Origin of the sequence: Escherichia sp. E4385 (assembly GCF_963883145.1) — a bacterium.
Taxonomy (GTDB): Bacteria; Pseudomonadota; Gammaproteobacteria; order Enterobacterales; family Enterobacteriaceae; genus Escherichia.
In genome coordinates this window covers 56,660-114,330 of record NZ_CAWOOJ010000019.1, presented here as the reverse complement: position 1 = coordinate 114,330, position 57,671 = coordinate 56,660, and the positions used below count along the sequence as shown (strand labels likewise).

Sequence of the window (57,671 nt, the reverse complement as noted above, 5' to 3'; positions counted from 1 at the left end):
CCATCAGCACAATCGCACCGCTGTCCAGTTGGCGATGAATCGCTTCTTCATCAATCCGCCGGATGCGCCCGCTATGGCAGTAATCCACACCATCATCCACGCCCAGCGGCTGGGCAATAATAAAATTGCCGCTGACGACGTTGATATGCGCGCCTTGCAACGGCGTGTTGTTGAGGCTCATTGACAGGCGAGCGGTAATATCCAGTTGTAACGTACCCGCAGCCTGCTTCACCAGCTCCAGCGTTTTGGCGTCGGTCACGCGCGTATTCTTGTGATATAGCGGCTCGTGGTGATGCGCTGCAAGATTTGCGTCGATCTGGGGACGTGCGCCATAAACCACCACCAGACGGATGCCGAGGCTGTGCAACAACCCAATATCATTGACAATACTGGAGAAATTTTCATGCTCAATGGCTTCTCCGCCGAGCATGATGACAAACGTTTTTCCCCGGTGGGTATTGATATAGGGAACCGAATGGCGGAATCCCTCGACCAGCTCGGTTTTACGTTCCTTTACCACGGCACACCTCTTTGCATGATTATTCGAAATTATTGTATTTTTATTCTGTTTTTTCGCCGTGCGCAAGTGCAAATTTTATGCGAGTGCGACTTTTTTATCAGTAATACCGTGAATATAAATAGAATGTTTACCGTTTTATAGATGACAGATTATGCGTCTTTCGCTAAAGTTTCCGGTCAAATTGGTCGTTTACTTGTTACACAGCTTAGATTTCTTTTGCTCGGGAGAGGCATGTCAGGATCCAACACTGCAATCAGCCGTCGTCGTTTACTGCAAGGCGCGGGCGCCATGTGGCTATTGAGCGTAAGCCAGGTGAGTCTGGCTGCGGTCAGCCAGGTCGTGGCGGTGCGCGTCTGGCCTGCGTCCAGCTACACCCGCGTGACGGTAGAATCAAATCGTCAGCTGAAATATAAGCAGTTCGCGTTGAGTAACCCTGAACGCGTGGTGGTGGATATCGAAGATGTAAACCTGAACTCGGTGCTCAAGGGGATGGCTGCGCAAATCCGCGCTGACGACCCGTTCATCAAGTCGGCACGCGTCGGCCAATTTGATCCGCAAACCGTGCGGATGGTTTTTGAGTTAAAGCAAAATGTAAAACCGCAGATGTTTGCCCTCGCGCCGGTCGCCGGGTTTAAAGAACGTCTGGTGATGGACCTTTATCCGGCCAATGCTCAGGACATGCAAGACCCATTGCTGGCGCTGCTGGAAGATTACAACAAAGGCGACCTCGAAAAGCAGGTGCCGCCAGCGCAGAGTGGCCCACAGCCAGGCAAGGCCGGGCGCGATCGTCCGATTGTCATTATGCTCGACCCTGGCCACGGCGGCGAAGACTCCGGCGCGGTGGGGAAATACAAAACGCGCGAAAAAGACGTGGTATTGCAAATAGCTCGCCGTCTGCGCTCTCTGATCGAGAAAGAGGGCAATATGAAGGTTTACATGACGCGTAATGAAGACATCTTCATTCCGTTGCAAGTGCGCGTAGCAAAAGCACAGAAACAGCGTGCTGATTTGTTTGTCTCTATTCATGCCGACGCCTTTACCAGTCGCCAGCCGAGCGGTTCCTCGGTGTTTGCGCTCTCTACCAAAGGCGCAACCAGTACTGCGGCAAAATATCTGGCACAAACCCAGAACGCCTCGGACTTGATTGGTGGTGTGAGCAAAAGCGGCGACCGCTATGTCGACCACACCATGTTCGATATGGTGCAGTCGTTGACCATTGCCGACAGCCTGAAGTTTGGTAAGGCCGTGCTAAATAAGCTGGGGAAAATCAACAAACTGCATAAGAATCAGGTTGAGCAGGCCGGGTTTGCTGTGCTGAAAGCGCCAGATATTCCTTCCATTCTGGTCGAAACGGCGTTTATCAGTAACGTTGAGGAAGAACGCAAATTGAAAACGGCGACTTTCCAGCAGGAAGTTGCGGAGTCTATTCTTGCGGGAATTAAAGCGTATTTTGCCGATGGGGCGACGCTGGCGAGAAGAGGATGATAAAAAGGCGCTGAATGGCGCTTTTTTATGGGAGAATAGAAACAAAAAAACACCCGTTAGGGTGTTCAATAATTGGTTGCGGGGGCCGGATTTGAACCGACGACCTTCGGGTTATGAGCCCGACGAGCTACCAGGCTGCTCCACCCCGCGTCACCGTACTGCTATTACTTCATCAAATTTTAATTGGTTGCGGGGGCCGGATTTGAACCGACGACCTTCGGGTTATGAGCCCGACGAGCTACCAGGCTGCTCCACCCCGCGTCCGTGGATGCGCACTATACTCCGCTCGCGTTTTCATGCAACCTTTTTTTTACTCTGATCACGGATTTGGCATGATTTTGAACAAAAACAAAGCATTGAAGTCTATTTTTTGTGCAAAATTTGCATCAGGGAATACTACGGATTTCATTAAAGGCGACGGTTTGTTATCTTCATTAACGCCTTATTTTTTAACCTGAAGAAGAGAACAATGAAAGGACGTTGGGTAAAGTACCTTCTTATGGGCGCGGTTGTGACGATACTGGCCGCCTGCTCCTCCAAACCAACCGATCGCGGACAACAATATAAAGACGGGAAATTTACCCAGCCTTTCTCTCTGGTGAACCAACCAGATGCTGTTGGCGCGCCGATTAACGCCGGTGATTTTGCCGAACAAATTAACCATATCCGCAACGCGTCGCCGCGTCTGTATGGCAACCAGAGTAGCGTTTATAACGCCGTGCAGGAGTGGCTGCGTGCAGGCGGTGATACCCGCAATATGCGCCAGTTCGGCATTGACGCCTGGCAGATGGAAGGTACGGATAATTACGGTAACGTACAGTTTACGGGCTATTACACGCCGGTGATTCAGGCGCGCCATACTCGTCAGGGCGAGTTCCAGTATCCTATTTATCGAATGCCGCCAAAACGTGGGCGTTTGCCGTCTCGCGCGGAGATCTACGCGGGAGCATTGAGCGATAAATACATCCTCGCTTACAGCAACTCTCTGATGGATAACTTCATTATGGATGTGCAGGGTAGTGGGTATATCGACTTTGGTGATGGCAGTCCGCTTAACTTCTTCAGCTATGCCGGAAAGAATGGTCATGCCTATCGCAGTATTGGCAAGGTGTTGATCGATCGTGGCGAAGTGAAAAAAGAAGATATGTCGATGCAGGCGATTCGTCACTGGGGTGAAACACACAGTGAAGCCGAAGTTCGCGAGCTGCTGGAACAGAACCCGTCTTTCGTCTTCTTTAAACCGCAGTCTTTTGCACCGGTGAAAGGGGCAAGTGCGGTGCCGCTGGTTGGTCGCGCTTCAGTTGCCTCCGATCGTTCCATTATCCCGCCAGGTACAACCTTGCTGGCAGAAGTGCCGCTGCTGGATAATAACGGCAAATTTAACGGTCAGTACGAACTGCGTTTGATGGTGGCGTTAGATGTCGGTGGTGCAATCAAAGGCCAACACTTCGATATCTACCAGGGGATTGGACCGGAAGCCGGACATCGCGCAGGTTGGTACAACCACTATGGACGTGTCTGGGTGCTGAAAACCGCCCCGGGCGCAGGTAACGTCTTTAGCGGCTGATGTGATATTCTGTATGCCGTTTTTACGGATAAGGCAGGGTGAGGAATAACCTCACATCCTGATTGTTGACTAAGTGCGCGTTGTTCATGCCGGATGCGGCGTGAACGCCTTATCCGGCCTACAAATCATGCAAATTCAATATATTGCAGGAGTTATGTAGGCCTGATAAGCGTAGCGCATCAGGCATTTATGCGTTTAGGGTGAGGGATAACCTCGCCCTTTTTAATTCTGAGGTGCTATGTCTGTTGTAATTAGTGATGCATGGCGTCAGCGTTTTGGTGGCACAGCGCGTCTGTATGGTGAAAAAGCGTTGCAACTGTTCGCTGATGCGCATATTTGTGTGGTGGGTATCGGTGGTGTCGGTTCCTGGGCTGCGGAAGCGCTGGCGCGCACGGGGATTGGCGCAATCACGCTTATTGATATGGATGATGTGTGCGTCACCAATACCAATCGGCAAATTCATGCCCTGCGCGATAATGTCGGGCTGGCAAAAGCGGAAGTAATGGCGGAGCGCATTCGCCAGATTAACCCTGAGTGCCGTGTAACAGTAGTAGATGACTTCGTGACGCCGGATAACGTAGCGCAATACATGAGTGCAGGTTATTCGTATGTAATTGATGCCATTGATAGCGTGCGACCCAAAGCGGCGCTGATTGCTTATTGTCGGCGCAATAAAATCCCGCTGGTCACGACCGGTGGCGCTGGTGGGCAGATTGATCCGACGCAGATTCAGGTTACCGATCTGGCGAAGACGATTCAGGATCCGCTGGCGGCGAAGCTGCGCGAGCGCCTGAAAAGCGATTTCGGCGTGGTGAAAAACAGTAAAGGTAAGCTCGGCGTGGATTGCGTGTTCTCTACCGAAGCACTGGTGTACCCGCAGTCAGACGGCACGGTCTGTGCAATGAAAGCCACGGCGGAAGGGCCAAAGCGGATGGATTGCGCATCTGGATTTGGCGCCGCGACGATGGTAACCGCCACCTTTGGGTTTGTTGCGGTTTCTCATGCGCTAAAGAAGATGATGGCGAAAGCGGCGCGTCAGGGGTAAACATTAGGTCGGATGCGACGTCTGGTGTGTCTTATCCGACCAGGATCTGTGTAACATCAAGCTTGCTTCGCCGCAGCGAGAATTGCCTCGCTTAACGCATTCAACCCCTGACTGCGAGAGGCGCTAAGTTGCGCACGCAATCCCAGCTCATCAAACAATGCCAGCGGCGACAGTGCTTGTAACTCGGCGGCAGTTTTGCCCTCAACGGCAGTCAGCAATACGGCCAGCAGACCGCGCACAATGCGCCCTTCGCTATCACCAAAGAAATGCATCCTGCCGTTTTCTGCGACGTTAAATCCAAGCCAGACGCGGTTTTCACATCCGGCAATTTCTTTGGCCTGTGCTTTTAATTCGTCTGGCAACGCAGGAAGCTGTTTCCCCAACATAATCAGCTGGCGATATTTGTCTTCCCATTGCGTCAATGGCGCGAAAGTATCGCGTAACGTCTCTACGGTAACGGTTGTGCCGAACGGATGTCCGGCGAATTGCGGGTTCGTCATTAATCCACCAATAATTCCAGCGCGCGGTCAACGGCATTCACCAGCGCATCCACATCACTCTTTGTATTATATGGCGCAAAAGAGGCGCGCAGGGTGCCGGTTACGCCTAATTCTGCCAACAGCGGTTGAGCACAGTGTTGCCCGGCGCGCAGGGCAATACCATATTCCGCCAGTAGCGTCACCATATCGCTGTGATGAACACCCGCGAAATCAAAGGCCAGCAGGCTGGAGTCCTGACAGCGGAATGAACGAAAGCCTGGACGTTTTGCCAGAGCGTCTTCTGCAAGCGTCGCCAGGCTACGGCTCCAGCTTTCTGCCTGGTCGATATCATAATCAGCCAGCCATTCCAGCGCTGCGCTTAATCCTATGACACCAGCGACATTTGGCGTTCCGGCTTCCAGTTTCCACGGCGCGGATTGAGTAGTGAAGCCGTCAAAACTCACTTCGTGAATCATTTTGCCGCCGCCCAGCCAGGGTGCCATCGCTTCCAGCAGTTCTGGTTTGCCGTAAAGCACGCCGATACCCGTCGGGCCATACAGTTTGTGACCAGAGAAAGCATAGAAATCGATATCCAGTTGCTGAACATCGGCAGGGAAATGCACTGCGCCCTGAGCACCATCAACCATCACCACCATCCCGGCTGAATGAGCAAAGGTAATCGCTCGCGCCAGATCCGGGCAACCGCCAGTGACGTTCGACATCTGGCCCAACGCCAGAATTCGACTACGGGGAGTAATTAACTCCGGCAATAAATCGACATCCGGCAACCGCTGCGCATTAAGCGGCAGTTTCACTACTTTGGCTCCGGTTTGTTGGGCAACCATTAGCCAGGGAACGAGGTTAGCGTGATGCTCTGCCACGCTGACAATAATCTCATCGCCCGGTTGCAGACGCGGACGGGCATAGCATTGTGCCACCATGTTGATGGATTCGGTGGTGCCGCGCGTCCAGACGATAGTTTTATCATCCGGTGCATTTAGCAATTGCGCTACTTTTTCCCGTGCAGCTTCATAACGTGCGGTCAGGCGTTGGGCTTCGGCAAACTGGCTGCGATGGACGTTTCCGGCGCTCAGGCTATAGAACTGCCGGGTTGCTTCAACCACAGCTTCGGGTTTGAGTGCGGTCGCTGCACTATCGAGATAAACGCCCGCATCCTGTAGCGCGGGAAACTGGGCGCGAAATTGCGCGGGATTAAAAACGTTCATGAGACTCCTCGGCTTGATTCGCCGATCGTGACGCAAAATTCACTTTGAAACAAGGTGAGTGCTAACCATCGGAATCGTCTGGATATCCTGTCGAAGCCGCGTCAGTAACATATGCTGAATAGTGTTAGGCGTTAATTTTAGCCTGTTAATCAATATTATTAAGATTTAGTAATCGCTTTAAGGAGAAGAAGATGAAAAAGACTGCCGCCATTATCTCTGCCTGTATGCTGACTTTTGCCCTTAGCGCCTGCTCCGGTTCGAACTATGTGATGCACACCAACGACGGACGTACCATAGTATCTGATGGTAAACCGATGACGGATGATGAAACCGGTATGATTTCTTATAAAGACGCTAATGGCAACAAACAGCAGATCAACCGTACCGACGTGAAAGAGATGGTCGAACTGGATCAGTAATTCGCGATCGCAAGGTAAAAAAAAGCACCGCAATTAGGCGGTGCTACATTAATCACTATGGACAGACAGGGTAAATGTACAGGAAGTGAAAAAAGGTAGCTTTGCTACCATGGTCTGAATCGCAGACCAATTGCAAACACAACAACACAACATCACAACCGTAAGCCAAAAGTTCACCAGAACACGCATTCCGATAAAACTTTTCGTTCCGGCTCAGGAAGTGCCGCCACTATAGGTATTTGCTGGTAGAAGCTCAACGGACAATTTATAATGGCTCAGATTAAAAAAACTAATAGGTTACACAGTGTAATCTAATTGTTAAATTCATTTAACATCAAAGTTTAAAAGCCATGTCTAAACGATTACCACCGCTAAATGCCTTACGAGTTTTTGATGCCGCAGCCCGCCATTTAAGCTTCACGCGTGCAGCAGAAGAGCTTTTTGTGACCCAGGCCGCAGTAAGTCATCAAATCAAGTCCCTTGAGGATTTTTTGGGGCTAAAACTGTTCCGCCGCCGTAATCGTTCACTTCTATTGACCGAGGAAGGGCAAAGCTATTTTCTCGATATCAAAGAGATATTTTCGCAATTAACCGAAGCGACGCGTAAACTCCAGGCCCGTAGCGCCAAAGGGGCATTGACGGTCAGCTTACTCCCCAGTTTTGCCATCCACTGGCTGGTACCGCGACTTTCCAGCTTTAATTCAGCTTATCCGGGAATCGACGTTCGAATCCAGGCGGTCGACCGACAGGAAGATAAACTGGCGGATGATGTCGATGTGGCGATATTTTATGGCCGAGGCAACTGGCCGGGGCTGCGGGTGGAAAAGCTTTACGCCGAATACCTGTTGCCAGTGTGTTCGCCTTTACTATTAACCGGTGAGAAATCCTTGAAGACGCCGGAAGATCTGGCTAAACATACGTTATTACACGATGCATCCCGGCGAGACTGGCAGACATATACCCGCCAGTTGGGGCTGACTCATATTAACGTTCAGCAAGGGCCTATCTTCAGCCATAGCGCCATGGTGCTACAAGCCGCCATTCACGGGCAGGGGGTGGCGCTGGCAAATAACGTGATGGCGCAATCTGAAATCGAGGCCGGACGCCTTGTTTGCCCGTTTAATGACGTATTGGTCAGTAAAAATGCTTTTTATCTGGTATGTCATGACAGCCAGGCAGAACTGGGTAAAATAGCCGCCTTTCGCCAATGGATCCTGGCGAAAGCCGCTGCTGAACAAGAAAAATTCCGCTTTCGTTATGAACAATAATTTATGTAGGGTACGACCATGACCAGCCGTTTTATGCTGATTTTCGCCGCCATTAGCGGCTTCATTTTTGTCGCTCTGGGTGCTTTTGGTGCGCATGTTTTAAGTAAAACCATGGGTGCCGTTGAAATGGGCTGGATCCAGACCGGCCTCGAATACCAGGCATTTCATACGCTGGCAATTTTAGGTCTGGCGGTGGCAATGCAACGTCGCATCAGTATCTGGTTTTACTGGAGTAGCGTCTTTCTGGCGCTAGGTACGGTGCTGTTCAGCGGCAGCCTTTATTGCCTGGCGCTGTCTCATCTGCGTTTGTGGGCGTTTGTCACTCCGGTCGGCGGTGTGAGTTTTCTCGCGGGCTGGGCGTTAATGTTAGTTGGTGCTATCCGTTTAAAGCGCAAGGGCGTAAGTCATGAATAAAGTTGTATTGTTGTGCCGTCCGGGCTTTGAAAAAGAGTGCGCCGCAGAAATTACCGATAAAGCCGGGCAGCGGGAAATATTCGGTTTTGCCCGTGTAAAAGAGAATGCGGGTTATGTGATTTATGAATGTTATCAAGCGGAAGATGGCGATAAGTTAATCCGTGAACTGCCATTTAGTTCATTAATTTTTGCCCGCCAGTGGTTTGTGGTGGGGGAACTGCTCCAGCATTTGCCGCAGGAAGACCGCATTACGCCAATAGTTGGCATGTTGCAGGGTGTGGTAGAGAAGGGCGGCGAACTGCGTGTTGAAGTCGCGGACACCAACGAAAGTAAAGAGTTACTGAAATTCTGCCGCAAATTTACTGTACCGTTACGGGCTGCCTTGCGTGATGCGGGCGTCCTGGCGAGCTATGAAACGCCGAAGCGTCCAGTGGTGCATGTGTTCTTTATCGCGCCAGGCTGCTGTTATACCGGCTACTCCTACAGCAATAATAACTCGCCGTTCTATATGGGCATTCCGCGCCTGAAGTTTCCGGCAGATGCGCCAAGTCGTTCCACGCTCAAGCTGGAAGAGGCATTTCATGTGTTTATTCCTGCGGATGAATGGGATGAACGCCTGGCGAACGAGATGTGGGCGGTGGATTTGGGCGCTTGCCCGGGCGGCTGGACCTACCAACTGGTGAAGCGCAACATGTGGGTTTATTCCGTCGACAACGGCCCGATGGCGCAAAGTCTGATGGATACCGGACAAGTAACGTGGCTGCGGGAAGATGGTTTTAAATTCCGCCCGACACGTAGCAATATCTCCTGGATGGTGTGTGACATGGTGGAAAAACCGGCGAAGGTCGCGGCATTGATGGCGCAGTGGCTGGTTAATGGCTGGTGTCGTGAAACTATCTTCAACCTTAAATTGCCGATGAAAAAACGCTACGAAGAAGTGTCACACAATCTGGCGTACATTCAGGCACAGCTTGATGAACATGGCATTAACGCCCAGATTCAGGCGCGTCAGTTGTATCACGATCGCGAAGAAGTGACGGTGCATGTCCGTCGCATCTGGGCTGCGGTAGGTGGTCGTCGCGACGAGCGCTAATCGCTGACTCCGTGTGCCGGAAGCTATAACTGTCTGCTCCCGGCATTGGTTTATCAGCGTTTAAGTCTTAGCTGCTGTAAATTGCCGTCGATATGCAAATCAGTCTGTAAGCGGGCGATATCACGGCACAGGAACGCCATCTCTTTATGGGCTTCTAATTTCTTGCGCCACTTTTCGGCAACCGCATCCAGATTCTCATATATCCCTTCCAGACTCTGAAACTCGACCAGCAACTGCGTGGCGCTTTTGGGCCCAATTCCCGCAACGCCTGGCACCTTTGAACTACTGATCCCCGCCAGCCCCCAGTAATCGGGCAATTGCTGCGGTTGAACGCCAAATTCTTTATCGATAAACGGTGCATCCAGCCAGCGTTTCTGGAAGTAATCGCGAATACGTAATGTAGGTGAAAGTAGCTGACAGTAGCCTTTATCTGTCGAAACGATGGTTGCCTGATGCCCCGCCTGGGTCACTTTGACCGCCAGCGTGGCGGCTAAGTCATCGGCTTCGTTGCCGCTGGCTGACCAGCACGGGACACCGCGTTGCTCAAAGGCTGTACGTAACGCGGGCATCTCGTTGTGCAACTCTTCCGGCATTGGCGGGCGACCCGCTTTGTAATCAGGCAGGCGCTGATGACGCCAGCCGCTACTGCGGTTTTCATCATCGAATACGGCAACCGCATGAGTTGGCTGGCTGTGCATAATAAGTTGATCAAGGGCGTGCTGGCAGGTTTCGACGCAGGGTGAACCCTGCACGGCATGAATGCGACGAATAAGATTCAGTGCATCGACAATAAGCAAATGAACAGCCACGATAACCCCCTTAAAGATCAGGCGATAAGGGTAACATTGGTCACCGGAACAGGCTACGACTGGATGAGAAAACAGGAAGAGGGCTCGCAAAACGAGATCTGATATTGATGACAACGCCAAATTGCCTGATGCGCTGCGCTTATCATGCCTACAAAAGAATCGCAATCTATTGAATTTACGCTGTTTTATAGGTCGGATAAGGTGTTTACGCCGCATCCGACATAAACAACAGGTACATTCTCAACAATGTGAGGCCTCGCAAAACGAGGCCTCTGGAGAGCGATTAATCGCAGGCCACGATCTTCATTGCCAGGCCGCCGCGAGAGGTTTCGCGGTACTTGGCGTTCATGTCTTTACCTGTTTCGTACATGGTTTCGATAACTTTATCGAGGCAGACGCGCGGTTCGCTGGTACGGCGCAGTGCCATACGCGCGGCGTTCACCGCTTTCACTGCCGCAATGGCGTTACGCTCAATGCACGGTACCTGAACCTGTCCAGCAACCGGGTCACACGTCAGGCCGAGGTTATGCTCCATAGCGATTTCCGCCGCGATGCACACCTGCGCCGGGCTTGCGCCTAACAGTTCTGCCAGACCCGCCGCCGCCATTGAGCACGCCACGCCAACTTCACCCTGGCAACCCACTTCGGCACCAGAAATCGACGCGTTCATCTTATAAAGAGAACCAATGGCGCTGGCTACCAGCAGGTAACGAGCCAGTGAGTTAGCGTTCACTTCGCGGATAAACTTGTCGTAGTACGCCAGCACTGCCGGGATAATCCCGCACGCACCGTTAGTCGGCGCAGTCACCACACGACCGCCCGCAGCGTTCTCTTCGTTCACTGCCAGTGCGAACATGTTGATCCAGTCAACAACCGCCATCGGATCAGTGGTGGTTTTATCCTGGCTGACCAGCATCCGGCGCAGTGCCGCGGCACGACGTGGAACACGCAGTTTGCCCGGCAGCACACCTTCGGTGGAAATACCGCGTTCAATACCGCCACGCATCACTTCCCAGACGTTCGCCAGATGCTGTTCCAGCTCTTCTTTGCTGTGCAGCGCCAGCTCGTTTTTCATCATCAGACCAGAGAGTGACAGCCCGGTTTCCTGGCAATGTTTTTGCAGATCGGCAGCAGAACTGTACGGATATGGAACTTCAACCGGTGCGCTATCCTGCTGGCCAAAATGCTCTTCATCAACGATAAAGCCACCGCCGATGGAGTAATACGTCTGGCTGTAAACAACTTTATCGCCCGCCAGCGCGGTAATGCGCATGCCGTTCTCATGCAGAGAAAGGTTATCGGCATGGAAGTTCATGCATTCATCAACCGGAAACTCGACTTCGTGCTGACCGTTTGCCAGCATCAGGCGACCATGAGTATTCACATCCTGAATAAAACCAGGGATAGAATCGATATCCACGGTATCCGGCAGATTCCCTGCCAGGCCCATAATAATGGCGATATCAGTGTGGTGCCCTTTGCCGGTCAGAGAGAGCGAACCATAGACGTCAACCACCACGCGGGTCACGTCTTTAAGCAGGTTACGGGCAATCAGATCGTCGGTAAATTGTTTACCCGCTTTCATTGGTCCAACGGTATGAGAACTGGAAGGGCCAATGCCGATTTTGAAAATATCGAATACGCTAATCATAGGAAATACATCGCGTTAAAACGGAGGAAGCGCCGCCCGAAAGCGGCGCGAAAGGACTTAGCTGAACAGAGAGTAGAAGATTGCGGAGATTGCAATCAGACCCATCACGACAACGAATACGTTGCTGATGTGACCGCTGTATTTACGCATTGCCGGTACTTTCTGAATGGCGTACATCGGCATCAGGAACAGGATCATCGCGATGATTGGGCCGCCCAGGGTTTCAATCATACCCAGGATGCTCGGGTTCAGGGTGGCAACAATCCAGGTCGTTACCAGCATGAACAGCGCAGTGATACGGTTCAGCTTGTTGATTTCGATAGACTTACCTTTACCACGCAGTGATTTGATCACCATACCGTTGAAGCCTTCACGTGCGCCCAGGTAGTGGCCCAGAAAGGATTTGGTGATAGCGATAATCGCGATAATCGGAGCCATCCACGCGATGATCGGCGCGTTAAAGTGGTTAGCCAGGTAAGACAGAATCGAGATGTTCTGCTCTTTAGCCGCAGCCAGGTCTGCCGGAGTCAGGCTCAGTACGCAGCTGAATACGAAGAACATTACGGTCAGCACCATCATGATGTGAGCGAATGCCAGGATCTTCGAGCATTTCTGTTCTGCCATATCGCCGTACTCTTCACGCTTCGCAACGGCGAAAGAAGAGATGATCGGAGAGTGGTTGAACGAGAACACCATTACCGGAATTGCCAGCCACAGGGTCATCCACAGACCGTTTCCGGTTGCCGATGCAGTGTCCAGAGATAGAGTTTCCAGTGCTGCGCCGTTCCACTGCGGGATCAGGTACAGAGCCAGCAGCATCAGTACGCCAACAAACGGGAATACCAGAATACTCATCGCTTTAACGATCATCTGCTCACCGAAGCGAACGATGGTCATCATACCCACGATCAGGATCAGTGACAGAATCGCACGCGGCGGTGGCGTCATACCCAGCTGGTGAGACATGAAGCTTTCAACCGTGTTGGTGATTGCCACGCTGTAAACCAGCAGAATCGGGTAGATAGCGAAGAAGTAAAGCAGGGTAATCAGTTTACCTGCGCCAATACCAAAGTGTTCTTCTACTACCTCGGTGATGTCTTCGCCTGGGTTTTTGCCAGACAGCACGAAGCGAGTCAGGCCACGATGCGCAAAGTACGTCATCGGGAACGCAAGGATAGCCATGATGATCAGCGGGATCATACCGCCAACACCGGCGTTGATTGGCAGGAACAGCACGCCCGCGCCGATCGCCGTGCCGTAAAGGCCCAGCATCCACATGGTATCTGTCTTGCGCCAGGCACTGCGAGAGTCTTTCGACGCAATCGTGCTGGTTTGAGTCGTTTCCATCTATTTCTCCTGGAGGAATGCAAATAATTCAGCTTTTAGCCAGTTCAGCCCGGGAAGGTGCCTGGCCGTAAAAATGAAATCTGTCTATCGGCGATGGCTTAATCATTTTCCGCCGTAATAATTTGAGGGCGGAAAGATACACACAAGTTATGTATCTATCAGTGATCTTGATCTCAAATACAATAATCTACTTGGAAGATAGATAATCCCAATGCTTTACTCTGTAAATCAAAAGTAAAAGAGAATTTAAGGGCAATATTTGGCAGATTAACGACATCTGGCCTCTTCCGGGGCGCGCAATATATGTAGGTTGAACTGCAAAAATCAATACTTTTAGTTAATGATTACAAGATTTTCTTTTTTTCGGAGATAAAATGCGGTCTTCAAATTAAGGGAAACGTTTGCGTTGCAACATAAATTGTATGACATATTACAGGTGGTGATATTAATGACATGATGACGCGCTTAAACATTCATATAACAAATGAAATAGATTGATTAGTGAGCGACCAAAAAAGAGAAAAACCCGGCAACAAACGTTACCGGGGAAGGGAGGATTAGGTGCAGATTTCGTAGCAAGGGATGTAGGCAGAGCCTGGTAACTTCATACGATGTTGGGCAACAAACCCCTGAAGCAGGTCGTCCATACGGCGCATGATCTCTTTATCACCGTTGATTTTGTATGGCCCAAACTCTTCAATGGCGCGAATGCCGACTTCTTTTACGTTACCGGCTACAATGCCAGAAAATGCACGACGCAGGTCGGCAGCCAGCACTTCAACGGGCTGATCCGGGTAAAGCTTCAGATTAGCCATATTCTCGTGAGACGGCTCAAACGGCATTTGCAAATCTGGCGTAATACGCATTGACCAGTTAAAGCTGTAGGCATCGCCCGTATCGCGACGGTTTTCTTTCACCTGCGCCATCGCTTTTTTCATCTGACGGGCTACTTCTGCAGCGTCATCAATGATGATGCGATAATGGCGGCGCGCGTTTTCTCCCAACGTATGCACGACAAACTCGTCCAGTACGCGGAAGTAATCAGCACTCTCTTTCGGGCCGGTGAGGATCAATGGCAAGACCTGATCTTTGTTGGCCGGATTCATTAAAATTCCCAGCAAATACAGTAGCTCTTCCGCTGTACCCACACCGCCAGGGAAGATAATGATGCCGTGGGCGATACGGACAAACGCTTCCAGACGTTTTTCGATATCCGGCATGATGATCAGTTCGTTAACCAGCGGGTTAGGCGGTTCAGCGGCGATAATTGATGGTTCAGTCATACCAATAAAACGGCTGTCTTTGTAACGCTGTTGGGCGTGTCCAACCGCTGCGCCTTTCATCGGCGCTTCCATCGCGCCTGGACCACAGCCAGTGCAAATATTTAACTCACGCAGCCCCAACTGATTACCAACGCGACGGGCATACAAATACTCGTTTTCGTTGATGGAGTGACCGCCCCAGCACACCACCATATTGGGCGCTTCGCCCACGTGCAGCGCGCGAGCATTGCGCAAGATAGAAAAGACCAGGTTGGTAATATGAACAGAGTTGTCGAGATTCAGATTTGGAAAACGAACGGTGTTATGGATTTGCCCATAGACGAAGAGAATGTCGCGCAGAACGGCAAACAAGTTGGCCTGCAAGGAGCGAATGATACGCCCATCGACAAAAGCTTCTTCCGGGGGATTGATCAGTTCTAACTTAACGCCGCGTTCACGGCGTAGCACGTTAATGTCGAAATTCTCAAAACGGGACAGCAATTCTTTGCTGTTATCGGTGAGGCTACCGGAGTTCAGAACAGCGAGTGAACAGTTGCGAAATAATTGATAGAGGTCGCTGCTGGCGGTGCGTTTAAGCATGTCCACTTCCAACTGCGACAACATATCCATGGAGCCAAGAGGGCTAATATGTGTAATCAAGAAAAACTCCTTATGGGACGATTATCGTCATTCCCTTTGATTACAATAGCCCTGCCTGATGACCTTTCACAACCTTATGCGTGAATCCAGCCCGCAAAATTGAGAAAAATTTTATTGCCGTGCCAGACGGGTTGTCGATGGGACAAAATTACAGTTACTGCGCCATGGGTTAATGTCCAGACCGCCACGACGGGTATAACGTGCGTAAACGCTTAATTTCTCTGGCTGGCAGAAGCGTAACAGGTCATTAAAAATGCGCTCTACGCACTGTTCATGGAACTCGTTATGATGACGGAAAGAAACCAGATAACGCAGCAGTTTTTCCCTGTCAATCTTGCGTCCACGATACTGAATCTGGATAGATCCCCAGTCTGGTTGATGAGTAATCAGGCAGTTTGATTTCAGCAGGTGGCTAACGAGTGTTTCTTCCACCACTTTCTCGCCGCTGATGGCATTCTCAAGATAGTCAGTGGTGAATTCATAGTTATCGATAGCGATATCCTGGTCATCAATGCAGGTGCCATTGAAATGCCCCACCGGCTGACCTTCCAGTTCATCAAGACGATATAACGCCACGCTAACGTTACCCTGGGCGCAAGTGCTTAAGTCGCGCTCCAGCGTCTGGCGCACTTCATCCCAATTGTTAAAGCGTGTCTGGTTAAAGCTGTTGAGATAGAGCTTAAAACTCTTCGACTCAATGAGATTTACGCTGGTGTAATCAAGTTCAACATGACCCACGGCAACCTGCGGCAAACCTTTCGCATTCAGCCAGGAAAGTTCATATAGCGTCCAGATATCCGTACCGTGAAAAGGCAGATTATCTGCTTTCAGGCCCAGCGGATCGCGATTCAAACTACGTGGAACGCCTTGTAGCAGGCTGGCGTCATAGGTATCCCGGTAATCGGTTGATTTTCCAAGAGTCAGGCCCGCAAGTGCCTGATGGTTTGCATAAGAAGACATGTTTCACCGTCATAAACCAGATAAACTAAACGACAAGTGTATCTGGTTTAAGTGAAGAGAGAAATTAGTGGACGAATTGACCGCACAAGCCTTGAGAGATTTTACCACGCGTTACTGTGATGCATGGCACGAACAGCACAATAGTTGGCCGTTAAGCGAGGAGCTGTATGGCGTTCCTTCACCGTGCATTATTTCAACCACTAATGATGCTGTGTTCTGGCAACCGCAGCCGTTTAGCGGTGAGCAAAATGTAAACGCGGTTGAGCGTGCGTTTGATATTGTGATACAACCCGCAATTCATACCTTCTATACGACCCAGTTTGCCGGGGATATGCATGCGCAGTTTGGCGATATCAAACTGACATTACTGCAAACCTGGAGCGAAGATGACTTCCGCCGGGTGCAGGAAAACCTGATTGGACATCTGGTTACCCAGAAACGTCTGAAACTGCCCCCCACGTTATTTATCGCCACACTGGAAGAAGAGTTGGAAGTGATTTCGGTGTGTAATCTCTCTGGCGAAGTATGCAAAGAGACGCTGGGGACGCGGAATCGTATGCATTTAGCCTCAAATCTTGCGGAATTCCTTATGCAGCTTAAGCCTCTTCTGTAATCCAAATACCCCGTCTAGTTGTGAGAGATCTCTTACAGACCCTGTAGGAGATCGCCAGGAAGTAAGTGAATACTTAAAAAGATAAGAATCGATATTTCTATTTTAAATCAATGCATTGAAGAAAGATTCTTAACTTTCATATGAAATTTTCCTTAAGGCATTGTCTGTAAGCGCCTTGTAAGACTCAGCGAAAAAGACGATTCTATCTTCGTCGACAGGGAGTCAGACAACGAAGTGAACATCAGGATGATGACACTTCTAAAGGACACGCCAGGATGGTGCTTCAGGGAAAGGCTTCTGGATGAAGCGAAGAGGAAAACGCTGGATGCGTTAAAGGACACCTCCAGGACGGAGAATGAGAACCGGTCAGGATGATTCGGTGGGTCAGGATGGCCAGGGACACTTCAGGATGAAGTATCACATCGGGGTGGTGTGAGCAGGAAGCATTAGTTCAGGATGAACGATTGGTCGCAAGACCACAGGAAAAGTTGTCAAGGATGAGCAGGGAGCAACAAAAGTAGCTGGAATGCTGCGAAACGAACCGGGAGCACTGTTAATACAGTGCTCCCTTTTTTTATTCCTGCTATCCTTCGCGGCAGTTTTTTCTTCTTGAGGTTGTTTTATGACCACTCATGACCGCGTTCGTCTTCAGTTGCAGGCGCTTGAAACATTACTGCGTGAACATCAGCACTGGCGGAGCGATGAACCGCAGCCGCATCAATTCAACAGTACCCAACCTTTCTTTATGGATACGATGGAGCCACTGGAATGGTTGCAATGGGTACTGATCCCGCGAATGCACGATCTCTTAGATAATAATCAGCCATTGCCAGGGGCTTTCGCCGTGGCGCCGTATTATGAAATGGCGCTGGCGACGGACCACCCCCAGCGCGCGCTTATTCTGGCGGAGCTGGAAAAACTGGATGCGCTTTTTGCGGATGATACAAACTGATGCTGGAAATACTCTACCAGGATGAATGGCTGGTTGCGGTTAACAAACCGTCTGGCTGGCTGGTTCACCGCAGCTGGCTGGATCGTGACGAAAAAGTGGTGGTCATGCAAACCGTACGTGACCAGATTGGTCAGCACGTGTTTACCGCGCATCGGCTGGACCGACCGACTTCCGGCGTATTGCTGATGGGATTATCCAGCGAGGCCGGACGGCTGTTAGCGCAACAGTTTGAACAGCACCAAATCCAGAAACGTTACCATGCGATTGTGCGTGGCTGGCTGATGGAAGAAGCGGTGCTGGATTATCCGCTGGTGGAAGAACTGGATAAAATCGCCGATAAGTATGCCCGCGAAGATAAAGACCCGCAGCCAGCAGTGACGCATTATCGCGGTCTGGCGACGGTTGAAATGCCAGTTGCGACCGGGCGTTACCCGACGACACGCTACGGTCTGGTGGAACTGGAGCCGAAAACCGGACGCAAACATCAGCTTCGTCGCCATCTCGCCCATTTGCGCCATCCGATTATTGGCGACAGCAAACATGGCGATTTGCGCCAGAATCGCAGCGCGGCTGAACATTTTGGCCTCCAGCGGTTAATGTTGCACGCCAGTAAGTTGTCATTGACGCATCCTTTTACTGGCGAGCCGCTGACTATCCACGCCGGTCTGGACGACACCTGGATGCGGGCATTATCACAATTTGGCTGGCGCGGTCTGCTTCCTGAAAATGAAAGGGTTGAGTTCAGCGCGCCATCGGGTCAGGATGATGAGATAAGTTCCTAATCCAGGGAGAAAATGGTATGGCGGAAATTGGTATTTTTGTAGGCACCATGTACGGGAATTCACTGCTAGTGGCCGAAGAAGCGGAAGCGATTCTGACCGCACAGGGCCACAAAGCAACGGTGTTTGAAGACCCAGAATTAAGCGACTGGTTACCCTATCAGGACAAGTATGTTCTGGTAGTTACGTCCACCACCGGGCAGGGCGACCTTCCTGACAGCATTGTGCCACTCTTTCTGGGCATAAAGGATAACCTCGGTTTCCAGCCGAACCTGCGTTACGGCGTGATTGCGCTCGGCGACAGTAGTTATGTGAATTTCTGCAACGGTGGCAAACAGTTTGATGCTTTGTTACAGGAACAGAGCGCGCAGCGGGTAGGGGAAATGCTGCTGATCGATGCCAGTGAAACCCCGGAACCAGAAACGGAATCCAATCCGTGGGTTGAGCAGTGGGGGACGCTGTTGCCCTGATTTGTTCAGCGATCGGCAAAATACCGTTTTAGCGGTGCTGAATCGAGTCTTTTCAGGCAAATGCCTGTAAAAACTGCTTCTTAGCGCGGGTTTTTACTGGCGTTTGCCTGGAGTCAAGCGATCCATTTCATACTCTTCTTTATTTCTCCGATTTAACCCTTCCTTTCTTGTTCTTGTTTTCATTTCCGTGAAGTGGATTCCACCGTCCAGGGCTAATGCCAAAATCGAGCCTCATTGAACGCATTAATGTTGTGTTGTTGCACGGTGAGCCGCTATGGCGCGCTTTTTATACTGCTATTGCCAGATATAAAACACGCGCCGCATTCGGCGAACGACCTATAAAAACGGCAAAAACACCCTACGTCACCTCTGATTTCCTGGCGATGTCGCAGTCCAGAGTGAGCGTGGCTAACGCGAATTTTCAGGAGTGCAACAATGAGTTCTTTAAGTCAGGCTGCGAGCAGTGTGGAAAAACGCACGAATGCTCGTTACTGGATAGTGGTGATGCTGTTTATCGTCACATCTTTCAACTACGGCGATCGCGCTACGCTCTCGATCGCCGGTTCGGAAATGGCCAAAGATATCGGTCTTGATCCAGTGGGTATGGGCTATGTGTTCTCTGCTTTCTCATGGGCTTATGTTATTGGGCAGATCCCTGGCGGCTGGTTGCTGGATCGCTTTGGTTCAAAACGCGTCTACTTCTGGTCAATCTTTATCTGGTCGATGTTTACCTTGCTGCAAGGTTTCGTCGATATCTTTAGTGGATTCGGCATTATCGTTGCCTTGTTTACTCTCCGCTTCCTGGTAGGGCTTGCCGAAGCACCTTCTTTTCCCGGCAACAGCCGAATCGTGGCAGCCTGGTTCCCGGCGCAGGAAAGGGGAACGGCGGTGTCGATTTTTAACTCCGCCCAATACTTCGCAACGGTGATCTTCGCGCCGATTATGGGCTGGCTGACTCATGAAGTGGGTTGGTCACACGTCTTCTTCTTTATGGGCGGTCTGGGCATTGTCATCAGTTTTTTCTGGCTGAAAGTCATCCACGAGCCAAATCAACATCCGGGCGTAAATCAGAAAGAGCTGGAGTACATCGCCGCTGGCGGCGCGCTGATCAATATGGATCAGCAAAACACCAAAGTTAAAGTGCCGTTCAGCGTGAAGTGGGGGCAGATCAAACAGCTGCTCGGTTCGCGGATGATGATCGGTGTTTATATCGGTCAGTATTGTATCAACGCCCTGACTTACTTCTTTATTACCTGGTTCCCGGTTTATCTGGTGCAGGCGCGCGGGATGTCGATTCTGAAAGCGGGCTTTGTGGCTTCCGTTCCTGCTGTTTGCGGTTTTATCGGCGGCGTGCTGGGGGGGATTATTTCCGACTGGCTGATGCGCCGCACGGGCTCGCTGAACATTGCGCGTAAAACACCGATCGTGATGGGCATGTTGCTGTCGATGGTGATGGTGTTCTGTAACTACGTCGATGTTGAGTGGATGATCATCGGTTTCATGGCGTTGGCCTTCTTCGGTAAAGGCATCGGGGCGCTGGGTTGGGCGGTAATGGCAGATACTGCGCCGAAAGAGATTAGCGGTCTTTCCGGCGGCCTGTTCAATATGTTCGGTAACATTTCCGGTATCGTCACGCCAATCGCAATTGGTTATATCGTTGGCACGACTGGCTCCTTTAATGGGGCGCTGATTTATGTCGGGGTTCATGCCTTAATTGCGGTGCTGAGCTACCTGGTGCTGGTGGGCGATATTAAACGTATTGAGCTGAAACCTGTCGCGGGGCAATAAGATGACGACACAATCCAGTCCAGTCATTACTGATATGAAAGTCATTCCGGTCGCCGGACATGACAGCATGTTGCTCAATATTGGTGGTGCACATAACGCATATTTCACCCGCAACATTGTGGTACTCACCGATAATGCCGGACATACCGGCATTGGTGAAGCACCGGGCGGAGAGGTGATTTATCAAACGCTTGTCGATGCTATTCCGATGGTTCTGGGCCAGGAAGTCGCGCGACTGAATAAAGTGGTCCAGCAGGTGCATAAAGGTAATCAGGCCGCCGATTTTGATACCTTCGGCAAAGGTGCCTGGACCTTTGAATTGCGCGTTAACGCCGTGGCGGCGCTGGAAGCCGCTTTGCTTGACCTGTTAGGTAAGGCGCTGAATGTTCCGGTCTGTGAACTGCTTGGCCCAGGCAAGCAACGCGATGCTATTACCGTCCTCGGTTATCTGTTTTATATCGGTGATCGGACTAAAACCGATCTTCCTTATCTGGACAGTACGCCAGGCAACCATGAGTGGTATCAATTGCGCCACCAGAAAGCGATGAACAGCGAAGCCGTTGTGCGTCTGGCGGAAGCCTCACAGGATCGCTATGGCTTTAAAGATTTCAAACTCAAAGGCGGCGTATTACCCGGCGAGCAAGAAATCGACACCGTTCGTGCATTGAAGAAACGCTTCCCGGATGCGCGGATTACCGTTGATCCCAACGGTGCCTGGCTACTTGATGAAGCCATTTCTCTATGCAAAGGGCTGAATGATGTTCTTACCTATGCTGAAGATCCATGCGGCGCAGAACAAGGCTTCTCCGGCCGTGAAGTGATGGCGGAGTTTCGGCGGGCGACCGGCTTGCCCGTCGCGACCAACATGATCGCCACCAATTGGCGCGAAATGGGTCATGCGGTGATGCTCAATGCGGTAGATATTCCACTTGCCGATCCGCACTTCTGGACGCTTTCCGGTGCAGTCCGTGTGGCGCAGCTTTGCGACGACTGGGGGCTGACCTGGGGCTGTCATTCCAACAACCACTTCGATATCTCTCTGGCGATGTTTACCCATGTGGGCGCGGCGGCACCGGGTAATCCCACCGCTATCGATACCCACTGGATTTGGCAGGAGGGCGATTGTCGCCTGACCAAAAATCCGCTGGAGATTAAAAACGGAAAAATTGCCGTTCCTGATGCGCCCGGCCTGGGCGTGGAACTGGACTGGGAACAGGTACAAAAGGCGCACGAAGCCTATAAACGTCTGCCTGGCGGCGCGCGTAACGACGCGGGTCCGATGCAGTACCTGATCCCCGGCTGGACCTTTGACCGTAAACGTCCCGTTTTCGGCCGTCATTGATTTTGAATAAGGATATAAATATGAATTCTCAATTTACGACGCCTGTTGTTACTGAAATGCAGGTCATCCCGGTGGCGGGTCATGACAGTATGCTGATGAATCTGAGTGGCGCACACGCACCGTTCTTCACGCGTAATATTGTGATCATCAAAGATAATTCTGGTCACACCGGCGTAGGGGAAATTCCCGGCGGCGAGAAAATCCGTAAAACGCTGGAAGATGCGATTCCGCTAGTGGTAGGTAAAACGCTGGGTGAATACAAAAACGTTCTGACGCTGGTGCGTAATACTTTTGCCGATCGTGATTCTGGCGGGCGCGGTTTACAGACTTTTGACCTGCGTACCACTATCCATGTAGTTACCGGGATAGAAGCGGCAATGCTGGATCTGCTTGGGCAACACCTTGGAGTTAACGTGGCATCCTTGCTGGGCGATGGTCAACAGCGTAGCGAAGTCGAAATGCTGGGTTATCTGTTCTTTGTCGGCAATCGCAAAGCCACACCGTTACCGTATCAAAGCCAGCCGGATGACAAATGCGACTGGTATCGTCTTCGTCACGAAGAAGCGATGACGCCGGATGCGGTGGTGCGCCTGGCGGAAGCGGCGTATGAAAAATATGGCTTCAACGATTTCAAACTGAAGGGCGGTGTACTGGCCGGGGAAGATGAAGCCGAATCTATTGTGGCACTGGCGCAACGCTTCCCGCAGGCACGTATTACGCTCGATCCTAACGGTGCCTGGTCGCTGAACGAAGCGATTAAAATTGGTAAATACCTGAAAGGTTCGCTGGCTTATGCAGAAGATCCGTGTGGTGCGGAGCAAGGTTTCTCCGGGCGTGAGGTGATGGCAGAGTTCCGTCGCGCGACTGGTCTGCCGACTGCAACCAATATGATCGCCACCGACTGGCGGCAGATGGGCCATACGCTCTCCCTGCAATCTGTTGATATCCCGCTGGCGGACCCGCATTTCTGGACGATGCAGGGTTCGGTACGTGTGGCGCAAATGTGCCATGAATTTGGCCTGACCTGGGGGTCACACTCTAACAACCACTTCGATATTTCCCTGGCGATGTTTACCCATGTTGCCGCAGCTGCACCGGGTAAAATCACCGCGATTGATACGCACTGGATCTGGCAGGAAGGTAATCAGCGCCTGACTAAAGAGCCTTTTGAGATCAAAGGCGGTTTGGTACAAGTGCCGGAAAAACCGGGTCTGGGTGTAGAAATCGATATGGATCAGGTGATGAAAGCCCACGAGCTGTATCAGAAATACGGGCTTGGCGCGCGTGATGATGCGATGGGGATGCAGTACCTGATTCCTGGCTGGACGTTCGATAACAAGCGTCCGTGCATGGTGCGTTAAGACAGAATACAAAAACCGGCTCTGTCAGGAGCCGGTTTGAGACTGATGCCAAACACAAAATTGCCTGATGCGCTACGCTTATCAGGCCCACATGCTTTTTTAATTCATTGAATTTGAATGGTTTCGTAGGCCAGTAAGGCGTTTTCGCCGCATCCGGCATAAACACAGGCACCTTGTCACCAGTCTGAAACCGGCTTCATAAGAAGCCGATTTTTACTCGATAAAATATTTATTACCCAAGAATTTTACTGGCTTCGCGTGCCACATTATCCATCTCGTCCAACAATTCCAGTAGCTCCGGCTCCAAATCTTCTTCTTTAGTACCGCTTCGTAGCTGTTGTTCGATAAGTTGACAGAGATTCTTCATACGCGGCACACCGCTATAGCCGCAACTGCCATGCAGTTTATGAATCAAATCAACCAGGCCTTCCGGGTTTTCCCCAACTAGTTGTTCCTCAACTTTGTTGCGAACTTCTGGCAGGAAATCGAGCAACATTTGCAGCATATCGCGCGCCAGATCGGTTTTGCCAGCGGCCTGGCGTAGCGCCAGTTGCCAGTCCAGAGTCGCATTCTGGTTCACCACAATTTCGTTCACTTCTGGCGTCACAACGCGGGAGGAAATGCCGCTGCCGGGTTTGTAGCGCAGCAGCAAATTATGCAATCGCTCTTCTTCTATCGGTTTCGCCAGATAATCGCTCATCCCCGCGCCAAGTAATTTCTCTTTTTGCCCAGCCATCGCATGTGCAGTCACCGCGATGACTGGCGTTTGTTGCTGGTGCGGAAGCTGGTGGATAAGTTCGCATGCACGAATGCCGTCCATGTCCGGCATTTGAATATCCATTAAGATTAAATCGAACGGCATCTGTTTTGCTCGTTCAACCGCCTGATGCCCGCTATCGCACAACTCCACATGCTGAACCATGTCTTCCAGCAATGCGCCGATAAGTTTCAGGTTGGCGGGGTTATCATCAACAGCCATAACCGTCATTACCAGCTTACTTTCGTCGGTGACAGGCAACAGCGTATTTTGTGTTTGATGGCAAAACTCGGTCAGTACAGGCAACAGACGTGTAGGCGTCAGGGGTTTCAGCAGACACGCGCCGATACCATCTTGCTTGAGCTTTTCGGCATTGACCTGCGCATGACACGGAAGGGCGAGCATCAGAAAATCGGTCATCGACACCGCTTTCGCTAACCGCTCATGTTGCATCGTTAGCGGTTCGCGGAAAGTCACCGCAATCCCTAACAACATCATGTCGTAATGCGCGGGAGGGAGTGCCGAGAAGCTTGGGCTGTAGACCACCTCAAGCGGTGTTTCGCTTAAAATATCCAGCGTGCACTGCGCGGCTGCCGAGTTCGGTTCGACATAAGCCAGGCGTTTGCCTGTGAGGCACTGGGTGGATGGTCCTTCAATAATAATATTCGGGTTCAGATCGAGATTAATATGGAACCAGAAGGTTGAGCCACGATTCGGCTGGCTATGGAACGAGATATCCCCGCCCATCTCATTAACCAGTTTTTGCGTAATTACCAGCCCCAGCCCGGTGCCGCCATGACGGCGTGAAATACTGGCATCTGCCTGTCTGAAGGCCTGGAACAGGCGCGATTGATCGCGTTCAGGAATACCAATACCGGTATCGCGGATCTGCACTTCAATCTGAACTTTGGTATTACTCAGCGCTCGTTTTTCCACCAGAATATCGATGTTGCCATTCTCGGTGAATTTAATCGCATTCCCCACCAGGTTAGTGATAATTTGCTGTAAACGCAGCGGATCGCCTATCACGTTATCTGGCACGTCGCTCTTAATATTGAGCGTCAATTCCAGCCCTTTATCGTGAGAAGAATGCGCCAGAAGAGTAACCACTTCATCCAGCGTGCTGCGCAGCGGGAACGGAATACTTTCCAGAATCAGCTTGCCCGCTTCCAGTTTCGAGAAGTCGAGAACATCATTAATAATTGCCAGCAAATTATTTGCCGAGCGTTCAATCGTGTTCAGGTGATCGCGCTGCGTTGGCGTTAATTCTGTTTTCAGCGTCAGGCGGGTAAAGCCAATAACCCCATTCAGCGGTGTACGCAGCTCATGTGACATGTTCGCCAGAAACTCGGACTTAATACGCGCCGCTTCCTGGGCGCGCTTTTTCGCCAGGTCCAACTCAACGTTCTGAATTTCCATCTGCTCCAGCGTTTCACGCAGATCGGACGTCGCCTGGTCGATATTGTGCTGCATCTCTTCGTGATAAGCCGCCAGAGACATTGCCATCGAATTAATGCCGTTTTTCAGCATATCCAACTCGCCGAGCATAAATCCTTCCACCCGGCTGTCGAGTTGTCCTCGGCGGATGCGGTCGACAGTATTCACCATGTTGCGAATCGGGCCGGTTACATCGCGCATGAGTCGCCAGCCAAAAATAAGCGCAATACCAATACAGAACAGCATCATCACGCTGGAAATAAAAATCTCTTTATATTGCTGTAAGCGCACCGATTTAAGGTCCAGCTCAAGGGCAATATACCCCAGCATATTCTGACTATTTTTGGCATCGCTAATGGGCGATTCGTCGGGAGAATAACTCTCGGAGATAATCGGCGTACGCAAAATCATAATATCGCCATCACGTGTGACAGTGAGCTGGCGCGGAAATGGCACGTTACTACCGAGCTGCATTGCTGAAGGGTCGAGATGAAAATTGGAGGTGACAAAGAGTCGGTTATTTTCATCGTAAACTGAAATGGCGCGAACAATATCAGAATGGCGACGATGCAAAACGCTTATCAACTGACCGATAGATTCGCGATTTTGCAGGCTCATGCCATATTCAGTAGAAACTGCAAGCGGCTCAATAATGCTGGCACCGGCATCTTCCAGTTGACGCTGCAAGTCGTTATAGCGATGCACGACGAAAAAGATACTGAGCAATAAACCAATAAGGACGGTCGGCGCCAGGATCAGAATCATCATGCGTGCGCGCAGGCTGTAGTTGGTCATGGAGTTCCGTTATGGGACAATTAAGGTCACACTGTTAAATTGAGAAAGTCTCGCCAATGGCGCAATTCTACTCTGCAAAACGACGCGTGACGACGCGTCAGATCATAACCGTTTCAGTCAACGACCTCGACTCTTTTGGTCAGGGCGTGGCACGACATAACGGAAAAGCGTTATTTATCCCCGGGCTATTGCCGCAGGAAGACGCGGAAGTTACTGTTACTGAAGATAAAAAACAGTATTCCCGCGCTAAAGTCGTGCGCAGGCTAAGCGACAGCCCGGAACGCGAAACGCCACGCTGCCCTCATTTTGGCGTATGCGGCGGCTGTCAGCAACAACACGCCAGCATCGAACTACAGCAGCGAAGCAAAAGTGCGGCGCTCGCCCGGTTAATGAAGCACGACGTCTCTGAAGTGATCGCCGATGTTCCCTGGGGGTACCGTCGCCGCGCGCGCTTAAGCCTGAACTATCAGCCGAAAACACAACAATTACAGATGGGATTTCGCAAAGCGGGTTCCAGTGACATTGTCGATGTTAAGCAATGCCCCATTTTAGCGCCCCAACTTGAAGCATTGCTGCCCAAAGTCAGGGCATGCCTGACCAGCTTACAAGCCATGCGCCATCTTGGTCACGTTGAACTGGTGCAGGCAACCAGCGGCACGCTGATGATTTTACGCCATACCGCACCGCTAAGTTCGGCTGATCGTGAAAAACTGGAACGCTTTTCGCATTCTGAAGGCCTGGATCTGTTTCTCGCTCCCGATAGTGAGATACTCGAAACCGTCTCTGGCGAGATGCCCTGGTATGACTCAAATGGGTTGCGTTTAACTTTTAGCCCGCGTGATTTTATTCAGGTCAACGCGGGTGTGAACCAGAAAATGGTGGCTCGCGCGCTGGAGTGGTTGGATGTGCAGGCTGAAGACAGCGTGCTTGATCTGTTCTGCGGTATGGGCAATTTCACACTGCCATTAGCGACACGAGCGGCTAGCGTGGTAGGGGTAGAAGGTGTTGCGGCGCTGGTGGAGAAAGGTCAGGAAAATGCGCGACTTAATGGTTTACAAAATGTGACGTTTTATCATGAGAATCTTGAAGATGATGTCACAAAGCAACCGTGGGCTAAAAACGGCTTTGACAAAGTGTTGCTGGACCCGGCGCGAGCAGGTGCTGCTGGCGTCATGCAGCAAATTATAAAACTGGAACCCATTCGTATAGTTTATGTATCCTGTAACCCTGCGACGCTGGCTCGGGATAGCGAGGCGTTATTAAAAGCAGGATATACCATTGCGCGACTGGCGATGCTGGATATGTTCCCACACACGGGGCATCTGGAATCGATGGTGCTTTTTTCGCGCGTTAAATAGTTACGATTTGCTGATTTCGGCAGGTCAGGTCCCTAAAGGAGAGGACAATGGTTGCGGTAAGAAGTGCACATATCAATAAGGCTGGTGAATTTGATCCGGACAAATGGATCGCAAGTCTGGGGATTGCCAGCCAGAAGTCGTGTGAGTGCTTAGCCGAAACCTGGGCGTATTGTCTGCAGCAGACGCAGGGGCATCCGGATGCCAGTTTGCTGTTGTGGCGTGGTGTCGAGATGGTGGAGATCCTCTCGACATTAAGTATGGACATTGACACGCTGCGGGCGGCGCTGCTGTTCCCTCTGGCCGATGCCAACGTAGTCAGCGAAGACGTACTGCGCGAGAGCGTCGGTAAGTCGGTCGTTAATCTTATTCACGGTGTGCGCGATATGGCGGCAATCCGCCAGCTGAAAGCGACGCACACTGATTCTGTTTCCTCCGAACAGGTCGATAACGTTCGCCGGATGTTATTGGCAATGGTCGATGATTTCCGTTGCGTGGTCATTAAGCTGGCAGAGCGAATTGCCCATCTGCGTGAAGTGAAAGATGCGCCGGAAGATGAACGTGTACTGGCGGCAAAAGAGTGTACCAACATCTACGCGCCGCTGGCGAACCGTCTCGGGATCGGGCAACTGAAATGGGAACTGGAAGATTACTGCTTCCGTTATCTCCACCCGACCGAATACAAGCGCATCGCCAAATTGCTGCATGAACGCCGTCTCGACCGCGAACACTATATCGAAGAGTTTGTCGGTCATCTGCGCGCTGAGATGAAAGCTGAAGGCGTTAAAGCTGAGGTGTATGGTCGTCCGAAACACATCTACAGCATCTGGCGCAAAATGCAGAAAAAGAACCTCGCCTTCGATGAGCTGTTTGATGTCCGTGCAGTTCGTATTGTTGCCGAGCGTTTACAAGACTGCTACGCCGCGCTGGGGATAGTGCACACTCACTATCGCCACTTGCCGGATGAATTTGATGATTACGTCGCAAATCCGAAACCAAACGGCTATCAGTCTATTCATACTGTGGTACTGGGGCCGGGTGGCAAAACCGTTGAGATCCAAATCCGCACCAAACAGATGCATGAAGATGCAGAGCTGGGTGTCGCTGCGCACTGGAAATACAAAGAAGGTGCGGCTGCTGGCGGGGCGCGTTCGGGACATGAAGACCGGATTGCCTGGCTGCGTAAACTGATTGCGTGGCAGGAAGAGATGGCTGATTCCGGCGAAATGCTCGACGAAGTACGCAGCCAGGTCTTTGACGACCGGGTATACGTCTTTACGCCGAAAGGTGATGTCGTTGATTTGCCTGCGGGATCAACGCCGCTGGACTTCGCTTACCACATCCACAGTGATGTCGGACACCGCTGCATCGGGGCAAAAATTGGCGGGCGCATTGTGCCGTTCACCTACCAGCTGCAAATGGGCGACCAGATTGAAATTATCACCCAGAAACAGCCCAATCCCAGCCGTGACTGGTTAAACCCAAACCTGGGCTATGTCACAACCAGCCGTGGGCGTTCGAAAATTCATGCCTGGTTCCGTAAACAGGATCGTGACAAAAACATTCTGGCTGGACGACAAATCCTTGATGACGAGCTGGAACATCTGGGGATCAGCCTGAAAGAAGCAGAAAAACACCTGCTGCCGCGTTACAACTTCAATGATGTCGACGAGTTGCTGGCGGCGATTGGTGGCGGGGATATCCGGCTCAATCAGATGGTGAATTTCCTGCAATCGCAATTTAATAAGCCGAGTGCCGAAGAGCAGGACGCCGCCGCGCTGAAGCAGCTTCAGCAAAAAAGCCATGCCCCGCAAAACCGCAGTAAAGATAACGGGCGCGTGGTAGTAGAAGGTGTCGGCAATCTGATGCACCACATCGCGCGCTGCTGTCAGCCGATTCCTGGTGATGAAATTGTTGGTTTCATTACTCAGGGACGCGGTATTTCTGTGCACCGCGCCGATTGTGAACAACTGGTGGAGTTACGCTCCCATGCGCCAGAACGCATTGTTGATGCAGTATGGGGCGAGAGCTACTCCGCCGGATATTCGCTGGTGGTCCGCGTGCTGGCTAATGATCGTAGTGGGTTGTTGCGTGATATCACGACCATTCTCGCCAACGAGAAGGTGAACGTGCTTGGCGTTGCCAGCCGTAGCGATACCAAACAGCAACTGGCAACCATCGATATGACCATTGAGATTTATAACCTGCAGGTGCTGGGCCGCGTGCTGGGTAAACTCAATCAGGTGCCGGATGTTATCGACGCGCGTCGACTGCACGGGAGTTAGGCCGAAATTTGCTCGTATCTACAATGTAGATTGATATATACTGTATCTACATATGATAGCGGTTTGAGGAAAGGGTTATGATCCACAGTAGCGTAAAGCGTTGGGGAAATTCTCCTGCAGTGCGGATCCCGGCTACGTTAATGCAGGCGCTCAATCTGAATATTGATGATGAAGTGAAGATTGACCTGGTGGATGGCAAATTAATTATTGAGCCAGTGCGTAAAGAGCCCGTATTTACGCTTGCTGAACTGGTCAACGACATCACACCGGAAAACCTCCACGAGAATATCGACTGGGGGGAGCCGAAAGATAAGGAAGTCTGGTAATGGTAAGCCGATACGTACCCGATATGGGCGATCTGATTTGGGTTGATTTTGACCCGACAAAAGGTAGCGAGCAAGCCGGACATCATCCGGCTGTTGTCCTGAGTCCGTTCATGTACAACAACAAAACAGGTATGTGTCTGTGTGTTCCTTGTACAACGCAATCAAAAGGATATCCGTTCGAAGTTGTTCTATCCGGTCAGGAACGTGATGGCGTAGCGTTAGCTGATCAGGTAAAAAGTATCGCCTGGCGGGCAAGAGGAGCAACGAAGAAAGGAACGGTTGCCCCAGAGGAATTACAACTCATTAAAGCCAAAATTAACGTGCTGATTGGGTAGTGTTACTAACTCACTTCTATTCTGGTCACAGGTTTCCACCTGACAGGCCCGCAATTTTCAGGACATTCTAATGAATCAAATCGACCGTTTGCTCACTATCATGCAGCGCCTGCGCGATCCGGAAAACGGCTGCCCGTGGGATAAAGAGCAGACATTTGCTTCTATAGCACCTTACACACTTGAAGAAACCTACGAAGTGCTGGACGCCATTGCCCGCGAAGACTTTGACGATCTGCGCGGTGAGCTCGGCGATCTGTTGTTCCAGGTGGTGTTTTACGCGCAAATGGCCCAGGAAGAAGGGCGCTTTGACTTTAATGATATTTGTGCTGCGATCAGCGATAAATTAGAGCGTCGCCATCCGCATGTTTTTGCTGACAGTTCTGCCGAAAACAGCAGTGAAGTTCTCGCCCGTTGGGAGCAGATCAAAACCGAAGAGCGCGCGCAGAAAGCACAGCATTCGGCGCTGGATGATATTCCTCGTAGTTTACCGGCTTTAATGCGTGCGCAAAAAATCCAGAAACGTTGCGCCAACGTTGGTTTCGACTGGACGACGCTTGGCCCGGTGGTCGATAAAGTCTACGAAGAGATCGACGAGGTGATGTACGAGGCGCGGCAGGCTGTTGTCGACCAGGCTAAACTGGAGGAGGAAATGGGCGACCTGCTGTTTGCCACGGTTAATCTGGCTCGCCATTTAGGGACGAAAGCAGAAATCGCATTGCAAAAAGCGAATGAAAAATTCGAGCGTCGTTTTCGCGAAGTGGAGCGTATTGTTGCCGCGCGTGGACTGGAAATGACAGGTGTTGACCTCGAAACAATGGAAGAAGTCTGGCAACAGGTAAAACGGCAGGAAATTGATCTCTAAGGGAATTACGCGGTCAAGCGCCATTTGTGTCATTTTTTAAATGACAAGCGCTTGATTTGCGTCAAAAACATTTACCCCAAAGGGGCTATTTTCTCACTCCTGATTTCAATAGTGCGCTGGCGAAGAGGAGGGATAATGAAAGTTTGTGGCACAGGTCATGTTCGGGTATACTGCTTTCCCGTCCTGGTTATTCCATCGTCTTTTCAACCTAACTTCTCAGGTTCAGCATGACAACGAACTATATTTTTGTGACCGGCGGGGTCGTATCCTCTCTGGGTAAAGGCATTGCCGCAGCCTCCCTCGCAGCCATTCTTGAAGCCCGTGGCCTCAATGTGACTATCATGAAACTGGATCCGTACATCAACGTCGATCCAGGTACTATGAGCCCAATCCAACACGGGGAAGTGTTCGTTACTGAAGACGGCGCTGAAACCGACCTGGACCTGGGTCACTACGAGCGTTTCATTCGTACCAAAATGAGCCGCCGCAACAACTTCACCACGGGTCGTATCTACTCAGACGTTCTGCGTAAAGAACGCCGCGGTGACTACCTCGGCGCAACCGTACAGGTTATTCCACACATCACTAACGCTATCAAAGAACGCGTTCTTGCAGGTGGTGAAGGCCACGACGTGGTTCTGGTCGAAATCGGCGGTACCGTAGGTGACATCGAATCCCTGCCGTTCCTCGAAGCGATTCGCCAGTTGGCTGTTGAAATTGGCCGTGAGCACACTCTGTTTATGCACCTGACGCTGGTGCCGTACATGGCTGCGTCTGGTGAAGTCAAAACCAAACCGACCCAGCACTCTGTAAAAGAGCTGCTCTCCATCGGTATCCAGCCTGACATCCTGATTTGTCGTTCAGATCGCGCCGTTCCGGCTAACGAACGTGCGAAGATTGCATTGTTCTGTAATGTTCCGGAAAAAGCGGTTATTTCTCTGAAAGACGTCGATTCCATCTATAAAATTCCGGGCCTGTTGAAATCTCAGGGGCTGGACGATTATATTTGTAAACGATTCAGCTTAAACTGCCCGGAAGCGAATCTGTCCGAATGGGAACAGGTTATCTTCGAAGAAGCGAATCCGGTGAGTGAAGTCACCATCGGTATGGTCGGTAAGTACATTGAACTGCCGGACGCTTACAAATCAGTGATTGAAGCACTGAAACACGGCGGGCTGAAAAATCGTGTCAGCGTCAACATCAAACTGATCGATTCACAAGATGTTGAAACGCGCGGTGTTGAAATCCTTAAAGGTCTGGACGCGATCCTCGTACCTGGCGGTTTCGGCTATCGTGGCGTAGAAGGCATGATTACTACCGCGCGCTTTGCGCGTGAGAACAATATTCCTTATCTGGGCATTTGCCTGGGTATGCAGGTGGCGTTAATTGATTACGCTCGCCATGTTGCCAACATGGAGAACGCCAACTCTACGGAATTTGTGCCAGACTGTAAGTACCCGGTTGTGGCGCTGATTACCGAGTGGCGCGATGAAAACGGCAACGTTGAAGTTCGTAGCGAGAAGAGCGATCTCGGTGGCACCATGCGTCTTGGCGCACAGCAGTGCCAGCTGGTTGACAATAGCCTGGTTCGCCAGCTGTACAATGCGCCGACAATTGTTGAGCGTCATCGTCACCGCTACGAAGTCAACAACATGCTGCTGAAACAGATTGAAGATGCAGGTCTGCGCGTTGCGGGCCGTTCCGGGGATGATCAGTTGGTCGAGATCATCGAAGTTCCGAATCACCCGTGGTTCGTGGCTTGTCAGTTCCATCCGGAGTTTACTTCTACTCCACGTGATGGCCACCCGCTGTTTGCTGGCTTTGTAAAAGCCGCCAGCGAGTTCCAGAAACGTCAGGCGAAGTAAGTAAAAAAGTTAGAACGGCAACGCGTACCCTGGGTACGCGTTGTTTGTCTGGAGTTTCAGTTTAACTAGTGACTTGAGGAAAACCTAATGTCCAAAATCGTAAAAATCATCGGTCGTGAAATCATCGACTCCCGTGGTAACCCGACTGTTGAAGCCGAAGTACATCTGGAGGGTGGTTTCGTCGGTATGGCAGCTGCTCCATCAGGTGCTTCTACTGGTTCCCGTGAAGCTCTGGAACTGCGCGATGGCGACAAATCCCGTTTCCTGGGCAAAGGCGTAACCAAAGCTGTTGCTGCGGTTAACGGCCCGATCGCTCAGGCGCTGATTGGCAAAGATGCCAAAGATCAGGCTGGCATTGACAAGATCATGATCGACCTGGACGGCACCGAAAACAAATCTAACTTCGGCGCAAACGCAATCCTGGCTGTGTCTCTGGCTAACGCCAAAGCTGCTGCAGCTGCTAAAGGTATGCCGCTGTACGAGCACATCGCTGAACTGAACGGTACTCCGGGCAAATACTCCATGCCGGTTCCGATGATGAACATCATCAACGGTGGTGAGCACGCTGACAACAACGTTGATATCCAGGAATTCATGATTCAGCCGGTTGGCGCGAAAACTGTGAAAGAAGCCATCCGCATGGGTTCTGAAGTTTTCCATCACCTGGCAAAAGTTCTGAAAGCGAAAGGCATGAACACTGCAGTTGGTGACGAAGGTGGCTATGCGCCGAACCTGGGTTCCAACGCTGAAGCTCTGGCTGTTATCGCTGAAGCTGTTAAAGCTGCTGGCTATGAACTGGGCAAAGACATCACTCTGGCGATGGACTGCGCAGCTTCTGAATTCTACAAAGACGGTAAATACGTTCTGGCTGGCGAAGGCAACAAAGCTTTCACCTCTGAAGAATTCACTCACTTCCTGGAAGAACTGACCAAACAGTACCCGATCGTTTCTATCGAAGACGGTCTGGACGAATCTGACTGGGACGGTTTCGCATACCAGACCAAAGTTCTGGGCGACAAAATCCAGCTGGTTGGTGACGACCTGTTCGTAACCAACACCAAGATCCTGAAAGAAGGTATCGAAAAAGGTATCGCTAACTCCATCCTGATCAAATTCAACCAGATCGGTTCTCTGACCGAAACTCTGGCTGCAATCAAGATGGCGAAAGACGCTGGCTACACTGCAGTTATCTCTCACCGTTCTGGCGAAACTGAAGACGCTACCATCGCTGACCTGGCTGTTGGTACTGCTGCAGGCCAGATCAAAACTGGTTCTATGAGCCGTTCTGACCGTGTTGCTAAATACAACCAGCTGATTCGTATCGAAGAAGCTCTGGGCGAAAAAGCACCGTACAACGGTCGTAAAGAGATCAAAGGCCAGGCATAAGTCTGACTTTATCTGATTTAAAAATGCCAGCCTTCGGGCTGGCATTTTTTATGGTCGAGTTACCAGCGGCCTGAGGAACCACCGCCTCCAGATGAACCACCGCCACCGCTAAATCCGCCGCCGCCGCTAAACCCGCCACCACTTGAGCCTCCACCGGAAGAGGATGAAGAAGAACCTTTTCTTGAAGCTCTTTCTTTACCGAGTTTCTTATATTTGGCGCGTAGTTTTTTACTAACGATAAGCCAAAAGATAAGCAGCACTACGATCGCAAAAGGCGTTAACATACCGCAGGCAACGATTAAATTCGTCCATGGTCCTGGCTCTGCAACATAGAGGAATACCATCCCGTAAATTGCGCCAGTGAGTGCTATCCAGGGGAGATTTGACGGATCGGTAAAAACAATAAAATATGAAAGCACCGCCAGTAATATAATTACAGCAAGCGATAATGGAATAGGGGGATTGATACTGTAGTAATTCCCCCTGTTTTCCGGTAATTCGCCATTCAGCAGAAGTGCGCCAATATTTTCGCTTGCCAGTGTTAACCCACCCATAAGGTCATCACTTTTGAAAGCAGGGATTAATATATCACGGATAATCTTCGCCGCTTGCAGGTCGGTAACCACCCCTTCCAGCCCGTAGCCCACTTCAATGCGAACTTTACGATCTTCCCAGACGACCAGGATCAGAATACCATCGTCACGCCGCTCATCCCCCAGTTTCCAGCTATCAAAAACGCGAGTTGCATATTGTTCAATGGTATCGTCCCCGGTGGATGGCACAATTAATACGGCGACCTGGGCTCGTGTTTTTTGTGTAATATCCTGCAGCTGCTGTGTCAGTGATTGTTGTTCAGACGAGCTTAACGTACCAGTAATATCGGTCACCTGGTGGCGCAGCTCCGGCACAGCAATTTGCTGGGCAAGCACCGGAAGGCACCACAAAGCGAGTAAAATAAAGATTAAGCGCATTACGATCACCAGCGCCCGGAAGCGCCACCGCCACCAGACGAACCGCCGCCACCGCTGAAATTGTCATTGTCGAAAGACGATGAAGAGGAAGATGACGACGATGATGAAGAATGCCAGGAGGCCGAGTTGCTTCTTTCGTAACGTGACGGTCGGTTGGCACTACGCATTGAATCACGCACCTTTCTGCCGAAAGGTGTGAAAGCGATAGCTACGGTCAGGAATGGTGTGGCGAAACATAATAATGTGGCAAGAACTCCCCAGCTCCCGCTATATCCAGCGATGGGAAGTACAAAAGCCAGTACTATGGCAGCAAAGCAAATCACTCCCAGCGTTTTGACATATCCTCTGGCAGAAATAAACGTCAGTGCTATCGCCCAGACTAACAAAGCCCACCAACCGCTAAAGGGTAAAGGGTGATCGGGCGATGTGTTATAGACTAAATCATTTCCTGATAGTCGGGTTTCAATATCACTGATACCCTGTTGCAAGCCGCCAGTAAGGTCGCCTTTTTTAAACGCTGGAATAATACTGTTGCGAATAATTTGCCCGGACTGTGCATCAGTAAGAATACCCTCAAGCCCGTAACCGATTTCAATATGAACTGTATGATCTTGCCAGGCAACTACCAGTAAAATACCGTCATCACGACCTTTATGGCCGGGCTGCCAACTCTCGAACACACGTGTTGCATATTGCTCGATGGTTTCTTCGCCTGTGGTTTCAACCACCAATACCACAAGCTGCGTCTGTTCTTTTTGCGTCAGGGCTTTAATCTGGCTGGTTAGCGTACTTACTTCCCCTCTGGTTAATGTCCCTGTTAAATCATTTATATATTTAGGTAATTCAGGTACTGGAACTTGCACTGCAAACGCAGATGAACAGACCAGAACAAGAAGTAAGATAAAATTTTTCATATAATTAACTCGCCTAATAAGCATTAGCATTCTGGCTAAAATCTATTGTTGGGGCTTTGCTTACTGCGGCGACATCATCCGGCAAATAATTTTTCTTTGGTGTGTAATCCATGACCTTTGCGGTTAACACTGCGGGAAATTTGCGGATAGTGACATTATATTGTTCAATGGCTTTAATATATCTTCCTCGCGCGACAGCAATTCGATTTTCGCTTCCTTCGAGTTGTACCATTAAATTTTGATAGAGTTCCTGAGCCTTTAATTCTGGATAACGTTCACTAATAATCGTTAACTGCCCGAGAGTGCGAGTCACCTGCGCCTGAGCTTGTTGCCAGGCTTGTAATTTTTGCTCATCTCCCGGAGCTTGCTGAAGATCGCTGCTGGCACGATTAGCTTGACTACGAGCTAGCGTAACGGCCTCCAGTACCTCTTTTTCATGGCTGGAATAACCTTTAATGCTGGCGACAAGATTAGGAATAAGATCTGCACGGCGTTGATACTGATTCAATACTTCTGACCAGGAGGCATTGACCTGTTCATCATAGGTTTGAATATCGTTATAACCGCAACCTGATAAATTGAAAATAAATATAAATACGATGAATATTCTAAACATGTTTAAATCCCTTTTATTTAATTCCTTAAAACATAATACGCCGCTTCATTTTATTCTTAATGATCTGATTCACTTTTTACCTTAAACCCGCCTGTAACAGAATGTTAATAAAGCATGAATATTGCGGCAGGATCTGCAATAATTAACAATTATCCACTTCTCAGAGAATGCTATGCAGTACCCGATTAACGAGATGTTCCAGACCCTGCAAGGTGAGGGTTACTTTACCGGCGTCCCCGCCATTTTTATTCGTTTACAGGGATGCCCGGTCGGCTGTGCCTGGTGCGACACCAAACACACATGGGAAAAGCTTGAGGATCGGGAAGTTTCCCTTTTCAGCATTCTGGGGAAAACGAAAGAGAGTGATAAGTGGGGAGCAGCAAGTAGTGAAGACTTGCTCGCAGTCATCGGTCGTCAGGGATACACCGCGCGTCACGTGGTGATTACGGGTGGTGAACCTTGTATTCATGACTTAATGCCACTAACTGACCTGCTCGAAAAGAACGGTTTCAGTTGCCAGATAGAAACCAGCGGTACTCATGAAGTGCGTTGTACGCCGAATACCTGGGTCACCGTGTCGCCAAAACTGAATATGCGTGGCGGTTATGAAGTATTGTCGCAAGCCCTGGAGCGAGCTAACGAAATCAAACACCCAGTTGGACGCGTACGGGATATCGAAGCACTGGATGAATTGCTGGCGACGCTGACCGATGATAAACCGCGAATCATTGCACTTCAGCCAATTAGCCAGAAGGAAGATGCTACGCGTTTGTGCATTGAAACTTGCATTGCGCGTAACTGGCGTTTGTCGATGCAAACACATAAATATTTAAATATTGCCTGATTAAACATTTATAAGCGTTGTAAATGGGGGGGTTTGTAAAGACTCCCACTCATTTATATTTTTTGTCGCCTCTGAACACTCATCCATTTTGCCCATTCCGGGCTAATCATTGTCATTCTCTACAAATTCTGTGGCGTTAATTTTTCACTGGAGTGAAAATTATTACGTCGGAGTTTGGTAGATTTTAGTTTGTATAGAGTTATTTTATATATTTATCTTTTCAATCAATGGATTAAGTGCTCTTTAACATAATGGATATGTTGTTTGTGTGATTCTGTAAAGTTGGTAGATTGTGACTGGCTTAAAAATCATTAATTAATAATAGGTTATGTTTAGAGAGTTCCCCGCGCCAGCGGGGATAAACCGAATATCAAGGAAGTCATGAAGACTTCGACTATGAGCTCCCCGCGTCAGCCGGGGATAACCATTCAGGTATGTTCAGGCCGGGCAGTTTCCCGCCCGGTCTTCCTCATTTACGCATTCGACCAGCTCTGGATTGAATCCGCATTCCCCAGCTCACCATGCATCACTTCATACGATTTTTTCAGGATCACATCAGTATGTTTGGTTAAATCTTTGAAAATACCTTTATTCATCGCATCGTAGCGTTTGGCATTGCTCTCAATCGGCATAAAGACATCTTTCACGCGAACCATTTTGTCGACAGCCGTTGCGTAATCTGGATACAGACCAAGCCCTACAGCCGTGTTGATCGCCGCCCCCAGGCTTGCACAACCGTTAATGGCATTACGGCGCGCCGGAAGATTGAATACATCGGCAAAAATCTGCATAAACAGATCGCTGTTCGAACCACCGCCAGTAATGATCACATGCTTCGCAAAGTGATTCATTTCATTACACATATTGTCGTAATTGTTCTTCAGCGTTAGCGCCACGCTTTCCAGTATCGAGCGATATATCCATGCGTAATCCATGCTGGAATCAAAGCCGATCATAATCCCACGCTTGTAGGGTTCCCACGGATTGGTCAGCCAGTCCAGCACTGTCATCAGACCATTACAGCCAGGTGGCACACAAGAAGCTTTTTTGTTGAGCAAATCTTCCGGTGAAAGATCTTGTGCTTTGGCATCCTGAATTAACGACTCGCCTAACATGTCGCGCAGCCAGCTCACCGTCCACATGCCTTTTCGGATACCGTAACCTTCATAAAGCAACGTTTGCGGAATAGAAGACATAATCGGCCAGTACGCCAGCGGATCTTTCGGCAGTGCTTTGCCGTTCATCATCAACGCGATGTAAGTGCCAAGAGAAATCACCGCCGTTTCATCATCCAGTAACCCGGCTCCCAGAGCTTCTACCGGTTTATCACTGGTGGTACAAACAACCGGCAGTCCTGCCGGGAAATGCGTCGCCAGCGCGGCTTGAGGTGTGATATGCCCAAGAACAGTGCCTGGCATTTGCACATCAAAAAGCATCTGGCGGGGGATATTAAACTTCTCCATTACCGCAGCATCTTCACTCCATGCCCAGCTCTTATAATCCACCGGCCACTGACCAAAATAGTTGGCGATATTATCTTTTAATTCCCCCGTTAAACGGTGCGTCAGATAACCCGAAAAAGAGGTGACATATGCCACGTCAGGATTCGTATGTTCGTAAGGGCGTGTAACGCGTGCATCCTGCCAGCTAATCAACGGCGCAGCGGGCGTGCCATCGGCTTTTAGTAACGCACGGCAGCAACGGATGGATCCCAGACCAATACCGACAATATCTTCTTTATTTCCGGCAAACTGGCTCATTAAATCGTGACCGGCAAAACATAATGATGCCCATAAATCGTCGTCAGGATGTTCTGCGGTATCGGCATCCGGCGTGAGCATCGGCTGTAATAAGCCTTTACCTTCGCAAACTACATTACCTTCCAGATCGTACATCACTACTTTTGTGCTCTGACTTCCGCCATCAATCCCTATGATGTATTTCTTCGACATGATTTTTCTCCTGTAATTTTTCTGGCTTACTTGCTGTTAGCCGTTGCGGGGGCGATATCAGCAGTACGAATTTTTTGGAACAGCAAAAAGGTAAAGACGATCACCATGCCGAGTGCCGCCATGCCCATCAGCCACATATTGCGGTAGGCTTCTGCTGCGGGCAGGGTGTCCTGCCAGTGGCCGATAATCGGGTAAACGAAGACATCCGGCAGGAATCCAATCACCGAACAAATACCTACCGTGGTACCCATAATGTAAGACGGTGTTCTCGCTTCGCCGGGGCAGGCCCAGTACAGCCCGCGTGAGGCGTAACAGGTGAATCCCAGCAGTAAAATCAGGCCAATCCCCATCGCGACCGATTGCGGGTTAGAGTTGGTAACAAGCAGGGCAGTCAGTGCCAGCAGGCCGATGATGGAAAGGATTTGAATCACGCGGGTAGGGGATTTCACTTTACTGTAGGTGGTGATAATGCCGCCAAGTGGGCCGCACAGTGCGCGGAAGATTTTGTTGATCACAATCCCCATGTAGCTCGCCGCCACCAGCGACATGCCGTACATCTCGGTCAGATAGTTGGTGGAGTAACTCAGAATGGCGTAGATGGTGAAGACGCCAAAAATCACCATGCTGCAATACCAGGTGGTGCTGATGCGCAAAACGGCCAGGATGTCGCTAAGCTGGAATGACTGTTTTTCTTCGTTATTGGCACTGCGCAGGTTGTTGTTATCGCTAACAAAAAACCAGCACAGAATCCCCAATAAGATGTAAACCACACTGTAGATAATAATGACCGTTTTCAGGCTGGCGCTGTCATCCGGTGCAAAGCGAGAAAAGACCCACATGGTAAACACCGCCAGCGACATTACACCGACACCGCGCAGCCCTTCCATCCAGCCCATAATTTTCCCTTGCTCGCTATGATCGCCCAGCAATGAGGCGGCTTTAATCGACACCGACCACAGCATTAAAATAGTGGTTATCGCAAAGGCGACCTGAATACAGAGCATTACCCACAGTGGTGGATATGTTGCCATTATCAGGCCCAGCAATCCGGTAATGATCATCGCGGAAGTAATCATTTTGCGGTGTGAAAATTTATCGGCAATAACGCCGCTGGGGGCATAAAGAATAATGGCCGCAATACCAAATGTACTCATTATTAAACCTATCTCGGTATTGCTGAATCCCATAAATTTCGCCATGGGAATTTGATAAATATAACGTAAATAAGCCAGGTCAAAACTAACGCCGCCGCTAAAACTAATTATCGCGAGGGTTATCCAACGGCGATATGAGTTGTGTTGCATATCGTATTCCCATTTGTAATAGACAAAAAAAAGAGAAAAGTAAGCCGCCCTTTCAGGTGGATTACTTTTCTCAGGTCTCTAGTAATTGCGATAAGAAATAACATGGAAAGCAGTGGTATTGTGTGAGAGTAATCACGCTTCTGCTTTTTAAAACTATTTGATAATACGAACAGCACACTGTGATTACGATCACATTAGCAGTTATGCCCTTATGCTAAAAATTATCTCCAGTTACCAGAGATAATGAGAAAGGTAACTTCCCTCTCGCGGGGGAAGTTACCTTTCTTTTTTTTTGCCTTACGGAAATTGGAGCTAACTATGTCAATCGAATCTCTCAATGCGTTCTCAATGGATTTTTTCTCCCTGAAAGGTAAAACAGCAATTGTTACCGGCGGGAATAGCGGTTTAGGTCAGGCATTTGCAATGGCGTTGGCCAAAGCTGGCGCAAATATTTTTATTCCAAGTTTTGTCAAAGATAACGGCGAAACAAAGGAAATGATTGAAAAACAGGGTGTTGAAGTGGACTTCATGCAGGTGGATATCACCGCAGAAGGCGCACCGCAGAAGATTATCGCTGCCTGCTGTGAGCGCTTCGGTACCGTTGATATTCTGGTGAACAATGCCGGTATTTGTAAGCTGAATAAAGTGCTGGACTTCGGTCGTGCCGACTGGGATCCAATGATTGATGTGAACCTGACCGCCGCATTCGAGTTAAGCTATGAAGCGGCAAAAATTATGATCCCGCAGAAAAGCGGTAAAATCATTAATATCTGTTCATTGTTCTCTTACTTAGGTGGACAATGGTCACCTGCTTATTCTGCCACTAAACATGCTCTTGCCGGATTCACCAAAGCCTATTGCGATGAATTAGGTCAATATAATATTCAGGTGAATGGTATTGCCCCGGGATATTACGCTACCGATATCACTCTGGCGACCCGTAGTAATCCAGAAACTAACCAGCGCGTTCTTGATCATATTCCGGCAAACCGTTGGGGCGATACTCAGGATTTAATGGGCGCAGCCGTATTCCTCGCAAGTCCGGCATCGAATTATGTCAACGGACATTTATTAGTGGTTGATGGCGGTTATTTAGTGCGCTAATCCATAACGGTGGTTTCTGTTTTCTCTTATTAATGATTATTCCATTTTTATTATCAGGAAGGAATTACTATGTCTTTATCTCGCGCAGCGATTGTCGACCAGCTAAAGGAAATTGTTGGTGCAGATCGCGTAATTACCGATGAAACAGTATTAAAGAAGAACAGTATTGACCGTTTTCGTAAATTTCCGGATATTCATGGCATTTATACTTTGCCGATTCCGGCAGCGGTCGTAAAACTCGGTTCCACAGAACAAGTCTCCCGTGTGCTGAATTTTATGAATGCGCACAAAATTAATGGTGTGCCGCGTACCGGCGCTTCCGCCACCGAGGGGGGACTGGAAACCGTTGTGGAAAACTCGGTGGTGCTCGACGGCTCCGCCATGAATCAAATCATTAATATTGATATTGAGAATATGCAGGCCACGGCGCAATGTGGCGTTCCGCTGGAGGTGCTGGAAAACGCGTTGCGTGAAAAGGGTTACACCACAGGGCATTCTCCGCAATCAAAACCGCTGGCGCAGATGGGCGGCCTGGTAGCAACCCGCAGTATCGGGCAGTTCTCCACACTCTACGGCGCAATCGAAGATATGGTCGTTGGTCTGGAAGCAGTATTGGCTGATGGCACCGTGACACGCATTAAAAACGTGCCACGCCGCGCGGCTGGCCCGGACATTCGTCACATCATCATCGGCAACGAAGGTGCATTGTGCTATATCACTGAAGTAACAGTGAAAATCTTTAAATTCACCCCAGAAAACAACCTCTTCTACGGCTATATCCTGGAAGACATGAAAACCGGCTTCAACATCCTGCGTGAAATCATGGTGGAAGGGTATCGACCGTCGATCGCTCGTTTGTATGACGCCGAAGATGGCACCCAACACTTCACCCATTTTGCCGACGGTAAATGCGTGCTGATCTTTATGGCTGAAGGTAACCCTCGCATTGCGAAGGCGACGGGCGAAGGGATTGCGGAAATCGTTGCCCGCTACCCGCAATGCCAGCGAGTGGACAGCAAACTGATCGAAACCTGGTTTAATCACCTGAACTGGGGACCAGATAAAGTGGCTGCCGAACGTGTGCAGATCCTCAAAACCGGCAACATGGGCTTTACCACTGAAGTGTCCGGCTGCTGGAGCTGCATCCACGAAATCTACGAAAGCGTTATTAACCGTATTCGTACCGAGTTCCCGCACGCTGAAGACATCACCATGCTGGGCGGTCACTCCTCTCATAGCTACCAGAACGGCACCAACATGTACTTCGTCTACGACTACAACGTCGTTGACTGTAAGCCGGAAGAGGAAATCGACAAGTACCACAATCCGCTCAACAAAATCATCTGCGAAGAAACCATTCGCCTCGGCGGTTCGATGGTGCACCACCACGGCATTGGTAAACATCGTGTTCACTGGAGCAAGCTGGAACACGGCAGCGCATGGGCGTTGCTGGAAGGGCTGAAAAAGCAGTTCGATCCTAACGGCATTATGAATACGGGTACTATCTATCCGATTGAAAAATAATGTGTCAGGCAGCGTCCCGTGATGTCGGGGCGTTGCCTTTTCGGCTTCTCAACCGGGAAGCCGTTCTTATTACCGGACAATGAAGGGGTAAAGATGAACACTTCACCGGTGCGAATGGATGATTTACCACTTAACCGTTTTCACTGCCGCATTGCTGCGCTCACTTTCGGTGCGCACCTGACCGACGGTTATGTCCTCGGCGTCATTGGTTACGCCATTATTCAGCTTACTCCAGCCATGCAACTGACGCCGTTTATGGCGGGTATGATTGGCGGCTCGGCGTTACTTGGCCTGTTTATCGGCAGCCTGGTTTTGGGGTGGATCTCCGACCATATTGGGCGACAAAAAATCTTCACCTTCAGTTTTTTGCTGATTACGCTTGCTTCGTTTTTACAATTTTTTGCCACCACGCCAGAGCATCTTATTGGACTGCGCATTTTGATTGGCATTGGTCTGGGAGGCGATTACTCAGTCGGTCACACCTTGCTGGCTGAATTTTCCCCGCGCCGCCATCGCGGTATTTTGCTGGGCGCGTTCAGCGTGGTGTGGACCGTAGGCTATGTGTTGGCAAGTATTGCCGGACATCACTTTATTTCCGAAAACCCGGAAGCCTGGCGCTGGCTGCTGGCATCGGCAGCTCTGCCCGCGTTGTTGATTACGTTATTACGCTGGGGAACGCCAGAATCGCCACGCTGGCTACTGCGCCAGGGGCGTTTTGCAGAAGCTCACGCTATCGTGCATCGCTATTTTGGTCCCCATGTTTTATTGGGCGATGAAGTGGCAGCGGCGACCCATAAACACATCAAAACCTTGTTCTCTTCGCGCTACTGGCGGCGCACGGCGTTTAACAGCGTCTTCTTTGTCTGCCTCGTAATCCCATGGTTTGTGATTTATACCTGGCTGCCGACCATTGCCCAAACTATTGGTCTGGAAGATGCGCTGACCGCCAGCCTGATGCTTAATGCGTTGTTAATTGTGGGCGCGCTGCTGGGATTAGTTCTGACGCACCTGCTGGCACATCGCAAATTTTTGCTGGGAAGTTTTTTGCTGCTGGCGGCAACGCTGGTAGTAATGGCCTGTTTGCCTTCCGGCAGTTCATTAACGCTGCTGCTTTTTGTTCTCTTCAGCACCACCATTTCGGCGGTCAGTAATCTGGTGGGCATTTTGCCTGCGGAAAGTTTTCCTACTGACATTCGCTCGCTGGGCGTCGGTTTTGCCACTGCCATGAGTCGACTTGGCGCGGCGGTAAGTACGGGTCTGCTGCCGTGGATTCTGGCGCAGTGGGGGATGCAAGTTACCTTATTGATCCTGGCGGCAGTGTTGTTAGTGGGTTTTGTCGTGACCTGGCTATGGGCACCAGAAACTAAAGCCCTCCCGCTGGTGGCGGCGGGAAATGTATGAGGTGCGAATGAACATACTGTTAGCGTTTAAAGCCGAACCGGATGCCGGGATGCTGGCGGAAAAAGAGTGGCTGGCGGCGGCTCAGGGTAATAGCGGACCGGATGTTTCGCTACTGCGAAGTTTACTCGGTGCTGATGAACAGGCCGCTGCCGCGCTGCTGTTGGCGCAGAGAAAAAACGGTACGCCGATGTCTTTAACCGCGTTGAGCATGGGGGATGAACGGGCGTTGCACTGGCTGCGCTATCTCATGGCTCTTGGGTTTGAGGAAGCTGTATTGCTGGAGACGGCGGCAGATCTGCGCTTTGCGCCGGAATTTGTCGCCTGGCATATTGCCGAATGGCAGCGCCAGAATCCGCTGGATCTGCTAATTACCGGCTGCCAAAGCAGCGAAGGACAGAATGGGCAAACGCCATTTTTGCTGGCGGAAATGCTGGGCTGGCCCTGTTTCACCCAGGTGGAGCGTTTCACACTCGACGCGCCGTTTATCACCCTCGAACAGCGTACTGAAAATGGGTTGCGCTGTTGTCGTGTCCGCTTGCCCGCGGTGATTGCCGTGCGCCAGTGCGGTGAAGTGGCCTTGCCAGTACCGGGAATGCGCCAGCGTATGACGGCGGGGAAAGCGGAAATTATCCGCAAAACTGTTGCTGCTGAATCGCCAGCGATGCAGTGCCTGCAACTGGCAAGGCCAGAGCAACGACGCAGAGCGACGCTGATTGATGGGCAAACGGTAGCAGAAAAAGCGCAAAAGCTATGGCAGGACTATTTACGCCAAAGGATGCAGCCATGAATATCGCAATTGTGACAATAAATCAGGAACATGCCGCAATAGCGGGCTGGCTGGCGGAGCAGGATTTCAGCGGCAGCACACTAACGCACTGGCAAATCGAGCCGCAGCCGATGGTCGCGGAACAGGTGCTGGATGCGCTGGTAGAACAGTGGCAGCGAACGCCTGTGGACGTTGTTCTCTTTCCGCCGGGAACGTTTGGTGATGAACTGTCGACCCGGCTGGCCTGGCGTTTACATGGTGCAAGCATCTGCCAGGTGACTTCGTTAGATATTCCAACCGTAAGCGTGCGCAAATCCCACTGGGGAAATGCGCTAACGGCGACGTTGCAAACAGAAAAACGCCCGCTATGCCTTTCGCTGGCACGTCAGGTGGGAGCAGCGAAAAACGCCACGTTGCCCTCTGGTATGCAGCAACTGAACATTGTTCCCGGGGCGCTTCCCGACTGGCTGGTTAGCACAGAGGATCTTAAAAATGTTACCCGTGACCCATTAGCTGAGGCCAGACGAGTACTGGTAGTGGGGCAGGGCGGCGAGGCAGATAGCCATGACATCGCTACGCTGGCTGAAAAGCTGGGGGCAGAAGTGGGCTACAGTCGGGCGCGAGTGATGAACGGTGGCTTTGAAGCCGAAAAGGTCATTGGCATTTCCGGGCATTTGTTGGCGCCAGATGTTTGCATTGTGGCGGGCGCATCCGGTGCGGCAGCGTTAATGGCGGGCGTACGTAATAGTAAGTTTGTGGTGGCGATTAATCATGACGCCAGCGCGGCGGTATTTTCGCAGGCAGATGTTGGTGTGGTAGATGACTGGAAAGCCGTGCTGGAGGCACTGGTGACAAACATTCACGCAGATTGCCAATAACGTACAGTCGGATGCGGCGTGGACGGGGGCCAGGCTCGGGACTTGTAGGCCTGATAAGACGCGTCAAGCGTCGCATCAGGCGCTGAATGCCGGATTTGGCATACAGCCTACAAATCACACAAATTCAATTCGTTACGATTATCCCGTCAAAGCAATTTTTTCGCTAACGTCCAGACCCCGGTATTCGTGGTGGAAAGCGCCACGACACCCGCGTTAATCGCATTACGCGCATCTTCTTCATCGCACACCAACCCACCAGCAATCAGCGGTTGGCGGATTTTCTCCGTCACCCAGCCCAGCACTTTGGGCATGCAGCCTGGGAGGATCTCAATACAATCTGGGTTCGATTGCGCAACCTGCTTATCAATGTTGTGAAACGAAATCGAATCGACAATAAACAGGCGATGAATACAGAAAAAACCTTCCGCTCTTGCCGCTTTCAGCATCGATGCTTTCGTGCTGATAATGCCGTCCGCTTCGGTCACCAGTTTCAGAAACTGAATCACCACTTCTTTGTTCGATGCACCTTCCAGCAAATCGACATGAATAAAGGCATATTTCCCGGCGTTCTTAATCTTTTTAACGATATGGCTGATGGTGCAGATATTGCCGTACAACACGGAAATAAACTGGCATTCAGAATCGATTGCCAGTTGCAGGCTGGCATTATCTTTAACGGCAGCAATCACCGGATTCTGGCGGAGCAGGTGTAAGAGGGACATAAATTATCCTTATTATTTATCCAAAGCGGTAGGTGATGCCGAATCCGGAAGGCGGATAGCGCCACTGTTGTAGTGTTTTTTCGTCGCACAGCAAACGGCAGGTTCCGCACTCAAGGCAACCGCGATAATCAACACGCAAGTCCCCTTCCGGCGTGAGCGAAAAAAGACCTGCCGGACAGGCGTTAATCAATCGTTCTGCCGTCTGACGCTCAACGGAGTCAGCCGGAACAATGTGCGGCGCATCAGCAACGCGCCAGAGATTACGGGCTACAGACATCGCAGACTCCTGATAACATCGCCCGCCAGATGCCACAGGCCATGACGACGTATATGACGCCAGAGTAACTGGCGCAGCGGCGGAACAGGTTTATCCCCCTGATCCCATAAATCACGGGAAATATCCTGCATTAACGCAGGCCACGCACGGTACCATCCCGGGCGTTGCAAAAGCGCCGGAACATGCTGATAACGTTGTAGAACATCCCACAGCTGACTGCGTTCTATGTTTTGATGATAAAGCGGAAACAGATTTTGCGGCTCGCGGTGCTGGCAGGCGCTTATCAGCGTTTGTGCCGCCGCCTGTGCGCCAGTCAGCGCCATATCCATGCCGCGTACGGAAATTCCGGTATTGACGCAACTGCGTAACGCATCGCCCACCAGTAGCCAGCCGTTACCGGCGTATTGCACCGGCATACTGTGCAGGCCACCTTCTGGCACCAGATGCGCGCCATACTCCAGCGATTCCGTGTTTTTGATAAGCGGGCGCACTGCTGGATGCGTTTTAAAGCGGGCCAGCAGCTCGCTTGCCGGAACACGACTTTGCGTAAGGGAAGAGAGCGGGCAAACAATCCCTAACGAGAGCGTTTGTTGATTAGTATAAAGAAATGCGCCGCCGGGCAAGTCATCACAGATTTCGCCGCTGAACAGCAACGCTGCGCCTTCGTTATTCTCCAGATGAAAACGTTCTTCAATAGCGGATGTTTCCAGCGCCAGCACTTCTTTGATTCCTAACGCCATTGATTCGCCAGCAGGGCGGGTAACTAATCCGTGGCGTTCCGCCAGGAGGCTATTGGCACCTTCTGCCAGGACGACATAACGGGTGCGGAGAATATCGTCACCACAGATAACGCCACACACTCTGCCGTTTTCTTCATACAGCGCATCTACCGTCGCACCAGGGATACACTCGACACCTTCTTTTTCGGCTTCGGCAACCAGCCACGGATCGAATCGCGGGCGTAACACGCTCCATGACTCGCCGTTGGGCAGTAAGCTGGAAAATGTTGTGGTGCCATCTGGTGTTAATAAAGAAAGGCTTTCGTGGGTGATGCGACGCTCAAGGGGCGCGGTCAGATGAAATTGCGGGAGGAGTTCAGCGAGCGCATGGGTATATAAACGCCCGCCGGAAAGGTTTTTACTGCCGGGAATTTCAGCGCGTTCCAGTAACAGAACGGACAAACCTGCCCGCGCGCAACGTAAAGCACAAGCGGTGCCTGCTATACCCGCACCGATGATAATAATGTCGCAGTCATCTTCCATGGTGTGCTCCAGATATCCTGAGCGCAACACCCTAACATAGCGTTACTTAAGGGAAATTGACCGCCGACACACTCTTATCATTCGCCGCGATAGATACAGCCTGCAGTGCAGGTTTCTTTCACCATCACCGCACTTAATAGCGGCACAACGGGTTTAACTTGATCCCAAATCCATTTTGCTAAAACTTCGCTGGTTGGGTTTTCCAGACCGGGTATATCATTGAGGTAATAGTGGTCGAGGCGATCGTAGGTTGGTTTAAACGCCGCTTTCAGTTCAGCGAAATCGATAATCCAGCCCGTATGCGGATCGACTTCCCCTGTGATTTCCAGGCGCACCATAAAAGAATGCCCGTGTAAGCGCCCGCACTTATGTCCCTGTGGGACGTGCGGCAGACGGTGAGCGGCTTCGAAGGTGAAATCTTTAAATAACGTGGTGGACATCATAATTTCTCTACAGGACGATAAAACCGCCGTAGAGTACCGGAAAGCCTGTTTTTTCGCATTACTAAAAACGGGTTTGTTGCGCAAAATGACCGATTTAACTTAATTGCGGTCGATATTTATTTATTTTTCATTGAGTTAATAAATCTATTTTGTTGTTAAAGACTATTGCTAAAACAGGTTAGTCGATTTGGTTATTAGTTATCGCTATCCCGTCTTTAATCCACCCCCTTCGCGCCGTTAACCTTACCTTCTCTTCTGTTTTATGGGCGCTGACAGGGCCGATAAACAGCTTTGCTTACTGGAACATAACGACGCATGACGACACAGGTCCCACCTTCCGCTTTGCTTCCGCTGAACCCGGAGCAACTGGCACGCCTCCAGGCGGCCACGACCGATTTAACGCCCACCCAGCTTGCCTGGGTTTCTGGCTATTTCTGGGGCGTGCTCAATCAGCAGCCTGCTACGCTTGCAGCGACGCCAGGGCCCGCCGCAGAAATGCCGGGTATTACTATTATCTCCGCTTCGCAAACCGGCAATGCGCGTCGGGTCGCCGAAGCGTTACGCGATGACTTATTAGCGGTAAAACTGAACGTTAAGCTGGTGAACGCGGGCGACTATAAATTCAAACAAATCGCCAGCGAAAAACTGCTTATCGTGGTGACGTCAACACAAGGGGAAGGGGAACCACCGGAAGAAGCCGTCACGCTGCATAAGTTTCTGTTCTCCAAAAAAGCGCCGAAGCTGGAAAACACCGCGTTTGCCGTGTTTAGCCTTGGCGATAGCTCTTATGAATTTTTCTGCCAGTCCGGGAAAGATTTCGACAGCAAGCTGGCGGAACTGGGCGGTGAACGCCTGCTCGATCGCGTTGATGCGGATGTGGAATACCAGGCCGCTGCCAGCGAGTGGCGCGCCCGCGTGGTTGATGTGCTTAAATCGCGCGCGCCCGTCGCAGCACCTTCACAATCCGTCGCTACTGGCGCGGTAAATGAAATCCACACCAGCCCGTACAGCAAAGACGCGCCGCTGGTGGCTAGCCTTTCGGTTAACCAGAAAATTACCGGGCGTAACTCTGAAAAAGACGTTCGTCATATCGAAATTGACTTAGGCGACTCTGGCCTGCGTTATCAGCCGGGTGACGCGCTGGGCGTCTGGTATCAGAACGATCCGGCACTGGTGAAAGAACTTGTCGAACTGCTGTGGCTGAAAGGCGATGAACCTGTCACCGTTGAGGGCAAAACCCTGCCGTTGAATGAGGCGCTACAGTGGCACTTCGAACTGACCGTCAACACCGCCAATATCGTTGAGAACTACGCTACCTTAACGCGCAGCGAAACGCTGCTGCCGCTGGTGGGCGATAAAGCGAAGTTGCAGCATTACGCCGCGACCACGCCGATTGTCGACATGGTGCGTTTCTCTCCGGCACAACTGGATGCCGAAGCGCTGATTAATCTGCTGCGCCCGCTGACCCCGCGCCTGTATTCCATCGCCTCCTCGCAGGCGGAAGTCGAGAACGAAGTACACGTCACCGTTGGCGTGGTGCGTTACGACGTGGAAGGCCGCGCCCGTGCCGGTGGTGCTTCTAGTTTCCTCGCGGACCGCGTGGAAGAAGAGGGCGAAGTCCGCGTCTTTATCGAACATAACGACAACTTCCGCCTGCCCGCTAACCCGGAAACCCCGGTGATTATGATTGGCCCAGGTACCGGTATTGCGCCGTTCCGCGCCTTTATGCAGCAACGTGCCGCCGACGAAGCGCCGGGTAAAAACTGGCTTTTCTTCGGCAATCCGCACTTTACGGAAGATTTCCTCTACCAGGTGGAGTGGCAGCGCTACGTCAAAGAGGGCGTGCTGACACGTATCGATCTTGCCTGGTCGCGCGATCAAAAAGAAAAAATTTACGTACAAGACAAACTGCGCGAACAGGGCGCGGAGCTGTGGCGCTGGATCAATGACGGTGCCCACATTTATGTCTGCGGCGACGCTAATCGCATGGCGAAAGACGTTGAACAGGCACTTCTGGAAGTGATTGCCGAATTTGGTGGCATGGACACCGAAGCGGCGGATGAATTTTTAAGTGAGCTGCGCGTAGAGCGCCGTTATCAGCGAGATGTCTACTAATGAGCGAAAAACATCCAGGGCCTTTAGTGGTCGAAGGTAAACTGGCAGACGCCGAGCGCATGAAGCTTGAAAGCAACTATCTGCGCGGCACGATTGCTGAAGATTTAAATGACGGCCTGACCGGTGGGTTTAAGGGCGATAACTTCCTGCTGATCCGCTTCCACGGCATGTATCAGCAGGATGACCGCGACATCCGCGCTGAACGTGCTGAGCAGAAGCTGGAACCGCGCCACGCCATGATGCTGCGCTGCCGTTTGCCTGGCGGTGTTATCACCACCAAACAGTGGCAGGCGATCGATAAATTTGCGGTGGAAAACACCATTTACGGTAGCATCCGCCTGACCAACCGTCAGACGTTTCAGTTCCACGGTATTCTGAAAAAGAACGTCAAACCTGCGCACCAGATGCTGCACTCGGTTGGTCTGGATGCGTTAGCCACCGCCAACGACATGAACCGTAACGTGCTGTGCACCTCGAACCCGTTCGAGTCGCAGCTGCATGCGGAAGCGTATGAATGGGCGAAGAAAATTTCTGAACATCTGCTGCCGCGTACTCGCGCGTACGCGGAGATCTGGCTCGATCAGGAAAAAGTCGCCACTACTGATGAAGAGCCGATCCTTGGTCAGACCTACCTGCCGCGTAAGTTTAAAACCACGGTAGTGATCCCGCCGCAGAACGATATCGATCTGCATGCCAACGACATGAACTTCGTGGCGATCGCTGAAAACGGCAAGCTGGTGGGCTTTAACCTGTTGGTGGGCGGTGGGCTTTCCATGGAGCACGGTAACAAGAAAACCTACGCCCGCACGGCGAGCGAGTTTGGCTATCTGCCGCTGGAGCATACGCTGGCGGTGGCGGAAGCCGTCGTGACAACTCAGCGTGACTGGGGTAACCGAACCGATCGTAAAAATGCCAAAACCAAATACACGCTGGAGCGCGTGGGTGTTGAGACGTTTAAAGCGGAAGTGGAGCGTCGCGCGGGGATCAAATTTGAACCGATCCGTCCGTATGAGTTTACCGGACGCGGTGATCGTATTGGCTGGGTTAAGGGCATTGATGATAACTGGCATCTGACGCTGTTTATCGAAAATGGTCGCATCCTTGATTATCCTGGGCGTCCGCTGAAAACCGGCTTGCTGGAGATCGCGAAGATCCACAAAGGCGATTTCCGCATTACGGCGAACCAGAATCTGATCATCGCCGGTGTACCGGAAAGTGAGAAAGCGAAGATCGAGAAGATCGCCAAAGAGAGCGGGTTGATGAATGCCGTCACGCCGCAGCGTGAAAACTCAATGGCTTGCGTGTCATTCCCGACTTGCCCGCTGGCGATGGCGGAAGCGGAGCGTTTCCTGCCGTCGTTTATCGATAACATCGATAATTTAATGGCGGAACATGGCATTAGCGATGAGCATATCGTGATGCGTGTAACAGGCTGCCCGAATGGTTGTGGTCGCGCGATGCTGGCGGAAGTGGGTCTGGTGGGTAAAGCGCCGGGTCGCTACAACCTGCATCTTGGCGGCAACCGCATGGGGACACGTATCCCACGAATGTATAAAGAAAACATCACCGAGCCGGAAATCCTGGCGTCGCTTGATGAACTGATAGGGCGCTGGGCGAAAGAGCGTGAAGCGGGTGAAGGCTTCGGCGACTTTACGGTGCGTGCGGGCATCATTCGCCCGGTGCTCGACCCGGCGCGCGATTTGTGGGATTAACCATCAGCCCGGTCTTGTAGGCCTGATAAGACGCGCCAGCGTCGCATCAGGCAAGTTGGTACCTTTTGCCGGATGCGGCGTAAACGCCTTATCCGGCCTACGGTTGAGCCCGGTTTTGTAGGCCTGATAAGACGCGACAGCGTCGCATAAGGCAAGTTGGCACCTTTTGCCGAATGCGGCGTAAACGCCTTATCCGACCTACGGTTGAGCCCGGTTTTGTAGGCCTGATAAGACGCGTCAGCGTCGCATCAGGCAAGGCAAACAGTGAGGAACTTATGTCCAAACTCGATCTAAACACCCTGAACGAACTGCCAAAGGTAGACCGGATTCTGGCGCTGGCCCAAACTAACGCCGAACTGGAAAAACTGGACGCTGAAGGCCGCGTTGCATGGGCGCTGGATAATCTGCCCGGTGAATATGTGCTTTCTTCCAGCTTCGGCATTCAGGCGGCGGTGAGCCTGCATCTGGTGAATCAGATTCACCCGGACATTCCGGTGATCCTCACCGATACCGGTTATCTGTTCCCGGAAACTTACCGCTTTATTGACGAGTTAACGGACAAACTCAAGCTCAACCTGAAAGTGTACCGTGCTACCGAAAGCGCCGCCTGGCAGGAAGCACGCTACGGCAAACTGTGGGAGCAGGGCGTTGAAGGCATTGAAAAATACAATGACATCAACAAAGTCGAACCGATGAACCGGGCGCTGAAAGAACTTAACGCGCAAACCTGGTTTGCTGGCCTGCGCCGTGAACAATCCGGCAGCCGCGCCAATTTACCGGTGCTGGCAATTCAGCGTGGCGTATTTAAAGTGCTACCGATTATCGACTGGGATAACCGAACTATTTATCAGTACCTGCAAAAACATGGCCTGAAATATCACCCATTATGGGATGAAGGATATTTATCGGTGGGAGATACCCATACAACCAGTAAATGGGAACCCGGCATGGCGGAAGAAGAAACGCGTTTCTTTGGCTTAAAAAGAGAATGTGGGTTACACGAAGGGTAAATATTGCCGGATAAAATAAACGCCTCTGTCAGAAATGATGGGGGCGTTTTTATTTTGCGAGCCGCATTCCGGCATTTAAACGTGAACGTCGCAGGGAGAATCAACAGGTATAGAATGGCGTTGGGTGCTTGAGGCTGTCTGGCGTTAAGCATTCGCGAGGTTCCAGATGGACAAAAGCCCCAGGCGATATTTCTATCAACCTGAGGCTTACGTTCGAACCCAACAATTCGAATGTTAGTCTCTTCTTTGCAGGGAGGCAAGACATGCTGACAAAATATGCCCTTGCGGCAATCATCGTACTGTGTTGTACAGTACTGGGATTCACGCTGATGGTAGGCGACTCGTTGTGTGAGTTGAGTATCAGAGAACGTGGTATGGAGTTTAAGGCTGTTCTCGCTTACGAATCGAAGAAGTAGCCACCACGCGGGGGTAAAACCCCGCGTATTGAATTGTTAAAGTTTGGCCTCCTGCACCCCTTTTTTATTCTCTGTTCCAGGTGGCATTGATTTCCTGCAGGCACGGGAGTAATCATTTCAACCCCATCAAGACGCCTTCGCCAGCTCCTTCACCAACGGTAACATTATCCGCATAACATCACGGCAGCGGCGTTCTATTCTTCCAGGAAGTGCCTTATCTATATGCTGTTGATTATCCAGTCTTACGTCATGCCAGCTATTTCCCGCAGGGAATGCGGCTGTTTTTGCTCGTTGCTGATAACCATCCTTATTCCCAAGATTCCAGTTTGTCGCTTCCACCGAAAGTACAGCAATGCCCGCTTTGTCGAATATTTCTGCGTCATTACAACACCCAGTGCCTTTCGGATAGTTTTTATTCAAACCTGGATTTGTGGTGGCGGCAATTCCATGACTGCGGGCAATTGCCAGCGCCCGGTCGCGCGTTAATTTCCTTACTGCTTCAGGTGTTTTTACGCCACTGTTGAAATACAGCTTATCGCCAACAATCAGATTATCGAGGTTAATCACCAATAAAGTATTTTTCTTTTCGGTATCACTCATGCGCTTGAGTAAATTCTCAGCACCTAATTTCCCTTCCTCTTCACCACTGGTGGCAATAAAACGAATCCCATACTCAGTCGGAATATCTTTCAGGCGTTCAGCCAGCTCCAGCATGACACCTAAACCTGCGGCATTATCATCCATTCCTTGTAACGTCAGCCCGCCGAGATTGGCATCTGCATCTGCGTCGCTCTGCGGGGCATAGGTATCCAGATGCGCCATAATGATGATCTGCTGCGGCGCTTTGCCTTCATGAGCGGCAATCACCGTACTTCCCGTCACGTTGTGCCAGTTTTTGCGGTTATCGCGTGCGGTATAAATATATCGGCTATTAAATGTTCGAATATCACTGCGGTAACCCATTTGCTGAAACTGTTGCCGAATATAATCGGCAGATAACATTTCTGCGGGTGTTCCGGTCATTCGTCCCGGAAAGAAAGTGGCAATATGTCGCGCCTGTGTATTGGCAAAATCACCAGGTTTAGGTGATGAGGCGTAAACGGGGAGAATAAAGCATACGCCGAGCGCCAGGGCAGCGGTACGGTGGCGCAATGCGGAAAACATAGTGAGTCCTTAAATACCATGCAAAATTTTTACCGCCATAGTATGAAACTGCCGCTGCGCTAAAACAATTTCAAATCTTCCTAAACGCCCGAAATTCGGTAGCTTAAGCACTTTTTGATATTTGCTTTGCCAAAGCGTTATTCCGTTAAGGAACTACTCATTCCAATTGGTAATTTCATTCGTTCTCCTGCGCTCCCTATAGTCGAAACATCTGATGGCAAGAAAATAGCGGTATTGCAAAGGAACGGTTATGGATCAAAAACGACTTACCCACCTACGACAGCTGGAGGCGGAAAGCATCCACATCATTCGCGAGGTGGCGGCAGAATTCTCAAATCCGGTGATGCTTTACTCCATCGGCAAAGATTCCAGCGTCATGCTGCATCTGGCGCGCAAGGCGTTTTATCCTGGTACGCTGCCGTTCCCACTGCTGCATGTCGATACCGGCTGGAAATTCCGCGAGATGTATGAGTTCCGCGATCGTACGGCGAAAGCTTACGGCTGCGAGTTGCTGGTACATAAAAACCCGGAAGGCGTGGCGATGGGGATTAACCCGTTCGTGCACGGCAGCGCCAAACATACCGACATTATGAAAACCGAAGGTTTGAAACAGGCTCTGAACAAATACGGTTTTGATGCCGCCTTCGGTGGCGCACGTCGCGATGAAGAGAAGTCCCGCGCCAAAGAACGAATCTACTCTTTCCGTGACCGATTTCATCGCTGGGATCCGAAAAACCAGCGTCCGGAGTTGTGGCACAACTATAACGGGCAGATCAACAAAGGCGAAAGCATCCGCGTCTTCCCGCTCTCTAACTGGACCGAGCAGGATATCTGGCAATACATCTGGCTGGAAAATATCGACATTGTTCCACTGTATCTCGCCGCTGAACGTCCGGTTCTGGAACGCGACGGTATGTTGATGATGATTGATGACAACCGTATCGACCTGCAACCGGGCGAAGTGATTAAAAAACGGATGGTGCGCTTCCGCACGCTGGGCTGCTGGCCGCTGACCGGTGCGGTTGAGTCGAATGCACAAACGCTGCCGGAGATCATCGAAGAGATGCTGGTTTCCACCACCAGTGAACGTCAGGGGCGCGTGATTGACCGCGACCAGGCAGGCTCTATGGAGCTGAAAAAACGTCAGGGGTATTTTTAAGATGAACACCGCACTTGCACAACAAATCGCCAATGAAGGCGGCGTCGAAGCCTGGATGATTGCGCAACAACATAAAAGCCTGCTGCGTTTTCTGACCTGTGGTAGCGTCGATGACGGCAAAAGTACCCTGATTGGTCGCCTGTTGCACGATACCCGCCAAATCTACGAAGATCAGCTCTCATCGCTGCATAACGACAGTAAACG

51 protein-coding genes, 2 tRNA genes and 1 pseudogene (2 of these 54 running past the window's edge) are annotated in these 57,671 nt (G+C 50.9%); 33 read left to right on the top strand and 21 right to left on the bottom strand.

Going from position 1 to position 57,671, the window contains the following annotated elements; all coding sequences use genetic code 11:
• Positions 1-520 carry the 5' portion of an amino-acid N-acetyltransferase gene (gene argA / locus AACS80_RS19500; RefSeq protein WP_130207716.1) on the bottom strand. 812 nt of this gene lie to the left of the window's left edge, so 520 of the gene's 1,332 nt are visible here — the first part of the coding sequence; it begins with the start codon at positions 518-520; its stop codon lies beyond the left edge, outside the window.
• A gap of 231 nt (positions 521-751) precedes the next feature.
• Here argA and amiC point away from each other — a divergent pair, with 231 nt between their 5' ends.
• Complete coding sequence (gene amiC / locus AACS80_RS19495; protein ID WP_044189882.1) at positions 752-2,005, top strand: N-acetylmuramoyl-L-alanine amidase AmiC; 1,254 nt, start codon at positions 752-754, stop codon at positions 2,003-2,005.
• A 73-nt stretch (positions 2,006-2,078) separates the two neighbouring features.
• Here amiC and AACS80_RS19490 read toward each other — a convergent pair.
• Positions 2,079-2,155: transfer RNA gene (locus AACS80_RS19490), tRNA-Met, on the bottom strand.
• A gap of 34 nt (positions 2,156-2,189) precedes the next feature.
• Positions 2,190-2,266 (bottom strand) — tRNA-Met (locus tag AACS80_RS19485).
• A 208-nt stretch (positions 2,267-2,474) separates the two neighbouring features.
• Here AACS80_RS19485 and mltA point away from each other — a divergent pair.
• Positions 2,475-3,572 (top strand): murein transglycosylase A, encoded by a 1,098-nt coding sequence (mltA, locus tag AACS80_RS19480; RefSeq protein WP_130259363.1) that lies wholly within the window; start codon positions 2,475-2,477, stop codon positions 3,570-3,572.
• A 238-nt stretch (positions 3,573-3,810) separates the two neighbouring features.
• Positions 3,811-4,617 carry a tRNA cyclic N6-threonylcarbamoyladenosine(37) synthase TcdA gene (tcdA, locus tag AACS80_RS19475; protein WP_000117724.1) on the top strand — a complete coding sequence of 269 codons (807 nt, stop codon included), beginning with the start codon at positions 3,811-3,813 and terminating at the stop codon, positions 4,615-4,617.
• A gap of 56 nt (positions 4,618-4,673) precedes the next feature.
• Here tcdA and csdE read toward each other — a convergent pair whose 3' ends face one another.
• Positions 4,674-5,117, bottom strand: a complete 444-nt coding sequence (gene csdE, locus AACS80_RS19470; RefSeq protein ID WP_130207712.1) for a cysteine desulfurase sulfur acceptor subunit CsdE — start codon at positions 5,115-5,117, stop codon at positions 4,674-4,676.
• Positions 5,117-6,322 carry a cysteine desulfurase CsdA gene (gene csdA / locus AACS80_RS19465; RefSeq protein ID WP_135495008.1) on the bottom strand — a complete coding sequence of 402 codons (1,206 nt, stop codon included), beginning with the start codon at positions 6,320-6,322 and terminating at the stop codon, positions 5,117-5,119. The genes csdE and csdA overlap by 1 nt, the downstream gene beginning before the upstream one ends.
• A 191-nt stretch (positions 6,323-6,513) precedes the next feature.
• Between csdA and AACS80_RS19460 the strand changes: the two genes are divergently transcribed.
• The 4 genes from AACS80_RS19460 to rlmM all read left to right on the top strand — a co-directional run bounded on the left by AACS80_RS19460 (position 6,514) and on the right by rlmM (position 9,516).
• Positions 6,514-6,741, top strand: a complete 228-nt coding sequence (locus tag AACS80_RS19460; protein ID WP_130207708.1) for a YgdI/YgdR family lipoprotein — start codon at positions 6,514-6,516, stop codon at positions 6,739-6,741.
• Between the two features lie 350 nt (positions 6,742-7,091).
• Positions 7,092-8,009, top strand: coding sequence for a glycine cleavage system transcriptional regulator GcvA (gene gcvA, locus AACS80_RS19455; RefSeq protein WP_130207706.1), 918 nt, complete (start codon positions 7,092-7,094; stop codon positions 8,007-8,009).
• 18 nt (positions 8,010-8,027) lie between these two features.
• On the top strand, positions 8,028-8,423 hold the full coding sequence (locus tag AACS80_RS19450; protein ID WP_000203905.1) for a DUF423 domain-containing protein: 396 nt from the start codon (positions 8,028-8,030) through the stop codon (positions 8,421-8,423).
• Complete coding sequence (gene rlmM, locus AACS80_RS19445) at positions 8,416-9,516, top strand: 23S rRNA (cytidine(2498)-2'-O)-methyltransferase RlmM (protein WP_135410332.1); 1,101 nt, start codon at positions 8,416-8,418, stop codon at positions 9,514-9,516. The genes AACS80_RS19450 and rlmM overlap by 8 nt, the downstream gene beginning before the upstream one ends.
• 53 nt (positions 9,517-9,569) lie before the next feature.
• Here rlmM and xni read toward each other — a convergent pair whose 3' ends face one another.
• From xni to queF, 5 genes are all read right to left on the bottom strand, one after another.
• Positions 9,570-10,325, bottom strand: a complete 756-nt coding sequence (gene xni, locus AACS80_RS19440) for a flap endonuclease Xni (RefSeq protein ID WP_135410331.1) — start codon at positions 10,323-10,325, stop codon at positions 9,570-9,572.
• Positions 10,326-10,608: 283 nt separating this feature from the next.
• Positions 10,609-11,976 (bottom strand): L-serine ammonia-lyase II, encoded by a 1,368-nt coding sequence (sdaB, locus tag AACS80_RS19435; RefSeq protein WP_130207700.1) that lies wholly within the window; start codon positions 11,974-11,976, stop codon positions 10,609-10,611.
• Between the two features lie 57 nt (positions 11,977-12,033).
• On the bottom strand, positions 12,034-13,323 hold the full coding sequence (gene sdaC / locus AACS80_RS19430; RefSeq protein ID WP_064528228.1) for an HAAAP family serine/threonine permease SdaC: 1,290 nt from the start codon (positions 13,321-13,323) through the stop codon (positions 12,034-12,036).
• Between the two features lie 557 nt (positions 13,324-13,880).
• Positions 13,881-15,245, bottom strand: coding sequence for a nucleotide 5'-monophosphate nucleosidase PpnN (ppnN, locus tag AACS80_RS19425; RefSeq protein WP_130207698.1), 1,365 nt, complete (start codon positions 15,243-15,245; stop codon positions 13,881-13,883).
• 111 nt (positions 15,246-15,356) lie between these two features.
• The gene (gene queF / locus AACS80_RS19420) at positions 15,357-16,205 is read right to left on the bottom strand and encodes an NADPH-dependent 7-cyano-7-deazaguanine reductase QueF (RefSeq protein ID WP_130207696.1); all 849 of its coding nucleotides are present in this window, start codon (positions 16,203-16,205) and stop codon (positions 15,357-15,359) included.
• A gap of 67 nt (positions 16,206-16,272) precedes the next feature.
• Between queF and syd the strand changes: the two genes are divergently transcribed.
• The 7 genes from syd to gudD all read left to right on the top strand — a co-directional run bounded on the left by syd (position 16,273) and on the right by gudD (position 23,510).
• Positions 16,273-16,818, top strand: coding sequence for a SecY-interacting protein (gene syd, locus AACS80_RS19415; protein WP_130207694.1), 546 nt, complete (start codon positions 16,273-16,275; stop codon positions 16,816-16,818).
• Between the two features lie 622 nt (positions 16,819-17,440).
• Positions 17,441-17,770 (top strand): YqcC family protein, encoded by a 330-nt coding sequence (locus AACS80_RS19410; RefSeq protein WP_130207692.1) that lies wholly within the window; start codon positions 17,441-17,443, stop codon positions 17,768-17,770.
• Complete coding sequence (gene truC, locus AACS80_RS19405; protein ID WP_135410330.1) at positions 17,770-18,552, top strand: tRNA pseudouridine(65) synthase TruC; 783 nt, start codon at positions 17,770-17,772, stop codon at positions 18,550-18,552. Before AACS80_RS19410 ends, truC begins: the two co-directional genes overlap by 1 nt.
• 17 nt (positions 18,553-18,569) lie before the next feature.
• Positions 18,570-19,019, top strand: a complete 450-nt coding sequence (locus AACS80_RS19400) for a flavodoxin (protein ID WP_130207688.1) — start codon at positions 18,570-18,572, stop codon at positions 19,017-19,019.
• Between the two features lie 435 nt (positions 19,020-19,454).
• Positions 19,455-20,807, top strand: coding sequence for a galactarate/glucarate/glycerate transporter GudP (gene gudP, locus AACS80_RS19395; protein ID WP_135407692.1), 1,353 nt, complete (start codon positions 19,455-19,457; stop codon positions 20,805-20,807).
• Position 20,808: 1 nt separating this feature from the next.
• Positions 20,809-22,149 carry an enolase C-terminal domain-like protein gene (locus AACS80_RS19390; RefSeq protein WP_135410329.1) on the top strand — a complete coding sequence of 447 codons (1,341 nt, stop codon included), beginning with the start codon at positions 20,809-20,811 and terminating at the stop codon, positions 22,147-22,149.
• Positions 22,150-22,169: 20 nt separating this feature from the next.
• A complete protein-coding gene (gene gudD / locus AACS80_RS19385; RefSeq protein WP_130259346.1) occupies positions 22,170-23,510 on the top strand; it encodes a glucarate dehydratase in 1,341 nt (446 codons plus the stop codon).
• A gap of 232 nt (positions 23,511-23,742) precedes the next feature.
• Here the strand turns inward: gudD and barA are convergent, their stop codons facing one another.
• Positions 23,743-26,499 (bottom strand): two-component sensor histidine kinase BarA, encoded by a 2,757-nt coding sequence (gene barA, locus AACS80_RS19380; protein ID WP_130207684.1) that lies wholly within the window; start codon positions 26,497-26,499, stop codon positions 23,743-23,745.
• A 56-nt stretch (positions 26,500-26,555) separates the two neighbouring features.
• Here barA and rlmD point away from each other — a divergent pair, with 56 nt between their 5' ends.
• The 7 genes from rlmD (at position 26,556) to eno (ending at position 34,913) form a co-directional block, all read left to right on the top strand.
• Entirely contained in the window at positions 26,556-27,857 is a 1,302-nt protein-coding gene (rlmD, locus tag AACS80_RS19375; RefSeq protein ID WP_130259345.1) for a 23S rRNA (uracil(1939)-C(5))-methyltransferase RlmD, read from the top strand.
• Positions 27,858-27,904: 47 nt separating this feature from the next.
• Complete coding sequence (gene relA / locus AACS80_RS19370; RefSeq protein WP_130207682.1) at positions 27,905-30,139, top strand: GTP diphosphokinase; 2,235 nt, start codon at positions 27,905-27,907, stop codon at positions 30,137-30,139.
• Positions 30,140-30,216: 77 nt separating this feature from the next.
• On the top strand, positions 30,217-30,465 hold the full coding sequence (gene mazE, locus AACS80_RS19365; RefSeq protein ID WP_000581937.1) for a type II toxin-antitoxin system antitoxin MazE: 249 nt from the start codon (positions 30,217-30,219) through the stop codon (positions 30,463-30,465).
• Entirely contained in the window at positions 30,465-30,800 is a 336-nt protein-coding gene (mazF, locus tag AACS80_RS19360; RefSeq protein WP_135410328.1) for an endoribonuclease MazF, read from the top strand. Before mazE ends, mazF begins: the two co-directional genes overlap by 1 nt.
• A 70-nt stretch (positions 30,801-30,870) precedes the next feature.
• Complete coding sequence (gene mazG, locus AACS80_RS19355) at positions 30,871-31,662, top strand: nucleoside triphosphate pyrophosphohydrolase (RefSeq protein ID WP_112912024.1); 792 nt, start codon at positions 30,871-30,873, stop codon at positions 31,660-31,662.
• A 227-nt stretch (positions 31,663-31,889) separates the two neighbouring features.
• Positions 31,890-33,527 carry a glutamine hydrolyzing CTP synthase gene (pyrG, locus tag AACS80_RS19350; protein WP_130207680.1) on the top strand — a complete coding sequence of 546 codons (1,638 nt, stop codon included), beginning with the start codon at positions 31,890-31,892 and terminating at the stop codon, positions 33,525-33,527.
• A gap of 87 nt (positions 33,528-33,614) precedes the next feature.
• On the top strand, positions 33,615-34,913 hold the full coding sequence (eno, locus tag AACS80_RS19345) for a phosphopyruvate hydratase (protein ID WP_064528183.1): 1,299 nt from the start codon (positions 33,615-33,617) through the stop codon (positions 34,911-34,913).
• Between the two features lie 59 nt (positions 34,914-34,972).
• On the opposite strand, the gene AACS80_RS19340 is transcribed toward eno, so the two are convergent.
• From AACS80_RS19340 to AACS80_RS19330, 3 genes and pseudogenes are all read right to left on the bottom strand, one after another.
• Entirely contained in the window at positions 34,973-35,893 is a 921-nt protein-coding gene (locus tag AACS80_RS19340; protein WP_130207679.1) for a TPM domain-containing protein, read from the bottom strand.
• Between the two features lie 233 nt (positions 35,894-36,126).
• Positions 36,127-36,798, bottom strand: a pseudogene (locus tag AACS80_RS19335) (TPM domain-containing protein); the annotation flags it as partial.
• Between the two features lie 13 nt (positions 36,799-36,811).
• Positions 36,812-37,414 (bottom strand): LemA family protein, encoded by a 603-nt coding sequence (locus AACS80_RS19330; RefSeq protein ID WP_135410326.1) that lies wholly within the window; start codon positions 37,412-37,414, stop codon positions 36,812-36,814.
• 172 nt (positions 37,415-37,586) lie between these two features.
• Between AACS80_RS19330 and queE the strand changes: the two genes are divergently transcribed.
• Complete coding sequence (queE, locus tag AACS80_RS19325) at positions 37,587-38,258, top strand: 7-carboxy-7-deazaguanine synthase QueE (RefSeq protein ID WP_130207676.1); 672 nt, start codon at positions 37,587-37,589, stop codon at positions 38,256-38,258.
• A gap of 473 nt (positions 38,259-38,731) precedes the next feature.
• Here the strand turns inward: queE and AACS80_RS19320 are convergent, their stop codons facing one another.
• Complete coding sequence (locus AACS80_RS19320) at positions 38,732-40,210, bottom strand: FGGY-family carbohydrate kinase (RefSeq protein ID WP_135410325.1); 1,479 nt, start codon at positions 40,208-40,210, stop codon at positions 38,732-38,734.
• 26 nt (positions 40,211-40,236) lie between these two features.
• Positions 40,237-41,514, bottom strand: coding sequence for an MFS transporter (locus tag AACS80_RS19315; RefSeq protein ID WP_130207674.1), 1,278 nt, complete (start codon positions 41,512-41,514; stop codon positions 40,237-40,239).
• Positions 41,515-41,832: 318 nt separating this feature from the next.
• Here AACS80_RS19315 and AACS80_RS19310 point away from each other — a divergent pair, with 318 nt between their 5' ends.
• The 5 genes from AACS80_RS19310 to AACS80_RS19290 all read left to right on the top strand — a co-directional run bounded on the left by AACS80_RS19310 (position 41,833) and on the right by AACS80_RS19290 (position 47,187).
• Positions 41,833-42,618 (top strand): SDR family oxidoreductase, encoded by a 786-nt coding sequence (locus tag AACS80_RS19310; protein ID WP_000021321.1) that lies wholly within the window; start codon positions 41,833-41,835, stop codon positions 42,616-42,618.
• Positions 42,619-42,687: 69 nt separating this feature from the next.
• On the top strand, positions 42,688-44,142 hold the full coding sequence (locus tag AACS80_RS19305) for an FAD-binding oxidoreductase (protein ID WP_138183930.1): 1,455 nt from the start codon (positions 42,688-42,690) through the stop codon (positions 44,140-44,142).
• 21 nt (positions 44,143-44,163) lie between these two features.
• Positions 44,164-45,543, top strand: coding sequence for an MFS transporter (locus tag AACS80_RS19300; protein WP_165383310.1), 1,380 nt, complete (start codon positions 44,164-44,166; stop codon positions 45,541-45,543).
• Positions 45,544-45,550: 7 nt separating this feature from the next.
• Complete coding sequence (locus AACS80_RS19295; RefSeq protein ID WP_135410324.1) at positions 45,551-46,330, top strand: electron transfer flavoprotein subunit beta/FixA family protein; 780 nt, start codon at positions 45,551-45,553, stop codon at positions 46,328-46,330.
• On the top strand, positions 46,327-47,187 hold the full coding sequence (locus AACS80_RS19290; protein ID WP_130207670.1) for an electron transfer flavoprotein subunit alpha/FixB family protein: 861 nt from the start codon (positions 46,327-46,329) through the stop codon (positions 47,185-47,187). Before AACS80_RS19295 ends, AACS80_RS19290 begins: the two co-directional genes overlap by 4 nt.
• A gap of 146 nt (positions 47,188-47,333) precedes the next feature.
• On the opposite strand, the gene AACS80_RS19285 is transcribed toward AACS80_RS19290, so the two are convergent.
• From AACS80_RS19285 to queD, 4 genes are all read right to left on the bottom strand, one after another.
• A complete protein-coding gene (locus AACS80_RS19285) occupies positions 47,334-47,909 on the bottom strand; it encodes a glycerol-3-phosphate responsive antiterminator (RefSeq protein WP_130207669.1) in 576 nt (191 codons plus the stop codon).
• 16 nt (positions 47,910-47,925) lie between these two features.
• Complete coding sequence (locus AACS80_RS19280) at positions 47,926-48,186, bottom strand: ferredoxin family protein (protein ID WP_130207668.1); 261 nt, start codon at positions 48,184-48,186, stop codon at positions 47,926-47,928.
• On the bottom strand, positions 48,177-49,448 hold the full coding sequence (locus tag AACS80_RS19275; protein WP_135410322.1) for an FAD-dependent oxidoreductase: 1,272 nt from the start codon (positions 49,446-49,448) through the stop codon (positions 48,177-48,179). Before AACS80_RS19275 ends, AACS80_RS19280 begins: the two co-directional genes overlap by 10 nt.
• A gap of 77 nt (positions 49,449-49,525) precedes the next feature.
• Positions 49,526-49,891, bottom strand: a complete 366-nt coding sequence (gene queD, locus AACS80_RS19270) for a 6-carboxytetrahydropterin synthase QueD (protein WP_016159619.1) — start codon at positions 49,889-49,891, stop codon at positions 49,526-49,528.
• Positions 49,892-50,206: 315 nt separating this feature from the next.
• On the opposite strand from queD, the gene cysJ reads away from it, so the two are divergent.
• The 4 genes from cysJ to AACS80_RS19250 all read left to right on the top strand — a co-directional run bounded on the left by cysJ (position 50,207) and on the right by AACS80_RS19250 (position 55,144).
• Positions 50,207-52,006 (top strand): NADPH-dependent assimilatory sulfite reductase flavoprotein subunit, encoded by a 1,800-nt coding sequence (cysJ, locus tag AACS80_RS19265; RefSeq protein ID WP_138183929.1) that lies wholly within the window; start codon positions 50,207-50,209, stop codon positions 52,004-52,006.
• Positions 52,006-53,718: an assimilatory sulfite reductase (NADPH) hemoprotein subunit gene (gene cysI, locus AACS80_RS19260; protein WP_138183928.1), complete on the top strand. Its 1,713-nt coding sequence runs from the start codon at positions 52,006-52,008 to the stop codon at positions 53,716-53,718. The genes cysJ and cysI overlap by 1 nt, the downstream gene beginning before the upstream one ends.
• Positions 53,719-53,993: 275 nt before the next feature.
• Positions 53,994-54,728 (top strand): phosphoadenosine phosphosulfate reductase, encoded by a 735-nt coding sequence (gene cysH / locus AACS80_RS19255; RefSeq protein ID WP_135409704.1) that lies wholly within the window; start codon positions 53,994-53,996, stop codon positions 54,726-54,728.
• Positions 54,729-54,991: 263 nt separating this feature from the next.
• Positions 54,992-55,144, top strand: coding sequence for a Hok/Gef family protein (locus tag AACS80_RS19250; RefSeq protein ID WP_130214493.1), 153 nt, complete (start codon positions 54,992-54,994; stop codon positions 55,142-55,144).
• Positions 55,145-55,270: 126 nt separating this feature from the next.
• On the opposite strand, the gene iap is transcribed toward AACS80_RS19250, so the two are convergent.
• Positions 55,271-56,308: an alkaline phosphatase isozyme conversion aminopeptidase gene (gene iap / locus AACS80_RS19245; protein ID WP_131162384.1), complete on the bottom strand. Its 1,038-nt coding sequence runs from the start codon at positions 56,306-56,308 to the stop codon at positions 55,271-55,273.
• A gap of 250 nt (positions 56,309-56,558) precedes the next feature.
• Between iap and cysD the strand changes: the two genes are divergently transcribed.
• Together cysD and cysN are read left to right on the top strand one after the other, a co-directional pair.
• Complete coding sequence (gene cysD, locus AACS80_RS19240) at positions 56,559-57,467, top strand: sulfate adenylyltransferase subunit CysD (protein WP_000372392.1); 909 nt, start codon at positions 56,559-56,561, stop codon at positions 57,465-57,467.
• Between the two features lies 1 nt (position 57,468).
• Positions 57,469-57,671: the 5' portion of a sulfate adenylyltransferase subunit CysN gene (cysN, locus tag AACS80_RS19235; RefSeq protein WP_135409703.1), read on the top strand. The gene runs 1,225 nt beyond the window's last position; only the first 203 of its 1,428 coding nucleotides appear in the window; its start codon is at positions 57,469-57,471; its stop codon lies off the right edge, out of view.

What these genes read in the sequence shown, in the direction of transcription:
- amiC (WP_044189882.1), top strand. Translation starts at nt 752, where the DNA reads ATGTCAGGATCCAACACTGCAATCAGCCGTCGTCGTTTACTGCAAGGC.
- mltA (WP_130259363.1), top strand. Translation starts at nt 2,475, where the DNA reads ATGAAAGGACGTTGGGTAAAGTACCTTCTTATGGGCGCGGTTGTGACG.
- tcdA (WP_000117724.1), top strand. Translation starts at nt 3,811, where the DNA reads ATGTCTGTTGTAATTAGTGATGCATGGCGTCAGCGTTTTGGTGGCACA.
- csdE (WP_130207712.1), bottom strand. Translation starts at nt 5,117, where the DNA reads ATGACGAACCCGCAATTCGCCGGACATCCGTTCGGCACAACCGTTACC.
- csdA (WP_135495008.1), bottom strand. Translation starts at nt 6,322, where the DNA reads ATGAACGTTTTTAATCCCGCGCAATTTCGCGCCCAGTTTCCCGCGCTA.
- AACS80_RS19460 (WP_130207708.1), top strand. Translation starts at nt 6,514, where the DNA reads ATGAAAAAGACTGCCGCCATTATCTCTGCCTGTATGCTGACTTTTGCC.
- gcvA (WP_130207706.1), top strand. Translation starts at nt 7,092, where the DNA reads ATGTCTAAACGATTACCACCGCTAAATGCCTTACGAGTTTTTGATGCC.
- AACS80_RS19450 (WP_000203905.1), top strand. Translation starts at nt 8,028, where the DNA reads ATGACCAGCCGTTTTATGCTGATTTTCGCCGCCATTAGCGGCTTCATT.
- rlmM (WP_135410332.1), top strand. Translation starts at nt 8,416, where the DNA reads ATGAATAAAGTTGTATTGTTGTGCCGTCCGGGCTTTGAAAAAGAGTGC.
- sdaB (WP_130207700.1), bottom strand. Translation starts at nt 11,976, where the DNA reads ATGATTAGCGTATTCGATATTTTCAAAATCGGCATTGGCCCTTCCAGT.
- sdaC (WP_064528228.1), bottom strand. Translation starts at nt 13,323, where the DNA reads ATGGAAACGACTCAAACCAGCACGATTGCGTCGAAAGACTCTCGCAGT.
- queF (WP_130207696.1), bottom strand. Translation starts at nt 16,205, where the DNA reads ATGTCTTCTTATGCAAACCATCAGGCACTTGCGGGCCTGACTCTTGGA.
- AACS80_RS19410 (WP_130207692.1), top strand. Translation starts at nt 17,441, where the DNA reads ATGACCACTCATGACCGCGTTCGTCTTCAGTTGCAGGCGCTTGAAACA.
- truC (WP_135410330.1), top strand. Translation starts at nt 17,770, where the DNA reads ATGCTGGAAATACTCTACCAGGATGAATGGCTGGTTGCGGTTAACAAA.
- AACS80_RS19400 (WP_130207688.1), top strand. Translation starts at nt 18,570, where the DNA reads ATGGCGGAAATTGGTATTTTTGTAGGCACCATGTACGGGAATTCACTG.
- gudP (WP_135407692.1), top strand. Translation starts at nt 19,455, where the DNA reads ATGAGTTCTTTAAGTCAGGCTGCGAGCAGTGTGGAAAAACGCACGAAT.
- AACS80_RS19390 (WP_135410329.1), top strand. Translation starts at nt 20,809, where the DNA reads ATGACGACACAATCCAGTCCAGTCATTACTGATATGAAAGTCATTCCG.
- gudD (WP_130259346.1), top strand. Translation starts at nt 22,170, where the DNA reads ATGAATTCTCAATTTACGACGCCTGTTGTTACTGAAATGCAGGTCATC.
- barA (WP_130207684.1), bottom strand. Translation starts at nt 26,499, where the DNA reads ATGACCAACTACAGCCTGCGCGCACGCATGATGATTCTGATCCTGGCG.
- rlmD (WP_130259345.1), top strand. Translation starts at nt 26,556, where the DNA reads ATGGCGCAATTCTACTCTGCAAAACGACGCGTGACGACGCGTCAGATC.
- relA (WP_130207682.1), top strand. Translation starts at nt 27,905, where the DNA reads ATGGTTGCGGTAAGAAGTGCACATATCAATAAGGCTGGTGAATTTGAT.
- mazE (WP_000581937.1), top strand. Translation starts at nt 30,217, where the DNA reads ATGATCCACAGTAGCGTAAAGCGTTGGGGAAATTCTCCTGCAGTGCGG.
- mazF (WP_135410328.1), top strand. Translation starts at nt 30,465, where the DNA reads ATGGTAAGCCGATACGTACCCGATATGGGCGATCTGATTTGGGTTGAT.
- mazG (WP_112912024.1), top strand. Translation starts at nt 30,871, where the DNA reads ATGAATCAAATCGACCGTTTGCTCACTATCATGCAGCGCCTGCGCGAT.
- pyrG (WP_130207680.1), top strand. Translation starts at nt 31,890, where the DNA reads ATGACAACGAACTATATTTTTGTGACCGGCGGGGTCGTATCCTCTCTG.
- eno (WP_064528183.1), top strand. Translation starts at nt 33,615, where the DNA reads ATGTCCAAAATCGTAAAAATCATCGGTCGTGAAATCATCGACTCCCGT.
- AACS80_RS19330 (WP_135410326.1), bottom strand. Translation starts at nt 37,414, where the DNA reads ATGTTTAGAATATTCATCGTATTTATATTTATTTTCAATTTATCAGGT.
- queE (WP_130207676.1), top strand. Translation starts at nt 37,587, where the DNA reads ATGCAGTACCCGATTAACGAGATGTTCCAGACCCTGCAAGGTGAGGGT.
- AACS80_RS19320 (WP_135410325.1), bottom strand. Translation starts at nt 40,210, where the DNA reads ATGTCGAAGAAATACATCATAGGGATTGATGGCGGAAGTCAGAGCACA.
- AACS80_RS19315 (WP_130207674.1), bottom strand. Translation starts at nt 41,514, where the DNA reads ATGCAACACAACTCATATCGCCGTTGGATAACCCTCGCGATAATTAGT.
- AACS80_RS19310 (WP_000021321.1), top strand. Translation starts at nt 41,833, where the DNA reads ATGTCAATCGAATCTCTCAATGCGTTCTCAATGGATTTTTTCTCCCTG.
- AACS80_RS19305 (WP_138183930.1), top strand. Translation starts at nt 42,688, where the DNA reads ATGTCTTTATCTCGCGCAGCGATTGTCGACCAGCTAAAGGAAATTGTT.
- AACS80_RS19300 (WP_165383310.1), top strand. Translation starts at nt 44,164, where the DNA reads ATGTCGGGGCGTTGCCTTTTCGGCTTCTCAACCGGGAAGCCGTTCTTA.
- AACS80_RS19295 (WP_135410324.1), top strand. Translation starts at nt 45,551, where the DNA reads ATGAACATACTGTTAGCGTTTAAAGCCGAACCGGATGCCGGGATGCTG.
- AACS80_RS19290 (WP_130207670.1), top strand. Translation starts at nt 46,327, where the DNA reads ATGAATATCGCAATTGTGACAATAAATCAGGAACATGCCGCAATAGCG.
- AACS80_RS19285 (WP_130207669.1), bottom strand. Translation starts at nt 47,909, where the DNA reads ATGTCCCTCTTACACCTGCTCCGCCAGAATCCGGTGATTGCTGCCGTT.
- AACS80_RS19280 (WP_130207668.1), bottom strand. Translation starts at nt 48,186, where the DNA reads ATGTCTGTAGCCCGTAATCTCTGGCGCGTTGCTGATGCGCCGCACATT.
- AACS80_RS19275 (WP_135410322.1), bottom strand. Translation starts at nt 49,448, where the DNA reads ATGGAAGATGACTGCGACATTATTATCATCGGTGCGGGTATAGCAGGC.
- queD (WP_016159619.1), bottom strand. Translation starts at nt 49,891, where the DNA reads ATGATGTCCACCACGTTATTTAAAGATTTCACCTTCGAAGCCGCTCAC.
- cysJ (WP_138183929.1), top strand. Translation starts at nt 50,207, where the DNA reads ATGACGACACAGGTCCCACCTTCCGCTTTGCTTCCGCTGAACCCGGAG.
- cysI (WP_138183928.1), top strand. Translation starts at nt 52,006, where the DNA reads ATGAGCGAAAAACATCCAGGGCCTTTAGTGGTCGAAGGTAAACTGGCA.
- cysH (WP_135409704.1), top strand. Translation starts at nt 53,994, where the DNA reads ATGTCCAAACTCGATCTAAACACCCTGAACGAACTGCCAAAGGTAGAC.
- AACS80_RS19250 (WP_130214493.1), top strand. Translation starts at nt 54,992, where the DNA reads ATGCTGACAAAATATGCCCTTGCGGCAATCATCGTACTGTGTTGTACA.
- iap (WP_131162384.1), bottom strand. Translation starts at nt 56,308, where the DNA reads ATGTTTTCCGCATTGCGCCACCGTACCGCTGCCCTGGCGCTCGGCGTA.
- cysD (WP_000372392.1), top strand. Translation starts at nt 56,559, where the DNA reads ATGGATCAAAAACGACTTACCCACCTACGACAGCTGGAGGCGGAAAGC.